We start from the raw sequence: 49,608 nt of genomic DNA on the forward strand, positions 1-49,608 counted from the left end.
TGCGGGCGGGCAGTGGGCCGCAGCGGGCGACGACCTCCGAGAGCGTCGGTCCGGGCACGAACTCCGTTGCCAGCCAGGGGGTTTCGCACTCGGTGTCGGCGCCGGTGACCGGGACGGCCCAGGGGCTGTCCACTCGGCGGGCGGCCTCGGCCTCGCGGCGGAAGCGGGTCCGGAAGTCCGTGTCCCCGGCGTACTCGGGGAGGATCACCTTGAGGGCGGCGAGCGCTCCGGCGTCGGTGCGCCCGAGGTAGACGACGCCCATGCCGCCCGCCCCGAGGCGGCCCAGGAGCCGGTGTCCGCCGATGCGCGCGGGATCGTTCGGTCGCAGTGCGTCCATCGCCCGGCCTCAGCTCTGCTTCTCGACGGCGGATTCCAGCCGGACCAGCATCGTGGCCTGCGCCTGGGTGACGAGGGCGTCGATCTCCTTCTCCGTGCGCCCCTTCGCCCCTTTGCCGGTCACGGCGACGGTGACCTGGTGCGTCTGCGCCTGCTGCCAGGTGTAGGGGTACGGCCCGCCCAGCTCGGTGGAGCGGTACTCGCCGGACTCCGTCAGCGCGTCGTCGGAGTTGCGCTGGACCTCCTCGCCCCCGAGGAGCGCGGCCGCGACCATGGAGCCGATCCGCTCGTCGGCGGTGAGCTGTTGCGTGGGGCAGCGCATGGTCTCCTCGATGGACTCCGCCATCTCCCACTCCGCGTCCTCGCGGCTGCGGTGGACGGTGACGACGGCGGCCAGCCGGACCGGCCCCTTGCCCGCGGCGGCGGGCACCTCGAAGTACCGGGTGCGGGTGGCCAGGACAGTGTCGGCCGGCTTGCCCTGCTTCCAGACGCAGTCGGCGCCGAGCACCGGCCAGGTGGCCGGATCACTCTCGTACGGACTCCGCTTCACCACCCCCGGACCGAAGCTGTCGGGACCGGCGATGACCTGGCCGATGAGGTCGAGAGCGGCGGCCCGGGTCCGGGGCAGTCGGGCGGGGTCGGGCTCGGCCGGTCCACCGGACGCCGTGGCATCCGCGCTCGGGCCGGCGCTGCCGCTGGCCCCGCGGTCCTCCGTACGGGGGCTGTCGCCGCCCCCGCCCGAGCAGCCGACGAGCAGCACGGGCACGATCACGAGACCCAGAGCACGCAGCCCCCGCACGCCCAACCACCCGACATCTAACGGCCCTTGACAGTCCACAGCGCTCTCCCCCCGCTCAGCCTCAACGCCGTGGCCGATCATAGGTTCACCGGGTGTGCCCGGAGCGGCACGGTCAGGGACCGTTGCCCCATCGGAACATGCGTGACAAGGCCTGCATACGGGCGGCTTGGGCCGTCAGTCGGCGGTCTCCGCGCGGAGGGCCGCACTTCGTTCATGGCGCCAACGCGGCACGGAACCAGTGCTGACAAACCAACAGAAACCATCAGGCCCCACCACGTTCAGACCTTTGCACGAAGACCGGCGAACTTTGAACACCGTGGTGACGAAGTATGGACGGCGTCAGCAGAAGCCTCCTACTGTTTCGGGCGCGACCCGCCGGAGTTACGCCGGGGTCACGCAGCCCGAACCGCACGAGCCGAACCGTTCACCCCCGGGCGACGGGTGGCCCCACCCACCGCCGCGACGTGCCTCTCGCTGCGAGGGGCCAGGAGGAAGAATGCATCCACGGCCGTTCCACCCCTTCCGCAGACCATCCGCATCGCGGCGCCGACCGCTCCGCAGGCACCTCACCGGCCTGCTGGCTGCCTCGTTCCTCATCGGCGCCTTCACGACGGGTCCCGGCTGCTCATCGACGACCAACTCGTCATCGACCACGACGGGTTGCACGGCGCCGACCCGAAGGACGGCACCGTCACCCTCACGGCGGGCCACCACTCCCTCCGTATCGACCAATTCGACCGCACCGGCGGCCAGCAGATCACGCTCGCCTGGCGGCCCCCGGGCGCCGATGGCTTCGCCGTCGTACCGAACTCCGTGCTGTCGACCGACGTCGTACGGGTGACGGCGCCGGGCCGCAAGGAGTGCGAAGGCGCGCTCGACTCCCCCGGCGACGGACTGCCGCTGACCGGGACGCACCCGGACTACGCGCTCACCGGCCTGCGCCCGGCGGGCTTCGAACCGCAGGTCACCGCGATGGACTGGCTGCCGGACGGGCGGCTCGCGGTGACGACCTGGGGCGGCACGGACAACGAGGACGGTGAGGCCTATCTCCTCGACGGCGTCCAGGGCGAGACCGGGCCGGACCGGGTGACGGCGAAGAAGGTGGCCGAGGGGCTCAAGGAGCCCATGGGCATCAAGGCGGTGGACGGCAAGCTCTACGTCTCGCAGAAGCACGAGCTGACCGAGCTGACCGACACGGACGGCGACGACGTCACCGACGAGCGACGGACCGTGGCCACCTGGCCGTACGGGGGCAACTTCCACGAGTTCGCCTTCGGCCTGCTCCACCGGGACGGCCATTTCTACCTCAACCTCTCCGTGGCGATCGACTACGGCGGAGCGACGACCGACCCGCAGCCCGCCCCGAACCGGGGCTCGACCATCAAGGTGAACAAGGAGACGGGCGAGGTCGATTACCTCGCCGGGGGCCTGCGGACGCCCAACGGCATCGGCTGGGGCCCGGACGACGAGCTGTTCGTCCTGGACAACCAGGGTGGCTGGCTGCCCTCCTCGAAGCTGGTCCACGTCGAGCAGGACCGCTTCTTCAACCACTTCACCAACCCGCCCGGCCCCTTCGACACGAAGCCGGTCACCAAGCCGGTGCTCTGGCTGCCGCAGAACGAGATAGCCAACTCCCCCAGTACACCTCTCCAGTTGACCGAGGGGCGGTTCGCCGGGCAGATGCTGTTCGGGGACGTGACGTACGGCGGGATCCAACGTGCCTACCTGGAGAAGGTCCACGGCGAGTACCAGGGCGCGGTCTTCCGCTTCACCCAGGGCCTGGAGGCGGGCGTCAACCGGATCAGCATGGGCCCGGACGGCGCGATCTACGCGGGCGGGCTCGGCGCGGGCGGCAACTGGGGCCAGGAGGGCAAGCTGGACCACGGGCTCCAGAAGCTCTCCCCCAGCGGTGACAAGGCGTTCGACATCCTGGCGATGCGGGCGAAGCCGGGCGGGTTCGAGCTGGAGTACACCGAGCCGCTCTCCGAGGAGACGGCGGCGCGGCTCGCCGAGAGCTACCGCGTCGAGCAGTGGACGTACGCGCCCACCCCGGCCTACGGCGGCCCCAAGATCGACGAGGAGACCCTCCAGGTCGGCTCGGCGACGCTCTCCGAGGACCGCAAGAAGGTCACGCTCGCCCTCCCCGGCCTCAAGGCGAACCGGGTCGTCCACGTCCGCTCGCCGCGCCCCTTCTCCTCCGCGAGCGGCACGGAGCTGTGGTCCACGGAGGCCTGGTACACGCTGAACTCCCTTCCTGGCACTCAGGCTTCGCCCACGCTGTACGAGGCGGAGGAGGCCACCCTGACCGGCGGCGCGGGGGTCGACACCGAGCACGCGGGCTACTCGGGCGGCGGCTTCGTCGACGACTTCGGCACCGAGGGCGCGGCGGTCACCTTCGACGTACGGACCGAGAAGGCGGGGACGTACGACGTCGGCCTGCGCTACTCCAACGGCCCGCATCCGGCCCCCGGTACGAAGACGGTCAGCGTCCACGTCAACGGCACCAAGGTCCGGCAGACGAGCCTGGCCTCCACCACCGACTGGAAGACCTGGGCGACGAAGAACGAGCAACTGGAGCTGGACGAGGGCCGGAACACCATCACGTACTCCTACGACAGCGGCGACACCGGCCATGTGAACCTGGACCTGATCGCCGTCCACCCGAAGGGCGCCCGTATCCCGCTCTTCGACGGCACCGGCCGGGCGAACTGGCAGCACCCGGACGGCCGGAATCCCGAATGGCCGGTGAGCGGCGGGGAGATGGAGATCAGGAACGGCGACCTGCGCACCAAGCAGGGGTTCGAGGACTTCCGCGTCCACGTCGAGTTCTGGCTGCCGAACCTCCCGCCGGACGTGACCGGCCAGGACCGCGCCAACAGCGGCGTCTACCTCCAGGAGCGGTACGAGGTGCAGATCCTGGACTCGTACGGGGACGACACGCTCGCCGACGACGAGGCCGGGGCGATCTACACGAAGAAGGCCCCGGACGTGAACGCGGCCACCCCACCGGAGACGTGGCAGACGTACGACATCACCTTCCGTGCCGCCCGGTTCGACTCATCGGGCAACAAGACGGAGGACGCGCGGATCAGCGTCGTCTGGAACGGTGTGACCGTCCACGACGACGTGGCGGTCGACGGCCCGACCGGCGGCGGAGCGGCCGAGGCCGCGACGGCGGGGGCCATCCGGCTCCAGGACCACGGGAGCAGGATCCGCTACCGGAACGTGTGGGTGGAGGCGCTGACGTAACGCCTGCTGCGGGGCGGCGGCCACGGGCTGCCGCCCCGTTGCCGTCCCCCGTCCCTCGTCCCCCATCCCTCGTCCCCCGCCCCTCGGGATGCGCGAAACGCCGTCGCAAGCGCCCCGGATCTGCTGGGATGGGCGGTGGCACATGAGCAGTGAGCACGGGGGCGCACGGTGGGGCTGGAGTTCGGGCACGACATCGGGCTGCGCCGTGCCCTGCGGGGGCTGCCCCTCGCCCCGCTCGTCCCGCGGTACGGGCAGCTCGTCGCCGAGCAACGAACCCTGGGGTTACGGCACATCGGCGACGCGCTGGTGGAACGCGGCCGGTCGCTGCGGGTGCTCGACGGGGTGTTCGAGGAGCGCGCCGCACGCCGCTGGCACCACATCAGCGTGGACCGGCTGCGCGAACTGGGCGCGGCGCGCGGTGGGGCGTACGGGCCGCTCTTCGACCGGTTGGAGGCGGTGCAGCTCCGGGACCCCGCCGCGCTGCGCCGCATCCTTCTCTACCAGCTCGTCGAACTGCTCCAGGCCGATCCGCAGGGCTCCGCGCCCGCCACCGCCGTCGCGCTGGGAGTCTGTCCGCAGGAGGCGGGCGGACTGGTCCGTGCCGCTGCCGTCCGTCACCGGCTGGACGGTGAACAACGGCGTGCGGCCGAGGAGTTGGAGGGGGCCTGGGAGAGCGGGAAGGTGCGGAGCGCGGCCCGGCTGGCGGCCCTCCTTCCGGCGGACGGCGGCGGCGACACACTGCTGCGCCGGAGGCTCGCGGACATCGCCGCGCGGGTGGCGGAGGCCGACGACGCCCTCGACGCCGGGCGGGACGCCGAACGGGCGGGGGACGCGGGCGCGGCCGAGGAGGGCTACCTCCGGGCCGCCCGGCTGGCCTCCGACTGCCGCCGTTCCCTGCTCGCGCTGGTCCGGCTGCGCCGCCCGGCGGACGACGGGGGCGGGGACGGGGGCTCCGGTGAGGTGCTGACGGCCCGCCTCGCGCCGGAGACCGTGACCGTGTCGCTCTCCCCGGCCGCCCGGGGCCCGGCCACCGGCACCCGGGTCACCCGGCTGGCCCGGGTGCCGGGCGGCCGGACCGGGACCGCCGAGATCACCGCCTCCCCGGCGGGCGGGTGGGTGGACCACGATCCGCCGTTCGGCCAGGAGGTCCGCTATGCGGCGTTCCCGCTGCGCGACGGCAGGATCGACGGCCCGCCCGTCGTGTCGGACGTGCTGCTCGTCGCCCCGGATGTGTCCGCGTTACGGTCCACCGGCGGCCGGGGCCGTATCGACGCCACGTGGACCGAGCCGTCGGGTGCGGTGGGTGTACGCGCCGGACTCGAAGGGCCCGGGGGTCCGGTGGCGGGCGTCGAGGTGCGCGCGGGTGCGCTGACCGCGACCGGTCTGGACGTCGGTGCGTACGTGCTCCGCCTCCACTGCCGCTACCGGTCGCCGGACGGGGGCGTCGTCGAGTCGGCGGGCAGCGAGCACCCGGTCTCCGTCGACCGCTGGCCCGCCCCGGTGGACGGGCTCGGCGCGTCGGCCGGTCACGGCTCCGTCCGGTTCTCCTGGAGCGGCGGCGAGGACGCGGACGTACGCCTCGTCTCCTGGGCCGGGGACCCGCCGGAACCGGGCACCGAGCTGACGTACGACCCGGCGGCGCCCTGGCCCGCCGCACTGCCCTGGGAGCCGGTGGCGGACGGCCTGGTGCCGCCTCCGGGCTCGGTCACCCGGGTGTCGGCGCTGGCCGTGCTCGGCCTGCGCGCGGTGGCGGGGCCGGGGCTGCTGGTCGAGTGCCCGCCCGCCGTGACCGGGGGCCGGGCGGAGCGGGGGGACGGGGGCCGGGCCCGCGTCACCTTCGACTGGCCGGACGAGGCGGGCGAGGTCGCGGCCACCGTGGACCAGGACGGCGGGCGCACCATGCACCGGGTGACCCGCAGCACCTACTTCCGCGAGGGGCTGTACGTGGACGTGTCGCCCTCCGCGTTCTCCGTCACCCTGTCCGCCGCGCCCCGGACGCCGGACGCGGTGGTGGTTCCTCCGCCGGGCGGCGGGATCCGGGTCCCGGCGGACATCGCCGTCAGCTACCGGATCGTGCCCGGGGCCCGCCGGGCGCTGCGCCGGGCTCCCGCGCGCATCCGGGTCACCCTGTCCTGCCCGGGTGAAGTGCCGGAAGAGCTGCCGGAGTTCGTCCTCGTGGCGAGGGCGGGCAGGGGACGCGACCCGATCCGGCCGAGCAACCACACGGACGGAACCACCCTGTTGAGACTCGACGGCGGCGAACTGCACCGCGAGGGCACGGTCGAGCTGCCCGTGCCGCCCGGCCTCCGGCCGCCCTACGCCCTGCGCGGTTTCCTCCTCGGCGACGGGGCCGCCGACGTACGACTCGATGAGCCCTCTCCCACGAATCTGGTGGTGCGCTGATATGAACGACCTTGGTGGTGCGCTGACATGACGACCGTCATCTGTCCCTACTGCTTCGACCGCGCACCGGCCGCGCGCCTGCCCTACCGCTGTCTGATGATGGCGACCGGGGTGCGCGGCGGCACCCCGTGCGACGCCGAACCCGACGATGTGTGGGCCGACTTCATGGGGCCGAGCCTGCCGCCGTCGCGGCGGCTGCGCGGCCCGGTCTTCCCCGCGCCCCGCACCCTCGCGACCCTGCGGGGCGCCTCGCCCCGGCAGCCGTGCCCGCAGTGCGGGGTGGCCACAGCGGTCCGGGTCTGCCGGAACTGCCACAACGACTTCCCCAGCGAGTACTGCGACCAGGACAGCCGCATCATCGCCCTGGTGGGCGCCAAGGCGTCCGGCAAGAGCACCTATGTGTCGGTCCTGGTCAACGAACTGCGCGGCCGGGTCGGCCGGGAGTACAACATCTCGCTGCCCGCGATGGGGGCCGAGACCCAGCGCCGGGACCGGGAGATGGCGGAGGACCTGTACGAGCGGATGCGGCTGCCCGACACGACACGTCCGGCGGCGATGGGCTTCAACGACCCGCTGCTCTACCGGCTGAGCGTACCGCGCACCGGGCGGTACACCCGGGGCAGCAGACACACCACCCTGGTCTTCTTCGACGCGGCGGGCGAGGACCTCAAGAGCGCCGAGGCGATGGCCCGTTACACCCAGTACCTGGCGGCGGCCGACGGGATCATCCTGCTCGTCGACCCGCTCCAGATGGGTTCGGTGCGCGACCGCAGCACCTCCGGCGAGGGGCCGCCGCTGCCCGCCGTCGAGACACCCCCGCAGCAGATCGCCTCCGACCTCGCCACCCAGCTCCGCTCCCACAAAAGGAGTGTCTCGCGGGGCCGGGTCACCACTCCGGTGGCCGTCGCCGTGACGAAGACGGACGCCCTGCGGCCTCTGCTGGGGTCACACTCACCGCTGCTCCGCAACGCCCCGCACACGGACGGCGAGCAGGACGACGACGACCGGCTCGCGGTGCACGAGGAGTTGCGGTCGCTGCTGAGCGACTGGGACTCCGGGGTGCTGTGCCGGCAGTTGGAGAACGACTTCTCCGAGCTGTCGTACTTCGGCCTCTCGGCGCTGGGCGCACCGCCGCCCGCCGACGCTCCGGCCGACGCGCCGAAGTCGGGCCCGCAGCCGCTGCGCGTGGAGGACCCGCTGCTCTGGCTGCTGGGGCGGCGCGGTCTGATCCCGGTGCGCAGAAGCCGGCGGGAGAGCCGGGACCGTACGGGGAAGGACGGCGCATGAGCCTGGGACAGCTGCACTACACCTCGGCGCCGCCGGGCCCCGACGGCTCGGGGTTCCGCTTCACCGCGCTCACCCCCGGGCTGCCGCAATCGGTGCTCCGGGAGGCCGAGCAGATCATCGGGTACGAGCCGCCGCGCAGCGCGCCCTCCCGCCCCTCCGAGGCCGAACTCGACGCGTTCCCTCGGGCGTTCAGCTATACCGAGCTGTCCGACGGGAGCCGTCTGCTGGCCCGTACGGTCTACACGGGCGCCGACTACAGCGGGCGCTGGGGCAACTTCCACGCCCATGCCGTGCATCTGGCCCCGGGGCAGTCGTTGCCGGACGGGGCGCTGCCCGTCAGCGCCTGGGAGTCGCCCGGGTGGGCCACGGCCACCCCGGAGAGCGGCGTCCCGGCGACCCTGGACGCGCTGCCGCCCTCCCCCCTGCTGGACCGGGACGGCCTGATCGCCTTCGCCGTCTCCCGGGCGCCCTGGCTGGCCGCCGTGTTCACCGATCTCCAGCGCCAGGCCGAGGACGAGACGGCCCCGCAGGTCGTCCTGGTCGAGCGGGACTGTGCCGATGTGGCGCGCTGGGTGGTGCTGGCCAGCACGGTGCTGCCCCGGGAGAGCGCCCACCGGCTGACGTTCACCACCTACACCCGGCGCCCGCACCTCGCCGGTCAGCGGATCATCGGTGTACTCCCGGACGACGCCCACGGGCTCGTCGGCGCCGGGCGCCGCTACCGGGTCCACGACTGCACCACCGCGCCCGCCCCCGACGGGCCGGAGCCGACCCCCTGGGCGGTGGCGGCCGCCCGGATCTGTTCGGCCGGAGCCTTCGAGCTGTTCCGCCGCGCCGCCCGGCTCCCGGGCGACCCGTTCACGGCGGGGTCCGTATCCGTGCTCGCTCTAGGCGCCGGGATCGAGCTGCCGTCACCGCACCGCACGGCGGCGGCCGTGTGGGCGCGCGAGCACCGGGCCGCGCTCGACGGGCCCGAACTGGACGGATTCGTAAGGGCGTTGGCGGCGCCCCGGCAGGAGACGGTACCGGCGGAGACCGCCGCGCTGGCCGAGCTGTTCGCCCGGGTCGGCGGGGAGATGCGGACGGAGACGGCCGCCCCGCTCGCCGCCCGCCTCCTCGTCGCCGCCGTCCGCTCGCCCGAGCCGGTGCGCCCGCCGGACCGTGCCGCCCTGGACGACGAGACGGCCCGGCAGCTCGCCGCCGAACTGGGCCCCGAGCTCAGGGCCGGGATCGCGTCCGGGGCAGGCAGCGGTCCGGGCGGCCTCTCGCGGCCCCTGCGGCTGCTGCGGGTGGCCGGTCTCCTCGCGGTGGACTGCTCCGATCTCGTACCGCAGCTCGCCCACCGGCTGGCGACCGGTCTGCTGGCCGATCCGTCGACGTACGGGGGTGAGCTGGACGAGACGCTGTCGGACCGGCCCGACCTGCGTACGGCCCTGCTGAGGGAGCTCGACGCGGCGGCCCAGGCCGGTCCGGCCGCCGTCACCGTACTCCTGGAGCGCGCGCCGCTGGAGCCGGCGAGCCGGGAGGGCCTGCCGTATCTGCGGATGTGCGAAAGAGCCGCCCGTGGACCGGCCGGGGGCGGGGACCGCAACGCCGAGCTGCACGCCGTGCTGGAGGCGGCGGGGGTGTCCCTCTTCGCGCATCCGCCCCTCCTGCGCACCGCCTTCCGGCTGGTGTGGGGCGCCACCGCGCCGACGGCCGAGGAGGCCCGGTACGTGCTGGCCGAGACGACCGCCGAGGTGCACCGTACGGCGCAGACCTGGCCGTTCCTCGTCACGGCGGCGCTCAGCGGCCGCCCGGGGGACCCGCATGCGGACGAGCTGGCGCACGAGCTTCTCGCCGCCTTCTCCCCGCAGTTGGAGCCCCGCGACCGGGCGGCGCTGCTGCTCCTGGAGTTCGCGCGGGACCTGCGGGCGGGCGGCGCGGGGTCCGGGTGGGTGGACCGGGTGGTGGGTCTGCGGAAGGCCGCCGAACCCGTCAGCCCCCCGGTCCTCGAACACGTACTCGGCAGGCTCGCCCATCGGCTGCTGACCGACAGCGGTGCGGGCCGTGAGCTCGACGACCTGATCCGCAGCGGCGACCCCGACCTCTGCGCGGCCTACGAGCGGGCCGCCCGCGAGGAGCCGGTCCGGCGCCGACTGGTGCGTGATCCCCGCTACTTCGCGGACTGCTTCGCCGACTGGAACGCCCACCCCCAGGCGGGCGGAGCCTGGGGCAGGGTCCGGGGCACGCTGCTGGAGGAAGTGCTGCGTCCGGCGCTGCGGGCGCTGACGGCCGAGGATCTGGCCGCCGTCGAGGCGTCCCTCAAGGAGATGGGGGGCCGGTACGCGGAGGACTTCCGCGCCTGGAACCGGCCCGGGGCGCTCAGCCGGTTCGGGCTGCGGTTCGGCGGGCGGGAGGGCCGCCCGGGCAGGGCCTCGCCCCGGCGCCGCGGCTCCGGCGGGCGGCCCGGGAAGGGTGGTGCGTGATGGGGTGGCTGATCACGGCGGTGCTCCAGGTGACGGTGGTGACCGGGGCGGGCGTGTTCCTGTTCCGCTCGTTCTGGGAGTTCCTCGCCCTGGGGCTCAGCTCCTCCGCGAAGGTCCTGGGCCCCCGGACCCCCAGCACACCCGACCCCCGCGTCCTGCCCGTGGGGGCCGGGCCCGCGCAGCCCGCCTACTGGTCGGGGCTGATGTGGGTGGACACGTACGGCTCCACCCGGGCCGCCGCCTCGGGGATCCGCCACCGGCTCACGGGCCGCTGGATGGGGGTCACCGCCCGGCGGATGTTCACCGGCCGGAAGCCCTCCACCGGCGTCCGCCTCGACCACGGGATCACCCGCTTCGCGGTCCGCGTCCTGGCGCCGGGCACCGCGCTCGGAGCGATCGCGGGGGCGCTCCTCGCCTCGGCCGTCCTGGTCCTGGTCCACCTCGTGATGTGGCTGCTGGTGTGTGCCGTCTGGCTGGCGGCGATCGCCTGGGTCACCGCCCTGCGCGGGGCGGACAAGGCCGGTGCCCTGGCGCTGCGGATCCGCATGAAGTGCCCCTATCCGGGGTGCTACCGGGCCTTCCCGCTCGCCGTGCACCGCTGCCCGGGGTGCGGTACGGCCCACGGGGAGCTGCGGCCGGGGCGGTTCGGCGCGCTGTGGCACGTCTGCGCGTGCGGGCGCCGGCTCGTCACCGTCTCCCTGGCCGGGCGCGACCGGCTCGCCGCCCAGTGCCCGCACTGCGACCGCTCGCTCCCCGCCGGGATCGGCCGGCTGCGCATCGTGCACGTACCGGTCGTCGGGGGGACCTCGTCGGGCAAGACGATGCTGATGGCGGCGGCGGTCGCCGGGCTGCACGCCACGGCCGGACGCAGTGCGCTGGAGATCTCGTTCGCGACGGCCGACGACCGGCGGGACGTGGTCGATCTCAACGGGCAGCTCAAGAACACCGGTTGGGTGCGCAAGACGCAGGGTGGTCAGCCCCGGGCCCTGATGCTGCGGATCACCCACCGCCACCGGCACCGGCTGCTCTACCTCTACGACCCGATGGGCGAGTCCCTGTACGACGTGGACTCCACCCGCCGTCAGGAGTATCTGGCCCACGCCGACGGGGTGGTCCTGGTCGTCGACGTCCTGGCCGACCCCCAGGTGCGCCGGTCCCTCTCGGCGGACGAGGAGGAGCTCGCGCTCGGGGCCAGCCCCTCGGACCCGGGGCCCTGGCAGACGTACCAGACGTTCACCGGTGAGCTCTCGGCCCTGGCCGGACGGCGACGGCGCGGCAGGCTACCGCTGGCGGTGGTGGTCACCAAACGGGATGTGCTCGACCGGATCGAGCGCCTGCGGGTCCCGGCGACGGGGATCGGCCCCTGGCTGGGCACGATCGGTCTCGACCAGCTGGTACGGGATCTGGGGCACCGCTTCCGGACCCGGCGGTACTGGGCGCTCAGCGCGTACGCGGCCACCGGGACCGGCCCCCTGGTGAGCGAGCAACGGCGGGCGGCGGAGGCCGTGTTGTGGATCCTCTCCCGCTCGGGGCTGCGGGTCGGCAAGCTGCTGCCGAAGGACCCCCGGGCGGCCCCCGCACCCCTGTCCGTACCTGGTCCGCGCAAGGCACCCGTACAAGATCGTTCAACCCGCTGACGGAGCCGGACGCGGTCGTTAAGGTCGGTCACGTCCCACAGGAGAGAGACGGTCACACGGCAATGCCGGTCGTCACACCGAACATCGCGCGGGGGCGTCGGCTGCTCCTCACCCTTTTCGTGGTCGCCGCCACCCTCACCCTTCTCGGGCTCCTGGCCTGGGGGCTGGCGTTCATCGGCGATCAACTGCCGGAGGAGATGGGCGGATGACGGCATCACGCCCACGCACACCCCGGCGACACACAGCACACACACCACAACGTTCCCCACGACATGACAAGGAGGGCCTTGAGTGAGTGACATCCCCGGCGGTCCCATGGCGAACCGGCCGGTCCACTTCATCTGGCTGCTGGACTGCTCCTACTCCATGCAGGGCGAGAAGATCGGACAGCTCAACTACGCGATCCGGGAGGCGGTTCCGGAGATGCGGTCGGTCGCCCACGACAACCCGGCGGCACAACTCCTGCTGCGTACGCTGACGTTCTCCACCGAAGCGCGGTGGCACCACAAGGACCCGGTGCCGGTCGACGACTTCACCTGGCAGGACGTCCAGGTCGACGGGATGACCAACCTGGGTGAGGCGCTGGAGGTCGTCTCCCGGGAGTTCCAGACCCCGCCGATGCCGCAGCGGGCCCTGAAGCCGGTGCTGGCCCTGGTCTCCGACGGGGTGCCGACGGACGACTGGAAGACCGGTCTGCGGGCGCTGGACGCCACCCCCTGGGGCAAGAAGGCCGTCCGGGTGGCCATCGCGATCGGGGCGGACGCCGACCGAAGCGTCCTCCAGGAGTTCCTGGGCAACCCCGAGCTCCAGCCGCTGGATGCCAACAGCCCCAAGCAGTTGGCGGCGGCGATCCGCTGGGCCTCGACGGCCGCGGTCAAGGCCGCGTCGCAGCCGGTGGTGGGCGCCAACGACACCACCATCAAGCAACCACCTTACGCACCGCCCCAGTTGAACAACGACGATGACGACGTCTGGTGAGCGCTCCTGAACAGCCGCTGTGGGAGACGCTCGACCACAGCGTGCGGGGAGTCAACAAGCAGCTGAACCAGGACTGGTACGTGACCGAGGGGTCCGGGTCGCACCACGATCCGCTGATCCTCGCGGTGGCGGACGGCCACGGCTCGGCGGCGCACGCCCGCAGCCATATCGGCGCGCGCCGCGCGGTCGACCTGTTCGCCGCGCAGGCCCGGAAGTTCGCCGAACTGGCGCGCGCCGAGGGCCCCGACGGGACGCACAGTCTGAGCTGGCTCATGAACTACGCGCGCAACCAGCTGCCCCGGCACTTCGTGGCCGCGTGGCAGGAGAGCGTCCTCGGCCACTGGGAGCGCCACCCGGACACGGTGAACGCGGCGGCCGAGCCGCCGCACAAGGGCCAGAAGCTGCTGCTGTACGGGGCCACGCTGGTGGGTGCGGTGATCACCCCGCAGATGTTCGCGGCCTGGCAGCTCGGCGACGGCGAGCTGACGGTGATCGACGCCGACGGGGTGATCGCGCTGCCGCTGGCCCCGGTGGAGGCGGATCTGGGCGACGAGACGGAGTCCCTGTGCAGCCGCCAGGCGTGGGAGCTGGTGCGGGTGCACTGGGCGCCGGTCGTCGCGCGGGAACGCACCCCCCGGATGATCGCCCTGTCTACCGACGGCCTGTCCAAGAGCTTCGCCTCGGACGAGGGCTTCTCCCAGTTCATGACCGGGCTGGACCAGCGGCTCTCGAAGGGCGGCGGCCCCGACGACGTACGCAACGCCCTGCCCGGGTGGCTGGCCGAGGCGGCCCGCTACTCCGGTGACGACACGACCCTGGTCGCCGCCCGGCGGCCCGACCCCCCGACGGCGGACCACAGCGCCGCGGCAGACGAACCACGGAGTGACGCATGACCGGCATGCTCGACGGAGGAACGCTCCTCACCGCTGACGACGGGGAGTCCCTCCGCGTCGTCGACATGCTCGGCGCCGGTGGCCAGGGGGAGGTGTACCGGGTGGAGACCGCCTCCGGCGAGCGCGCCCTGAAGTGGTACTACCCGTCCTGTGCGACGCCCGAGCAGGACGACATCGTACGGGAGCTGGTGAACCGGGACTTCGCCGACGACCGCTTCCTGTGGCCCACGGCGTACGTGCCGTCCGGTGCGGGGGCCTTCGGCTATCTGATGGACCTGCGGCCGGACCGGTTCAAGGGGCTGCCGGACCTCTTCCGCCGCAGGCTGCGGACCACCCCGCGCGCCCTGCTGACCGCCGCCCTGTACACGGTGGAGGCGTACCAGGCCCTCCACTCGCGGGGGATCGCCTACCGGGACATCTCCTGGGGCAACATCTTCTTCGACCCGGACAGCGGTGACGTCCTCGTCTGCGACAACGACAACGCCGTGGTCGAGGGGGACAGCACCGGCATCTCGGGGACCATGGAGTTCATGGCGCCGGAGCTGGTGCGCGGCGAGGCGGGGGCCAGGCCCGGCACCCAGTCCGACCTGCACTCCCTCTCCGTACTGCTGTTCATGCTGCTGATGAACCATCACCCGCTGAAGGGCAGGCGGGAGTTGGAGATCCACTGTCTCGACGAGGCGGCGGAGAAGCGGCTGTACGGGAAGCAGCCGCTGTTCGTCTTCGATCCCGCCGATCCGGCGAACGCCCCGGACCCCGTCGAGCAGTCCACCGTCCTGCACACCTGGGCGGCGGCTCCCCCGGCCCTCCAGGACCTGTTCACCCACAACTTCACCGTGGGCCTGCACCAGCCCACGGCCCGGGTGCGCGAGTCGCAGTGGCGCGACGCGCTGCGGTCCGTCCTGGACGCCCTCGTGGACTGCGCCGACTGCGGCCGGCAGAACATGACGCAGCCGGGCGCGACCAGCGCGGGAACGTGCTGGTCCTGCACCAGTTCGCTGGTCCTGCCGCCCCGGCTGAGCATCATCACGCCGCTGCCCCGCTCCGAACGCCATGTCCGGCTCCGCCGGAACGCCCGGGTGCACGAGCACCACCTGGCACCGGAGCCCTCACGCCACGACTACAGCGATGCGACACTGGTGGCCGAACTGACCGAACACCCCAGCAAGCCGGGGAAGTTCGGCCTGGCCAACCGCTCGTCGGCCCCCTGGACGGGCACCCGTTCCGACGGCACCGCCCAGCAGATCGCCCCGGGCCAGACGGTCCCGCTCCGGGCGGGCCTGCGGCTCGACCTCGGCGGGGCACAGGCGGCGGTCCACGCGAAGTAGCTGCCGGGGACGCGCCGCGGCGGCCCTCCCGGGGGCGCGATCCGCGGCTCCGGGGACGGCGCGCCCCGGTGGCCCTCCCGGGGCGTGCCAGGCGGTCGCGGCCCCGGCCATGTCACGGCCCGGGCCCCGGCTTCAGCCGCCGTGGATCATCGACATCAGCAGCCCGTGGGTCTCCTCGTCGGCGGCGGCCACCAGCCCGTGGCCCCGCCCCCGGCCCTCACCGACCGGGGCACCGTCGATCCCGGTGACGACGCACCCCGCCGCCCGGCACAGGGCGATACCGGCGGCGAAGTGCACGCTCCCGGAGAGGTCGCCGCCGTCGGTGACGTACGCGGCGCGCTTCCCGGCCGCGACCCAGGCGAGCGCCAGGGTCGTGGAGCCGACGCGCGGCCGGAAGTGCCGGCCGAACTCCGGGTGGGCCAGCAGCTCCACGGCCCGGAAGTCCGGCGCGGCCGGGAACGGCGGGTCCAGGTTGACGTCCACCAGCCGGGAGGCGGCGGTGGGCGTCAGCAGGGTGTCCCCGGCCCCGGCACTCCGTACCCAGGCGCTCTCCCCGTCGGTACGGAAGACCTCGCCGCCGAACGGGTCGGCCACCGCCGCCGCCCCGCCGCGCAGCGCCACGTTGACGGCCACCAGCAGGGTGCCGACGGCGTAGTTCAACGTGCCGCAAAGGGGGTCGACCAGCCACTGCCGGACGCCGTCGACGACACCGGCGCCCTGCTGCCCGCCCTCCTCACCGAGCACCGCGTCATCGGGCCGTGCGGCACGGAGGACGTCAAGGATCGCCTTCTCCGCCGCCACGTCGGCGGCGGTGGCGAAGTCCCCGGCACCCTTGTCGATACGGGCGAGCTGTCGGCCGTACAGGGTGCGGACGACCTCCGCGCCGGCCTGCGCCCCGGTCGTCGCGACATCGGCATCACTGGACCGTACGGGTGAGTTGACCATGCCGGGCAGCCTACCGAGGAGGGCGAGGCCCCCGGCTCCGTACACCCGTACACCCGCACACCCGCACACCCGCACACCCGCACACCCGCACACCTGCACACCTGCACACCAAGACGCAAGCCCCGCCTGCCCCGCCCGGCCCCGGTCAGAGACCGATCAGCCGCCCGATCTCCTGCGCCAGGGCGATCCCGCCACTGCCCGCCGCGAGCCCCACCGTCAGCGTCTCCAGCGCCTGCCGGATGCGTCCCTGGTCGGCGGGGCGCCCCTCCTCCCCCGCCCGGACCAGCTCGCCGCGCACGATCTCCGCCTGTGCGGCGAGCTCCGGCCGTACCGCCTCGCGGCGGACGAGCTGGACGAGGTCGGCGGCCAGTTGGAGCGCCTCGGCCGGGGGCGTGCCGTAGGTGACCTCGATCTTTCCGTGGTCGCCGAAGATGCTGGGGCCGGAGATGTCGCCGTGGAAGTTGTACGTGCTCATGTCTCTCCCTGGTGGTGTGGGTGCGCGGGGGTTCAGGGGGCGGCGGGGCCTCCGGCGGCTCCCGCCGGGGTCTGGGCTCCCTGGTGGCCGTAGGCGGCGGAGATCTGTCCGTTGTTGCCGATGTTGGCGGGGCCGGTGATGTCGCCGGAGATGTTGTACGTCTGGGTGTTGATGACCTGCTGGGCCTGGTCGAAGGAGCTGGTGTCCACGTTGTGGTCCTTCAGGAACCGCTCGGTCGCGATGAGCACGCCCTGCTGGAGCCGGTGGAGGAAGTCCTGCGAGTCCGTGCGCTCCGAGTGGCCGAGCTGGTCCCAGGAGGCGACCCGTTCGCGCAGGCTGTCCGTGGCGCCGTAGTCGTACAGCGCGTGCCGCTTGGCGATCTCCTTGCGCCACTTCTCCAACTCACGGGCGCGCCCCTTGCGTTCTGCGATGCGGCGCCCGATCCGCCCCGGGGCGCGGGTCAGCGCGGACCAGGTGCGCGAGGTGGCGAACCGGACGAGGCTCCACCAGCGTTCGAACCCGTCGCGCGGGAGGTAGTCCGCGCCGTAGTAGCGGGCGTCCAGCGGGGGAATGCAGTAGGCCGCGACCTCCCAGGAGAGGCTGGGGTGCTGGAGCCTGGCCCGCAGGTGCATCGAGACGATGACCCGGCCGCCCTCGCCGACCCGTTCCAGGCTGAGGTACGTCCGCATGCCCGCGCCCGGCTTGAGCAGCCCCGCCTTGACCAGCGGCGGGGGGATCTCGCTGTGCGGCGGGCGCAGCCGGTCGGGCAGCACGTCGTCGCCGAGGTAGACGACCTGGGTGCCGAGGACGTACAGCCGGTTCTGTGCCCGCAGCCCTTCGAGTCCGGCGAGCTTTCCCAACTCCCTTGCCAGGTACGTGTGGAGGTCAACGGCGTCGAAGGGGACGAGGGTCTTCTTGCCGCCGCCGGGGGCGTCGGCGGGTCGGCTGATGTCGATCGGCTGCCACACCGTCTCCTTGATCTTGTCCCCGCTGCCGACGAAGGGGTTCTGCCGTTCCGCGCTCTGGGTGTACGGCATCATGTTCGGGCGCCGCAGCCCGCGCAACCGTCGCTCGACACCGTCCGCGACCTCGGGAGCGAGGTCCTGGGGGCGCGCGGCGGAGTGGAGCACGTCGAGGGCGTGCTCCCGCGCCTCGGCCTCGGCCCGGTGCACCAGCCACCAGGCACAGCCGAGCCCGAGCAGCAGCACGACAACTGCCGCTTCCGCCAAGGCGGGTGAGCCTCCGGCCAGGCCGACGATCACGGTGAGCACGGCGAACCACCAGCCCACGCAGAGCCAGGCCAGCCTGCGGTCGCGTAACTCCGTCCGCCGCACCGCGCGGCCCGCGTGGCGCGCCAGAGCCAGCAGGTTCACGCCCAGCGGCAGTCCGGTCGCGGCGAGGCGGTCCCCCGACAGTTCCTGGTCCGCGTACCGGGCGAACTCCTCGTCCAGGTGCACCGACGAGCAGAGCCTTCTGGTGGTCGTGTCCTTGTCGTACGTCGGCAGATCGGGCACCTGTCTCATCCGCTTCCCCCCTTCCGGTGCGCCCGGACCGGCGCACCCCGCACAGTCTTCTACAGAACGGCCGCCCGCACGTGGTGGAACGGCCGCGGGCCCGGCGCCTGACGCAGCGTAGGGATACCGCCCCCGTCCTTGATAACGTCGCCCCCGCGGCCGTGGACTTCTCCCCCGACCCGGTCGCGTGGTGGGTGGATCGGGGACCGGTCGCGGCAGGACGAAGAGGGCCGACAGATGAGCCTTGCACAGGTGCACTACACCTCCGCCGCGCCGGGGGACGCGGGGGCGGCGGGCCGGTTCACGGCCCTGGGGCCCGGGGTGTCCGGGGCCCTGTCGGCGGAGATCGAGCCCCTGGTCCGGTACGAGCTGCCCGAGGGTGCCCCCGACCGCCCGTCCGACGCCGAACTGCGGTCGCTGCCGCAGGCGTTCACGTACGCCGTGCTCTCCGACGGCAGTCGGCTGGTGGCGCGGACGGCCCCGGTGCGGGACGCGGGCGGGGCGCGGGTCCGGTTCCATGCGCACGCCGTACACCTACCCCCCGGGGTCCCCCTGCCGGACGACCGGCTGCCGGTCGAGGCGTGGCGGTCGCCGCACTGGGTGTCCGTGACGCCCGGCGGGTTGATACCCGACCCGCTCGCGCTGCCGCCGGGACCGGCCCCGGTCTCCGAGGGCCTCGACGACTTCGCCGTCTCGCGCGGCCCCTGGCTGGCGGCCGTCCTGTCCGGCCTGCGCCGGGCGAGCGAGCCGGAGGCGCCCGGCGGCAGGCTGCCGGTGGTACTGGTGGAGAAGCGGAGCGCGGATGTGGCCCGCTGGCTGGGGCTGGCGGCCGTGACCCTGCCGAGGGAGAACGCGGAGCGGCTGACGTTCACCACGTACACCCGGCGGCCGGGGAGTTCGGCGCTGCGGGTGGTGGGGGTGCCGCCGGAGGACGCGTCGGCGGCGCGGGAGGCGGGGCTGACGGTCCACGAGTGCGCGGGGCAGGCCCCGGCGGCCGGTACGGGCGGTACGGGCGGTACGGGCAGTACGGGTGATGTGTGGGCGACGACGGCGGCCCGGGTCTGGCGCAGCCGGTCGCCGGAGCTGTTCCGGCAGGCGCGCGAACTGCCCGGGGAGCCCTTCGCCGCCGGTCCGTTGGCGGTGACGGCCCTGTGCGCGGGGATCACTCTCGGCCCGGACGAGCGTGCCGCGGGCGCGAGTTGGGCCGCCGACCGCCCCTACACCCTGGACGCGAAGCGGACCGGACAGCTGGTGGAGGCGCTGACCTCGCCGGGCATCGACGACCGTACGGGCTCCGAATTCGACGCGGTGGGTCGGCTGTTCGGCGCCCTGGAGGGGCGGTGCCCGGCGTCGGTCACCGCACCGCTCGCCGCGATGCTGGTCACGGAGGCGGTACGGGGCGGCAACGGCTCGCTGGAGCTGCCGCGCCGGGACGCGTTCGCGGGCCCGGAGGGCGAGGTGATCGCCGGGCTGCTCGGACCGGAGATCCTGGCCGAGCTGGGCGACACCGCCGGGGCGCGGTCGGTGGCACGAACGGTTCAACTACTGCGCGTGGCAAGGCTGCTGGGTGTGGACAGTACGGAGTCGCTGCCGGGGGTCGTGGAGCGGCTGGCCCCGGCCCTGCTGGCGGAGGCAGCGGCGACACCGGACGGGCCGGAGGGGGCGGGCCGGCCGGAAGGTGCGGCGGGGCCGGAGGGCGGGGCCGCCTTCGCCCCCGCCCTCCTGGAGCTGCTGGACGAGCAGTTCGACGTACGTACGGCGCTGCTCGGCGCACTGGACCGGATCGCGCCCGACGACCCGGGGGCGGTGGCCCGGTTCCTGGAGCGGGTCGCGCTGCCGTTCACCGGGACGCAGTCCCTGCCGCACCTGCGGATGTGTGCCGAAGTGCCGGGGGCGATGGCCACCTTGGGCGGCGACCGGGCGGCGGTGTGGCACCGGGTGTTGCGCGCGGCCGGACTCTCCCCCTTCGCCGAACCCCTCGTCCTGCGCACGGCGGTGGGCCTGGTCTGGGAGGACCGGGCCCCGACGGTCGAGGAGGCCCGGCTGCTGCTGGAGGCGGCGACCTCGGACGCACACCGGACGGCAGGCACCTGGGCGCGCCTGGTCGACGCGGCGCTCGGCGCACCGGCCGCCGGTACGGACGGGGCCGCCGCGCTCGCCCACGACCTGCTGCGCGGCTTCCCGCAGGAGATCGGCGGCCGGGAACGGGCCGCGCTCCAGCTCCTGGACCTCTGCCGCGACCTGCGCACGGGCGCACCGGAGCCCGGCTGGGCGGCCCGGGTCCGTACGCTCCGCACCCAGGCCGAACCGGTCGAACCGGCCCTGCGGGAGCGGGTGTTCACCGCCCTGGCCGAACGCCTGCTGGCCCCGGACCGCCCGGGCGCGGAGCTGTACGACTTCGTCCGGGCCGACGACGCCGAACTGATCGCCGCCTACGACCGCGCGGCCCGCACGGACCCGGTCGCCGCCCGCCTGCGTACCCGGCCCGCCTACGCGGCGGACTGCTTCACCGTCTGGACCGCCCACCCCCACGCGGGCACCGCCTGGACGACCACGGCCGCCGCCCTCCTGGACGAGGTGCTGCGCCCGGCGGTGCGGAGCATGTCCGCCGAGTCCGTCGCGGAGGTCGAGGAGACGGTGGGCCGGACCGGCAGCAGCGGCCGGGCGAACGCCTTCCGCGACTGGAACAGATCGAGTCCGCTGGGCCGCCTGGGCCGCCGCATCGCGGGGCGGGTACGGCGAGGCTGACCGGACGGGCTGCCCGCACCGAGGGGAGGGCAGTCCCTCGGCGTCCCACTCCCCCGTACATCCGGCCATGGTTGAATTCCCCGCATGATCACACGCATATCCGGAAGGTCCGCGTAGCCGTGGTGGAGCCTCTGGCCCCTTCGGATCCCCGGCGCATCGGCCCGTACCAGCTCGAAGGGCGGCTCGGCGCGGGCGGCATGGGGCAGGTCTTTCTCGGAACGTCGGCGGGCGGACGCGGGGTCGCGGTGAAGGTCATCCGGCCGGAGCTCGCGGCCACCGCTCAGTTCCGCGCCCGATTCGCCCGCGAGGTCGAGGCGGCACGGCGGGTGAGCGGATTCCACACCGCCCAGATCGTCGACGCCGATCCGGAGGCCGCATCGCCCTGGCTGGCCGCCGAGTACATCCCGGGCCCCACGCTCCAGCAGGTCGTCACCGCGCAGGGCCCGCTCCCTCCCGAGGCCGTGCTCCGCCTGGGCGCGGGAATCGCCGAGGGCTTGGCCGCGGTCCACAACTGCCATCTGGTGCACCGGGACTTGAAGCCCGGCAACGTCATACTCGCCGCCGACGGCCCCCGCATCATCGACTTCGGGATCGCGCACGCGGCCGACGCCGGACCGATGACGCACCCCGGCACCGTCATCGGCACCTACGCCTATATGTCGCCGGAGCAGATCCGCACCCCTGCCCAGGTGACCCCCGCGAGTGACGTCTTCTCCCTGGGCTCGGTGCTCGCCTTCGCCGCCACCGGCCGGGGCCCGTTCGACGCGTCGACGGTCCTGGCGATCATCCACCGGGTCACGAGCGAGGCACCCGTACTCACCGGCATCGCCGTGGGCAGCCCCCTGCACGTCCTGGTCGGCCACTGCCTCACCAAGGACCCCGCCGGGCGCCCGCCGACCTCCGAGATCCTGCGCAGGCTGGCTGTCACAGCCCCCGCCACGCCTCCCGCACCGGCCATGCCCCCGCTTCCGGCCGCAACTCCCGCCGTCGGCCGCCCGATCCGGCGCCGCGCCCTGCTGTTCGGCGGGGTCGCCGCCACGACCGCTGCGGTCGCCGTGCCCGCCGCCTTCGTACTGTGGCCGAAGGACGCACCCTCACCCGCCGAGCCGCAGAGCAAGCCGAGTGCGAGCAAGAGCCCCGACCGGGACATCACCAGGACCGTCGGCGAACTCACCGGCCACGAGGGGCGGATCGAGAGCCTGGCGATCAGCCGGGACGGAGAGTTCCTCGCCACGGGCAGCTATGACAAGACGCTGAGGCTGTGGGACCTCGCTGCGCGCCGCGAGAAGACAACGTTTGAGGGCCACACCAATGCCGTCTGGGCAACGGCCTTCAGCGCCGACGGCGCCACCCTGTACTCCGGTGCCCTCATGGAGTTGATGGCCTGGGACGCGAACAGCGGGGCCCCGAAGAAGAAACTGGCCGCGTACGGGAGTGAGAACGACTTCGTCACGTGCCTGGCCGTCAGCCCGGACGGCACGACCCTCGCCGGCGTCACCGGCGAACACGGCAGGAGCGGCATCCGGTTGTGGAACACCGCGAACGGCCGCTTGCTGAGGACCCTGGGCGACACCGGGTCCGCGAACTACTACGAGGTGGCGTTCAGCCCCGACGGCAGGACTCTCATCGTGAACGGCCCCGGCGTCCAGCTGTGGGACGTGGCCTCCGGAAGCCTCACCAGGAAACTCACCGACCGGCACAAGCACATCGACACCGCGGCATACCGGCCCGCCGACGCCGGGACTTCGGGCAAGGCGATCGTCGTGGGAGGCGGCCGCTTCGTGGAGGTCGAGAAGACGGACACCGTCGGCCGCACGGTCAGCGTCTGGGACGCGGACAGCGGGAAGCTCGCCACCACCCTGGTCGTCGGCGATCCGAAGACCCCGATGCGGGCCTACATCGGCCGCCTCGCCTTCACGCCGGACGGCAGGACTCTGGCAGGTGTGTGCACCCCGGCGGGAGGCGAGGACGGGGTCGAGCCGTCGGTCCAACTGTGGCAGCTGCCATGAGGGCATGGGGGGCGGCGCCGGAGCGACCGCTCAAGCCACCGCCTCATGCTGCCCCTCTTCACCCCTCCGTCTTCCCCTCCCCTTCCTTCTCTTCCTCCCCTCCTTGTCTTCCCCCTCCTTCTCTTCCCCCCTCCCCTCGCACCGGACGGACCCCATGGACGCACTCAGGCCCGACGATCCGCAATGGGTCGGCCCCTACCGTCTGGACGGACGGCTCGGGGAGGGAGGTATGGGATCGGTCTTTCTCGGTACGTCGCCGGGCGGCCGGAAAGTAGCGGTCAAGCTGATCAAGCGAGAGCTCTCGGCGGCCCCGCAGTTCCGGGAGCGGTTCGCGCGCGAGGTGGACGCGGCCCGGGTGGGCGGCTTCCACACCGCGCAGGTGGTCGACGCCGATCCCGAGGCCGCGTCCCCGTGGCTGGTCACGGCGTTCATCCCGGGCCCGACGCTGTACGAAGTCGTCGCCGGGAACGGACCGCTGGATGCCACTGCCGTGCTGCGGCTCGGTGCGGGGCTCGCGGAAGGGCTCGCCGCGATCCACAAGTGCGGCCTGGTGCACCGGGACTTGAAGCCCGGCAACGTGATCATCGCCGACGACGGGCCGCGCGTCATCGACTTCGGCATCGCCCGCCTCGTGGACGCCAGCTCGCTCACCGCGACGGGCACGGTCATGGGCACCTACTCGTACATGTCGCCGGAGCAGATCCGCGCCGACCGGGCGGGGGCGGCGAGCGATGTGTTCTCGCTCGGCTCGGTCCTGGCATTCGCCGCGACCGGGCACGGGCCGTTCGACGCGCCCACGCTGATCGAGATCGTCCAGCGCATCCTGGACGAGCCGCCCGCACTCGACGGCATCGACGACGGTGCGCTGCGGGAGGTGCTCGCCGCGTGCCTGGCCAAGGCCCCCGAGGCGCGGCCGGCCGTCGATGAGCTGCCCGGGTGGTTCGCGGCCCGGGCGGCCGCGGGCGGGAATCGACGTGCGGAGCCGCGGCCGGTAGGGGCCGGCCCGGTAGACCCTCGTATCCCCATGCCTCCCGCGAGTGCGCCCGCGGCTGCCGCGCCCTCGCAGGTGACCCGCCCGCTGACCGCCGCCACAGCCCCCGGGCCCCCGCCACCGGAGTTCGGGCCGGTGGTGAGCACCACCGACACCGCGGGCGACGGGCCGAGCCCGGGCGGGCTGTCGCGGCGCACGCTCCTGTTCGCCGGGCTCGGGACGGCGGCCGCCGCCACGGCGGTCGGGGTGCCGGTCCTTCTGCGTAACAAGGACAAGGCGGGCGGTTCCTCAGACGTCGGCGACAAGCCCGGCTCCCCGCAAGGCGCTTCGACGCCGGACGGAGCCGAGAAGGTCATCCACCTGGAGGGCCTCAAGAACGGGCGGACGCTCGCCTTCAGCGAGGATGGCCGACACCTGTACGGCGCCGACCAGGACACCATCCGGCGCTGGAATCCGAGCACCGGGGCAGGCGACCCGGTCCACATCGGCGCCCAGACGTTCCTGCAGCCCACGGTGTTCAGCCGGGATCTCCGCTTCCTGGTCAGGGCAGAGGAGGGCAGGGTCCGCGTCTGGGACACGGCCACCGGCAAGATCGCGCACACGTTCACGCTGTCGACCGAGAGCGGCACGGGCCAGAAGGGCTGGCCCATGGGACTGGCGATCAGCGCGGACAGTAAGAGGCTGGCCGTGAGCAGCGGGGAGGGCCTGCACCTCTGGGAGCTGCCGTCCGGCAAGCGCCGGAGCGTCTCGACGAGCAATTCCGGCGGCTCTGTGGCGTTCCGCGGCGACGGTGGGATGCTGGTCAGCGGCTGGCACTACCTGGAGACCCTGACCCCCGAGGGCAAGGCCACCGGCAGGATCAAGGGCAGCGTCTACGCCAAAGCCGTCGTGTTCAGCCCGGACGGGAGCCTCCTCGCCTACGCGCAGAGCGACACCGTCGCGTTGTGGAACGTCGAGTCCCGCTCGGAGGTCATCCGGTTCAAACACTCGCCCACGGCCCTCGCGTTCCATCCGGAGGGACGCCTCCTGGTCGGCGGCGCCGGCTCGACCGTCCACGTGTGGGACACGGTCGCGGGGAAGGAGGTCGGCAGCTACGAGTGTCCCCACCGGGTCGAGGCGGTGGCCGTCAGCCCGGACGGCAAGACCGTGGCGATCGGCCTCAGCATGGCGATCGACGAGGACGCCGAGGACTCGGTGCTGCTCTGGCAGATGCCCTGACAGAGGAGATCGACACCCTCCGTGTCCATGGACACGCCGTCACGGCGGCCGGTGAAGTGGATCGCGGCGCGCGACGCGGCAGATGTGCACACCGGGGCCCGCGAGCCCGGCATGATCCAAACGAGAGGCCCTAGAATCGTGTTCATGTCGAAGCCTGACGAGTTGCTCGTTGCTGTGGCCACCCTGGTGGAGTCCGGAAACAGCAACCAGATGTCCCTGACCGTCGTCGCCGGGGGTGCCGTCATCACCGGCCGGCTGGCTCCCGAGGCCGTCTGGAGGCAGCGGGTGTCGGAGGTTCTGGCGGACTCGGCCAGTCTGAGCGAGTTCTCCGCCGCCTTCACGGCCACCTCGCACAAGGAGGGGCCGCCCACGCATCTGCATTTCCATGTGGCGCGGATTCTGCAGGGTTCGGTGGGGATCCCGGAGACGGGCGGGATGTACCGCGTGGCGATCGAGGACGTCAGCGCCTGGACGATGGGTGACTTCAGCTACTCCGACCACTGACCTCGCCCCGGACCGACTCGGCGCGCAGCCGCGTCGCGTACCAGGCGAGGGCGAAGCAGACGCATACGTACATCACCCCTGCCTGGGCCGCGTAGTTCGGGTAGTCGATGATCCAGCGGCTCGCCGTGGGGTCGGTGGCGTGGGCCAGGTTGTCCGCGACGTGCGGCAGCAGCCACGCGACGAGGCCGCCGACCCCCTGCGCCGCGATGTACAGCGCCACGAACTCCCCGAGACGCCACAGGTAGGTACGGCGGCTCTCGCCGATCAGCGCACGGACCCGGGTGCGGGCGGCGCCCGGGCGCCAGTGGGCACCGGCCGGTGCCGCCTTCGCGCTCACCTCGGGCGCGAGCACCACCGCGCCGACGACCAGGGCGAGCAGCAGGAGCAGGCCCACCGTGAGGAGGGCCTCGGAGCCTGCGCGGCTGCGCATCAGCTGCGGGATCAGCAGCAGCGCCAGGAGGGGCGGATACGCCACGAGGCAGGCCGCGAAGGTGCGGGCCAGGGCGCGGGAGTCGAGGAGGGAGCCGTCCGGATGAGACGTACACGTCACAGAGGTGGCTGTCATGGGGCGAGCACAGCCAAGGTATTTCACCGAAGTGAAGTAGTTTTCCCGGGACGGTGGTCATGACGGCACAGGAGAGCGGCGGCCCCGACGGCCGGGCGATGGGGCAGGAGTTGAGCCTGCGCGTGATCCTCTTCCACGAGGCCGTCGCCGCTGACCTCGGGCTCAACGCCACCGAGCACAAGGTCCTCTCCCTGATCGCGGCGGAGCCGGGGGTCGGCCCCGGGCAGCTCGTGGACCGCACCGGGCTGTCCAACGCGGCCATCACCAAGATCGTCCACCGGCTGGCCGCGCTGGGGCACGTGGACCGGCGCAAGGACGCTTCGGACGGGCGCAGGTACGCGCTGAGCGTGACGGCAGGTCACCGGCGGGAGCTGGCACGGCTCTTCGCCCCGATGGCCGAGGCCATGAACGGCCTCGTGGACGGCATGGACGAGGTGGAGCGCGCCGCGGTCACCCGCTGGCTCACGGGCACGGTCGAGATCCTGCGCCGGTCGACGGCCGAACTGACCCGGGCACAGGAGTCCGCGGAGCAGGAGTGATCCCTTCTGTTCCTGGGGCTAACCCGAGGACCGATTCGGGGGCCAGCCCCGGTGTTCTCGGGCCCGAAACACGGTGAGATCTCCTTATCACTCTTTTTTGCCGAGGAGATCCCTGATGCATTCAGCAGAATCACGACTGCGGAAACCGTGGAAGCCGTGGAAGCCTTTGAAGCCGTTGAAGAAGACGGGACGGCGAGGCATGCTCGCCGCCACCGCGGCGGCGCTCGCCACGCTCGTCGTCGCGGCGGCGGCCGTGGCACAGCAGGACGCGGGGCAGAAGCCGCACGCCGCAGAAGGCCCGGTGTGGACCGGGGCATGGGGCGCGGCCGTGCAGCGGCCCGTCGAGGGCAGCGAGGACTGGGGGCCCAACTGGTCGCGACAGGGATTCGCCGACCAGTCCGTACGCCAAGTGGTCCGCGTCGCGACCGGCGGCTCCACGTTAAGGATCAGGCTGTCCAACGCGTACGGCACCAAGCCGCTGCGGATCACCGCGGCGACGGTCGGCCGGTCCGCCGGTGAGGCCCAGGTCTGGCCCGGCACGGCACGGAAGCTGACGTTCAACGGGGCCCAGGGCGCCACCATCGCTCCGGGAGGCGACATCGCGAGCGATGCCAGGGCCCTGAGCACCTCCCCCCTGGAGAAGCTGACCGTCACCCTGTACTTCGCCGACCGCACCGGCCCGGCCACCTTCCACCGGTTCACCACCGCCACCTCGTACCGTGCCTCCGGACGCCATCTGACCGACGCCGACGGTGGCGACGCCTTCACTGCGTCCACGGGCGCCTGGTACTTCCTGAGCGGTGTGGAAGTGTCCGGGAAGGCCTCCCCTCGGCGCGGCACCGTGGTCGCCTTCGGGGATTCGCTCATGGACGGGACGGGGGCGCCGCCCGGCACCGACACCCGCTTCACGGACAAGCTCGCCGAACGCATCGCTGCCGACCGCCGCCCGCTGGGCGTGGTCAACGCCGGCATCAGCGGAAACCGGATTCTCAACGACTCCCCCTGCTACGGGGACAAGGCCACCGACCGCTTCCGGCGCGACGTGCTCGACCGCGACGACGTGCGCTCGGTGATCATCCACCTGGGTGGCAACGACATCGGCGCCGCCAAGATGGGCGACCCCTGCATGGGCTCCGCACCCCAGGTGAGCGCGGACCAGATCATCAACGCTCACAAGGAGCTGATACGCGCCGCCCACGCCCGCGGCATCAAGGCCGTCGGCGCGACCATCCTGCCCATGAAGGGCGCACGCTTCCCCGTCTACAGCAGACAGGGCGAGAAGACCCGGGCCGCCGTCAACCACTGGATTCGCACCAGCGGTGCGTACGACTCCGTCCTCGACGTCGACCGAGCCCTCGCGAACCCCACCGCTCCCGCCCTGCCGCGCCCCGGCTACGTCCACCCGGACGGCCTGCACCCCAACGAGGCCGGGTCCCACGCCATCGCCTCCGCCGTGAACCTGGACGCCCTCTGACCACCACTACCGTGCGCGGAACGTAGCGGTCACCGCGGAAACCCGCCCGGTCCGGGCAGCGGTGCCGGGCGGGTAACGTAAAGAGGTACTGATCGACTCATGGGCCTCCTGGCGGGCTGCGTGAACCCCAGGCGGAGGAGCCGTATGACGACCAACCGTGGACGCAAGGACGTCATCCGTGACCGGATGGCCGCCACCGGCGAGTCGTACAACGTCGCCGCCCGCAACCTCAAGGCCATGAAGGACATGGGCGCCACCCGCGAGGCCGTCCTCGTACAGCGCTGGAAGCCCGCCGACTCCTTCGACGTGCCGTGTCCGTGCGGCGGGACCTGTGAGCCGGGTGAGACCTGCGACCGCTGTCACGCCCTCCACCGCCATGTGAAGCGCTACCCGGGCTCCACCACCGAGGTCGAGACCTGGGCCGACCGTTACGAGTGCACCGGCTGCTCCTCCTCGTACACCCTGACCGTCCACCTGGCCGGGCGGCCCTGGGGTGTCGCGGAGACGGTCGTGCAGGGCGGCTCCGCCGAGGAGGTCGTACGGGCCCGGGTCTTCCCCGGCGTCATCCACCCGCTGCTGCGCTACGAGGCTGCCGAGAACGGCCGCGACGGCGGCAACGGCGGCGAGTGATCGCAGGGAGTGATCGCCGGTAAGCGCCCCCTGCGGCGGTAAGCACTCCCTGCGGGACGGGCGGCCTCATGACAGTGCCCCGGCCACCGGAGAACCTGAGGGTTCCGGTGGCCGGGGCACTCGGCTGTCGGGGCTGTCCAGCGGCGTCGGCGTCAGCGTCGGCGTCAGCTCTCGTCCGGCGCGAGCGTCAGCGAGATCGAGTTGATGCAGTACCGCTGGTCCGTGGGGGTCGGGTAGCCCTCGCCCTCGAAGACATGGCCCAGGTGTGAGCCGCAGCGGGCGCAGCGGACCTCGGTGCGGACCATGCCGTGGGCGCGGTCCTCGACCAGCTCGACCGCGTCCGTGTCCTTCGGGTCGTAGAAGGACGGCCAGCCGCAGTGGGACTCGAACTTGGTGTCGGAGCGGAACAGCTCCGCTCCGCAGGCCCGGCAGGAGTAGACGCCCGCCGTCTTGGTGTCGGTGTACTCACCGCGGAAGGCGGGTTCGGTGCCGGCCTGGCGCAGGACCTGGTATTCGGCGGGGGTCAGCTCCGCCCGCCACTGCTCGTCCGGCTTCTCGACGTCGTACGGCACGGCTCGCTCCCTCGGTTCGGCAGTCGGTCGCTCGACTACCGGTCGCTCGACAGGTGGTCCAGGATGCGCGGGCCGAGGTCGGTGACATCGCCCGCTCCCATGGTGAGAACGAGATCACCGGGCTTCGCCATTCCCGCGACGGCGGCCGGGACCGCGTCCTGGTCGTGGACGGCGGTGACCTCGGCGCCCGCCGCCTTCGCCGCGTCGATGATCAGGGCGCTGGTGATGCCCGGGATCGGGTCCTCGCGGGCCGGGTAGATGTCCAGGACCACGGAGGCGTCGGCCAGGGCGAGGGCCTGGCCCATCTCCGTACCCAGCTCCTGCGTACGGGAGAACAGGTGCGGCTGGAACACGACCAGGATGCGGGCGTCGGCGGCCGCGCCGCGCATGGCCTCCAGGTCGGCGGTCATCTCGGTGGGGTGGTGCGCGTACGAGTCGATGACCTGCACGCCCGCCGCCTCGCCCTTGAGCTGGAGGCGGCGCTTGACCCCGGTGTACGAACCGAGGGCCGAGGCCAGGTTGTGCGCGGGGATGCCGAGGGCGACCCCGGCGGCGAGGGCGGCGACCGCGTTGTGGGCGTAGTGGCTGCCGGGGACCGACACGGTGAACGTGAGGAACTTGCCGTTGAGCAGGACCGTGACCTCGCTGGTCAGGCCGCGCGGGGTGACCTTGTGGACGCGGACGTCGGCGTTCTCGGCGGAGCCGTACGTGACGACCTTGAGGTCCGAGAGGTCGCGGACCCGGCGGGTCAGCTCGACCGCGCCGGGCTGGTCGGCGGAGATGACCAGGGTGCCGCCGGGGACGACCTTGCCGACGAACGTCTCGAAGGAGTCGTAGATCTCGTCCATCGAGGCGTAGTTCGCGTGGTGGTCCAGCTCGACGTTGAGGACGATCGCGACCTCGGGGTCGTACTTCTGGAAGCTGCGGTCGCTCTCGTCCGCCTCCGCGACGAAGATGTCCCCCTCGCCGTGCGTGGCGTTGGTGCCGGGGCCCTCCAGATCGCCGCCGATGGCGTACGAGGGGGCCAGGCTCAGCGAGGAGAGGGCGACGGCCAGCATGGAGGTGGTGGTGGTCTTGCCATGGGTGCCCGCCACCGCGATGGCGCGCAGGCCGTTCATCAGGGAGGCCAGCGCGTCGGAGCGGTGTACCACCGGGATGGACAGTTCGGCGGCGCGCAGCAGCTCCGGGTTGTCGGCGCGGATGGCGCTGGAGACGACCACGCAGGACGCGTCGTCGGCCAGGTGCCGGGCCTCGTGCCCGATGTGCACGGTCGCCCCCAGCGCCCGCAGCGACTCGGCGGTGGCGGACTCCTTGGCGTCGCTGCCCGCCACCTTCGCTCCGCGCTGGGCGAGGATCTTCGCGATGCCCGACATTCCGGCGCCGCCGATGCCGATGAAGTGCGGTCGTTCCATGGCGGCGGGGATGCCGGGTGCCATCTGTGCTCCTCTGGGGTGTGCGCTTGAGTCTGCGGGACCGGTGCCACTCCGGACCGCGAGACCAGCCTATTCGCTGTGCGCGAAGAGCTTGAGCACCGGGACGCCGACCTTGTGCCGGGCCCGGGAGGCCCAGTCCCGGTGGAAGAACTCCTCCACGTAGTGCGGGGCGGTCAGGACGATGACCTCGTCGGCGCCCGCCTCCTCGACGACGGTCGTCAGTTTGTCCAGGGGGTGGTCCTCGATCACCTGCCCGACCGCTTCGGCGCCCGCCTCGCGCAGGGCTCGTAGGGAGTACTCCAGGCCGATCTCGGCCGGTTCGCGGGCCTCCTTGCCCTCCGGCTTCTCCGCCTCGCGGATGGCCTCCTTGAGGTCCCCCATCGCCACGTCGTCGATCGCGCGCAGCAGGACATCGGCCTGGTCGCCGCGCGGCTGCAACAGAACGACGAACGAGATCCGCTCCTCGCCGTGGAGGGTGGTGACGAAATCCACGTCCTCGGGAGTGAGCGGCTTCTCGATCATCAAAACGCTTGTGAACACGACAGGCGCCCTTCCGCTTCTGCGTCTCGCCGACAGCCGGCTCGGCCGTCGACGGTCGGTTGCTGAAACCATCCTTCCCCGTGCTTCCACGGGGACTGCAGAGGTAAGTGTGCCCAGCCGGAGCTAACCGGAACGGGTAATTCCGCTAAGTGTCCCCCCACTGGTTACCGCGCGTCCCTCCCCCGGTTACCGTGCGTCCCTCCGGCAGTACCGGCTGAAGAGGAACCCGTCCTCTTCCAGCAGCGACGCCAAGGCGAAACGTTCCGGCAAGGTCACTCCGGGACCTCCGGCGATCCGCTGCGCGTCCCCGGCCGTGAGCATCGGGGAGAGCGTCAGGCACAGCTCGTCCAGCGCGCCCGCCGCCACGAACTGGCCGAGCAGCCGGGGCCCGCCCTCGGTGAGCTGCCGCCGCAGCCCCCGGTCCGCCAGCTCGCGCACCGCACGCGCCGGGTCCACCCGGGTGCCCTCGCCCGCGATCACCACCTCCGCGCCCGCCTTCCGGGCAGCGGCGATCCGGTCGGAGGGAGCCCCGGCACCGGTCACCACAAGGGTCGGCACCAGTGGCCCGGTGAACAGCGGCAGCGAGAAGTCCAGGTCCAGCGAGCCGCTCACCACCGCGATCGCGGGCGCGGGCCCCTGCCCGGCCGCCGCCCGCCGCTCCGCGAAGGCCTCCCGGGCGCGGGCCGGACGGTACCCCTCCAGGCGTACGGTCTCGGCCCCGGCGATCACCACATCGGCCAGGGCCCGCAGGGTGCCGAAGATCCGCATGTCGGCGGCGCAGGAGATCGGCTGCGAGCGGCCGTCGTGCTGGGCGGCCCCGTCGAGGGTGGAGACCATGTTGGCGCGCAGCCAGGCGCTCCCGGGCCCTTCGGCGGGAAGGTCCGAGGGGTACGCGTACGCCTCGGCCAGCTCGTCGAGGCTCCACTCGCGGTCCGTACGGAGGCGGGGCCCCTCCTCGCCACCGGGGGTGCTCGTTGTCAGGTCCGTCACAGGGAACAGGCTTCGCATGGGTTGCAGTCTGGCACGGGCCTTAGGGTGGAGAGTTGTGTCGTCCTCCACCGCGTTTCCGGGGCAGAGCCCCCTTGCCGAAACGGCCCCGCTGTCCCTGTGCGCCCGCGAGCCGCGCGTCCCCGCCGACCGTCTGGTCGCGGAGATGGTGCCGCCGCCGCGCTTCGATTCGGTGCGCTTCGACACCTACGTACCCGACCCGAACCAGCCCAGCCAGAGCGAGGCCGTGACCGTGCTGTCCGGCTTCGCCGCCGGGCTCGGCGGGTCGCACGCCACGGGTGCCGGGCGCCGGAAGTGGTTCGGGGGCAGGAAGCCGGACAGGAAGCCGACCGGGCCGCGCGGGGTGTATCTCGACGGCGGCTACGGCGTCGGCAAGACCCACCTGCTCGCCTCCCTCTGGCACGCCACGCCCGCCGAGCCCTCGCTGAAGGCGTTCGGCACGTTCGTGGAGCTGACGAACCTGGTGGGTGCGCTGGGCTTCCAGCAGACCGTGCAGACCCTGAGCGGGCACCGGCTGCTCTGCATCGACGAGTTCGAGCTCGACGACCCGGGCGACACCGTGCTGGTCTCCTCACTGCTCAGCCGCCTCGTGGAGCACGGGGTGGCGCTCGCCGCGACCTCGAACACGCTGCCGGGCAAGCTGGGCGAGGGCCGGTTCGCCGCCGCCGACTTCCTGCGCGAGATCCAGGGGCTGTCCGCGCACTTCCGCCCGCTGCGCATCGACGGCGAGGACTACCGGCACCGCGGGCTGCCCGAGGCCCCGCCGCCGTACTCCGACGAGCAGGTGACCCGCGCCGCGTACGCCACGCCGGGGGCCTCACTGGACGACTTCCCGGGGCTGCTGGCGCACCTGGCCCGGGTGCACCCGAGCCGGTACGGGGCGCTGACCGACGAGCTCGGCGCGGTCTGCCTGACCGGGGTGACGGCGGTGCCCGACCAGTCGACCGCGTTGCGCCTGGTGGTGCTGGCCGACCGGCTGTACGACCGCGAGGTGCCGGTGCTGGCCTCCGGGCTGCCGTTCGACCGGCTGTTCAGCGACGAGATGCTGAACGGCGGGTACCGGAAGAAATACTTCCGGGCGATCTCGCGGCTGACGGCACTGGCACGTGACGCGAAGGGCCTGGTGGCGCAGTAGGTTCGGGGGGTGACACCGGGTGCCCGTTCGCGGCGTACCCGTAACACCGTTCACTCCGTTCGCGTACCACCGCGGACAACTTCCGTACCACCGCGTACACCGTTCCGTTCGAAGGGATCCAGCATGGCTACCACGCGTCAGGCGCACACGGTCTGGGAAGGCAACCTCATCGAGGGCAAGGGGGTCGTCACCTTCGACTCCTCCGGCATCGGTGACTACCCCGTCTCCTGGCCGGCCCGCTCGGAGGCGGCGAACGGCAAGACCAGCCCCGAGGAGCTGATCGCGGCCGCGCACTCCAGCTGCTTCTCGATGGCGCTCTCGCACGGTCTCGCCGGGGCGGGCACCCCGCCCACCAAGCTGGAGACGAAGGCTGAGGTCACCTTCCAGCCCGGCACCGGCATCACCGGCATCCACATCACCGTCCAGGGCGAGGTCCCCGGTCTCGACGAGGCGGGCTTCGTGAAGGCGGCCGAGGACGCCAAGGCGAACTGCCCGGTCAGCCAGGCGCTGTCGGGTACGGCGATCACCCTGTCGGCCTCGCTGGCCTGACGCGGCAGCACGGCCGTTCTCGAAGGCCGTGCGCTCGACGGCCCGGCTCGATGGGCCGGCTCGATGGGCCGTCCCAGCAGCAGCACGGGGCGCGGGGGCGCGTATGGTTCCCCCGCGCCTCTGTGCGTGCTACACACATGCGGGTCACTTCACCTGTCCGCCAACAGGGAGTCACCTCATGTCCTCCGTATCCCGGAACACCGCAACACGACGGCAGGTCCTGGCAGGCAGCGGCGCAGCGGCCGCGATCGCCTTCACCGGGGCCTTCTCCGAACTCTTCACGGGCACGGCCGCCGCCCGGGGCCATGGCGGCTACGGTCCTCTCGTCCCCGACCCGGACGGCCTGCTCGACCTGCCGAAAGGTTTCCGCTACCGGGTGCTGTCCCGGGAGGGCGACCCGCTGCGCTCCGGCGAGGGCGAGGTGCCCAGCAACCACGACGGCATGGCCGCCTTCGCGGGCCACCACGGCCGGGTCCACCTGGTCCGCAACCACGAGAACCGGCGTACGGCGAAGATCGGCGTCCCGGCCGTCGACGGCCTGACCTACGACCCGGCGGCCAGGGGCGGCTGTACGTCCCTGGAGCTGGGCGGCCGGAACCGGGTGCTCGGCGAGCGGGTCGCCATCGCCGGTACGGCGGTGAACTGCGCGGGCGGGCCCACTCCCTGGCGCACCTGGCTGACCTGCGAGGAGACCGAGGACAGGGCCGGGACCAACGGGTACGCCAAGGACCACGGCTTCGTCTTCGAGGTGGACGGCGCCGACCCGCGCCGCACCGGGGCGGTCCCGCTGACCGCGATGGGCCGCTTCCAGCACGAGGCGGTCGCGGTCGACCCGAAGAGCGGGATCGTGTACGAGACGGAGGACGCGTTCGACAAGCCGTTCGGGCTCTTCTACCGCTTCCTCCCCGAGAAGCCGCTCGGCGGCACCGGTTCGCTGCGGGCGGGCGGGGCGCTGGAGGCGATGCGCGTGCCGGGCCTGCCCGACCTCTCCGTGATCCAGGAGACCGGCGCGAGCTTCGACCGGGTCGAGTGGGTACCCGTACCGGACCCGTTGGCGGCCGAAACCCCGATCCGTCTCCAGGACTTCGGCCCGAAGGGCATCACGCACGCCCAGAAGCTGGAGGGCTGCTACTGGGGCGGCGCGTCCGTCTATTTCGTCTCCAGCTTCGCCCGCAGCGACGAGGGCTCGGCGGCCGACCACTACGGCCAGGTGTGGCGCTACGAGCCGGGGAAGCGCCGCCTGACCCTGGTGGTGGTCTTCGGCCCGGACACCGACATCCAGCTCCCCGGCGAGTCCCCGGACAACATCTGCCTGGCCTCCGACGGCGGGCTGATGGTCTGCGAGGACGGCGGCGGAGCGCAGCATGTGCTGGGGGTGACGCGGCGGGGCGAGGTGTACACGATGGCGCGCGGGCGGCAGAACATCGGAACGCCGCAGGATCCGGAGTGGGGCGAGTTCGCGGGAGTCACGTTCTCGCCGGACGGCTCGACGATGTACGTGAACTGCTACACGCCGGGGACGACGTTCGCGGTGACGGGGCCGTGGCGTTGAGGGGGGCGACATCGGAGCGCCATATAAGCCGTAAAAGCATAATGTCCGATATTTTCCGTGAGTGATCACTACTGCACGGAAACGGAAGACGACTGTCCTGATGGTCGCGGGGGTGCTGATCGGTGGCGCCCTGGCCGGGTGCGGGGGCGCCGCTCCCGCACCCGGCCCCACGCCCACTCCTACGGCTGCCGCGCCCACCCCCGTACCGAAGAAGCCGCCCACGATGGCTCCCGGCCCGGCGAGGCGCACCCCGGTCTTCGAGCGAAGGCAGACGGGCGCGACGGGCGGGAGCGCGACGGGCGCCGACGCGGCGGAGAAGGCCGCGGCAGAGAAGGTCGTGGCGCTCACCTTCGACGCCGACATGACGGCCGATCAGGGCCCCCGGGCGAAGGCGGGCGAGCGCTTCGACAACCCGGAGCTGATCGCGCTGCTGCGGCGGCTGAAGGTGCCCTCGACCGTGTTCATGACGGGACGCTGGGCGGAGGAGTACCCGGCACAGGCGAAGGGCATCGGAACGGACGACCTGTTCGAGGTCGCCAACCACTCGTACAGCCACTACGCCTTCACCGCCGACTGCTACGGCCTTCCGGTGGTCGCGAAGGACGCCATGGCGCGCGATGTGGAGCGGGCCTTCTCGGCGTTCCGGGAGGCGGGCGTACGGAACGTGGTGCCGTACTTCCGTTTCCCCGGCGGCTGCTACGACGACGCGGCCCTGCACGCGCTGACCCCGGCGAACGTGACGGCGGTGCAGTGGGACGTGGTGAGCGGCGACGCGTTCGCGACGGATGCGGGGGCGGTGGCCGATCAGGTGCTGGACGGGGTGCGGCCCGGGTCCCTGGTGGTCATGCACTGCACGCGCAGCGCGGCGCCGGTCACCCGGGAGGCGGTCAGCAGAATCGTTCCGGAACTACGGAAGCGGGGCTACCGGTTCGTGAAGGTGTCGGAGCTGATGGAGGGCTGAATCCCCTCGGGCGGGGGGCTCCCCTAGGGCCTGTCGTCAAACTGCCGTCGTCGCCCGAAGGGCGGCCGCGCGGCGCATGGTGCGTGCGATCGCAAGGCGCCGGAATGGTCTCGTAGCGGAGCTACTTGGCCATTTCGGCAACGCTGCGAGCGTGCGTGCCAGGCGTCGCGCGGCAGGCGGCAGTTCGACGACAGGACCTAGCCGGAGCAGGCCGAGCGTCCCGCCTCCTGCCAGGCGCAGACCGGGCAGAGCGTGGCGCCCCTGGTCGACTCCGGGTACTCGGTCGGCTCGCGGCAGAGCACGCACTCCGCGAACGCCGCCGCACCCCCGCTCGCGGGTACGGGCAGGGGTGCGGGCGTTGCGCAGTACGAGGCGTCGTCCATGTCCACGAGCGTACGTAACCCGGCTGTCAGTTGGACGTCCGGTCGGGCCTCGCCTCGCTGGGCCGCACGATGACGAACCCCTCGCCCTGGAGCATCAGCTGCACGGCCTCGCCCGAGCCGCCGCGCACCATCGACCCGACGCTCTGCGAGCGGTGCAGGGAGGTCGTGAGCTGCTGGCTCCAGCCGACGACCGCGTCCGTGTCCACGTACACCGGCTGGGCGGCCGTCACCGGGATCACTATGGGGGTGCCCTCACACATCAGGCCGATCTTGCCGTAGCCGGAGAAGACGCTGTTGAAGAGGCCGCCGCCGACCATTCCGGCGCCCTTCACCGTCTTGATCTCGTACGAGAGCGTGGCGTCGAAACAGAGGACGTTGCGGCCGTTGATGGTGATCTGGTCGCCCTGGTCCATCTCCAGGATGAAACAGTTGGCGGCCTCGTGCGCGAACCAGGCCTCGCCCTGCCCGCGTACGGCCATGAGCGCGAGTCCCTCACCGGTGACCGCGCGCTTGAGCAGGCCGCCGATGCCCTGGCCCTTGCGCTCGAACTGGAGGTTGCCGCGGAAGGCGATCATGGAGCCCTGGCGGGCGTGCATCTCCCCGTTGACGGCGTACTTGATCGACTTGGAGTTCTGCAGGGTCATGCCGGGGGCGGTGGCCTGCTGGGCCATGTGCTCGCTGGAAAACAGATCGCTCTTCATGCGGTGCATCCTCACCCGGACCGGTCCCTTACGCCAAGGAGGTGACCCGCCCCGCCTGGCAGACTGGGACGGTGAGCAGCGACGACACCTCCCAGACCCCCGCCCAGCACGGCCCGGCCGACCGGGACGAAGCCCCGCAGTACGTGCTCCCGCTCGTGGTGCACCTGGAGAAGACGGACCCGCCCGGCCGTACGGACGCCCTGCGCACCGCTGCCCGTGCGGTGCTCACGATCCTGGCCGACGAGCGGTCCACCGGCGAGGGCGAGTGGGCCGGGGCGATGCGGGACTGGGAGGACGCCCGTATCCGCAAGGTGGTGCGCCGGGCGCGCGGCGCGGAGTGGCGCAAGGCGGCCGCGCTGCCCGGGATCACGGTGACGGGTGGGAGCGCGGAGGTACGGGTGTACCCGCCGATCCCCCTGGACGGCTGGCCCAAGGAGCTGGCCAAGCTCCAGGTCTCGGGCACCGACCTGGACGACCCCGAGCCGCCCGCCGCCCCCGACCCGGCGGGCCCGGTGCTGTGGCTCAACCCGGAGCTGGAGATGTCGGCGGGCAAGACGATGGCGCAGGTCGGCCACGGCGCCCAGCTTGCCTGGTGGGAGCTCTCCGACACCGAGCGCAAGGCGTGGCGCGAGGCGGGGTTCCCGCTGTCGGTGGCCACCGCGACCCCGGAACGCTGGCGGGAACTGACCACGAGCGGCCTGCCCGTGGTATGCGACGCGGGCTTCACCGAGATCGCCCCCGGCCCCACCGTCGCCGTGGAGGGCGGCCTGCGTCTCTGCCCGCTGCCGGGCGTACGGGCCCGCCGCTGATCGGCCGACGCCCGGGCGCGAAGAGGTGCCTCACATCGGGGTGTTGTCCGCAGGCGAAGGCACCGCGCACGGACGCAGGACCATGAGCGGGCCCTCCAGGGCCGCCACCATGGCGAAGGGGAACCGGTCGAGTTCGACGCAGAGTCCGACGTCATCGGGGTGGACTCCCCGCCGCACCCCCTCCGCCAGTTCGGCGGCGGCCCGGGACCCGGCGGCGCGGCGGAGGAATCCAGCCGCGTCCGTCGTCCCGGCCCCGGTGGCCCTCCGGGCGATGTACTGAGCGCATGCCAGGTCCTCCTCGGCCTGCCCGTCCTCGCCGGTGACCACGAACGTGACACTGCCGCTGTCGCTCCCGCGTGCCCGCAGGAGCCGGGCCGTCGCCTCCGCCACCACGAAGCTCGCGCACAGCACCAGCGAAGCCTCCTTGACCGCGAGGGCGCCGACCGTGCCCGCCGTGGTCTTCTGCACGAGGGTGCGCCCGCCGAGGTCGACGGAGCGCAGCATGCCCGGCGAGTTGACCAGATCGAAGCCGGGCGCGGGCGGCCCGTCCTTGAGCGCCACCCAATCCGGGTGGCGGGCCTTCAGCGCCCGGGCACCGTCCAGCGACTCGGCGAGAACGATCTTCTCCGCCCCTTGGGCGAAGGCCCAGGCAGCCACGGTGAACGCACGCATGACGTCGACCACGACCGCCACCGACGGGGTCCCGGCCACTTCGGCGATACCGACGAAACGAGTGTCCATGCCGGTCATGATCACGCATGCCCGGCCCGAGGCGGCCGGAGAGCGATACGCATCACATTCCCGCCCCGCCTCCTCGCCTCCCCGCCCCCGGGTGCCGGGCCGTGGGGCAACTCCCTCGCCCCGCAACCGACTTCCCGGCAGGATGGCCAGGAAGATCAGAGAGCCAGGAGGAGACCCCGCCCATGTCAGAGTTGGAGATCGATGCCCTTGTCTTCGACGTGCTCGGCACGCTCGTCGACGAACCCGCCGGAATCCGCGCCGGAATCCGCGCGCTGGACCCGTCACTCGACGGTGCCGGTACCGAGCGGCTCCTGCTGCTGTGGCAGCGGCACATCGAGCAGGAGCAGCGCCGCATTCTCGACGGCGTCCGGCCCTACCTCCCCAGCGACGCCCTCGACCGGGAAGCCGCCCTGCGCGTGGCCGAGGCCGCCGGGGTCGACGACCCCGACGCCGTGGCGGCGCTGGCCCTGTCGGCCCGGCGCCTCCCGCCGTGGCCCGACACCGTGGCCGGGCTCGCCCGGCTCGCCGGGCGGTTCCCGCTGATCGGGCTCTCCAACGCGAGCCGGACCGCCCTGCTGGGGCTCAACGCCCACGCCGGGCTCCGCTGGCACCAGGCCCTCTCCGCCGAGGACGCCCGGGCCTTCAAACCGGCCCCGGCCGTATACGAGTTGGCCGTCACCGTCTCCGGGCTGCCGCCCGAGCGGCTGCTGATGGTCGCCGCCCACGCCTGGGACCTGCGCGGGGCGCAGAGCCTCGGGCTCCGTACCGCCTATGTCGGGCGGCCCGTCGGCGACCCGCCCGCCGCATCCGACCGGTTCGACCTGTACGCCGACGGGCTGGCCGATCTGGCCGACCAGCTCGACACGCTCCAGGGCCGAACTCTCCAAGAGTGAGCTCTCCGAGGCCGAACTCTTCTAGGGCCGAACTCTTCAGGGCCGGAGCCGAACTCTTCAAGGCCGGAAAATGAGTCGCCCGTAGCTGAGCGTTTCTGCGCCGGACTACGTATCTCCCGATACTGCCCCACCGGCACTACCGCCAAGTAGCCTGCAGGGCTAGTCGGTTGGCGATCCACGCTGTCACATTCGGCCCGGGAGACACCTTGTTGCGACGCATCAACGGAACGGCCCTCATCATCGCGGCCCTGGTCGCCACACTCGGCGCGCTCGCCTTCCCCGTCTGGTCCTACGCGGACCGGTCGGGCACCGGCGAGGCGAACCTCAACGCCTCCAGCGTCGGCACCCAGTGGGGACCGCTCTCCGCGACCGACCGGGACTTCCTGGTCAAGGTGCGGCTCGCGGGGCTGTGGGAGCTGCCCGCCGGGCAGCAGGCGATCGAGCGGGCGCCCAGCGAGGCGACGAAGGCCGCCGGGGACCATCTGGTCGTCGGCCACACCGACCTGGACCGGCGGGCCCGGGACGTGGCCGCCAAGCTCGGGGTGGAGCTGCCCAACCAGCCGACCGAGCAGCAGCAGGAGTGGCTGCGGGAGCTGACGGCGGCGAGCGGGGACGAGTACGAGCGGAAGTTCGCCAATATCCTGCGGGCCGCCCACGGCAAGGTCTTCGGGCTGATCGGCCAGGTCCGGCACACCACCCGCAACACCCTGATCCGGCAGCTCGCGAGCGACGCCAACCAGACGGTGCTGGACCACATCACCATGCTGGAGGCGACCGGCTTCGTCGACTTCGACGCCCTGGCACGCGAGGCGGCCGGCGGGTCCACGGCCAGCCCCTCGGGTCCCCCGGCGCCACGGGAGGGGCAGGTGCCGCTGGCCCCGGTGCCGGTCACACCCTCCGGTGACCAGTCGTTCACCTCCCGCCCGGTGCCGCCGACGATGCCGCCGATGCCGTGACGAGAGCAAACGAGACCTGACGAGAACAGACGGGACCTGACAAGCGCTGACGAGAGCTGACGCGAGCCTTCGGCGCCCGGCGCAAGCTCTCGGTGCCGTAACGAATCCGCCGTGCCGAAACCTCAAATCCTCCTCTGAACGTCCCCTGTTCGGGTTCACCACCGCTTGGCGGGGCCATGACCCCTGAACAGAGCGGAGGAGGGGGACACCATGAAGCTGGGCATCGGAATCGGCTGGCGGCCGGAGATCGCGGCCGAGGTGGAGGCGCTCAAGGGGATCGACTGGGTGGAGGCGGTGGCGGAGAACCTCTGCGCCGACCACCTCCCGGACTCCCTGGTACGGCTCCGGGACCGTGGGGTGACGGTCGTGCCGCACGGCGTCTCGCTCGGCCTGGGCGGCGCGGACCGCCCGGACGCCGAGCGGCTCGCGGGGCTGGCGGCGCGGGCGGAGCTGCTCGGTACGCCGCTGGTGACCGAGCACATCGCGTTCGTACGGGCCGGGGGGCCGCTGACCGCCACGCCGAGGCTGGAGGCGGGCCACCTGCTGCCGGTCCCGCGCACCTGGGACGCGCTGGAGGTGCTCTGTGAGAACGTGCGCATCGCCCAGGACTCGCTGCCCGTGCCGCTGGCCCTGGAGAACATCGCGGCGCTGATCTCCTGGCCGGACGAGGAGCTGACCGAGGGGCAGTTCCTGGCGGAGCTGGTCGAGCGGACCGGGGTGCGGCTGCTGATCGACGTGGCCAACCTGCACACCAACCACGTCAACCGGGGCGAGGACCCGGCGAAGGCGCTGGACGAGCTGCCGGTGGAGGCCATCGCGTACGTCCATGTGGCGGGCGGTATCGAGAAGAACGGCGTCTGGCACGACACGCACGCCCACCCGGTGACGGCCCCGGTCCTCGGCGTCCTGGCCGAACTGCGCTCCCGGGTCGACCCGCCGGGCGTGCTGCTGGAGCGCGACGACGCCTTCCCGCCCGGCGCGGAGCTGGCGGCCGAACTGGAGACGATCCGGGCCACGCTGCGGACGGCGGCCCCGACAGCCGACTCACGTACGCGCCGTTCGGCCGAAGCCGACGCGTCCGCCACCGGACCCGGGGCGTCCGCAACGGAAACCGGGGCATCTGCGGCCGGACTCGGGGTGGGCGCAACCGAAGCCGACGCGTTCGCCACCGGACCCGGGGTGGGCGCAACCGAAGCCGACGCGTCCGCGACCGGACCCGGGGCGTCCGCGACCGGATCCGGGGCTCGTACGGAGACACCTGCCGCACGCGCCGAAGCCGGGGTCGCCCGTACGGAGACGCTCCCCGCGCGCCCCGGAGCCCGCGACCGTACCGCCGTCGCCCAGACCGCACTGCTCTCCGCGCTCGTCGCGGGCACCCCGGCCCCCGAGCGCTTCGACCACCGGCGGCTGCGGGTGCAGAGCCGGGCGCTGGCCGCCAAGCGCGCCGGTGTCGTCGCCAAGGTGGCGCCCGAGCTGCCGGAGATCCTCGGCGACGGCTACCGCGCCGCGTTTCTCGCGTACGCCAGGTCCCGCCCGATGAGCGGCGGTTACCGGCGTGACGCCCTCGACTTCGCGGAGCACGTCCTGATCTCCGGCGGCCTCCCCGACCCCGTGGCACAGCGCCGGCTGACCCACTGGTGGGAGGACCGCTCCGGCACCCGTCCGCCGCGCCGGACCACCCGTCTCGTCCGTGCGGCACGTGCCGTCCTCGTAGGAAAGTGAACCGCCGTGAACACGATCGCCCTGCTGCTGACCCTCGCGGTCGCCCTCTCCACGGTGCTCCTCGTCGTGAAGGCGGTCGCATCGAGGTCCCGCCGCACCTCGGCCGGTTGCTCCCCGCTCGTCCATGACCTCTACGAGGCGGCGTTCCTGAACGGCGGTCCGGCCAGGGTCGCGGACACCGCGCTCGTCGCCCTGTACACGGACGGCCGGGTGCTCATCGGCGGCCCCGGCATCGTCTCCGTACAGCGTGCGCAGGCGAACGATCCGGTGGAGCGCGCCGTGCTCCAGGAGTTGTCCACCGCACCGAGCGGCGCCCTGCACGTGGTGCGGGAAGCGGTGATGCGCCACCCGGCGGTGCAGGAGATCGGCGACGGGCTCGCGGAGCGCGGGCTGCTCGTCCCGCCCGCCGCGAGCCGTCCCGTACGGCGGTGGGGGCTGATCCAGGGCCTGAGCTGCTTCGCCGCGCTTCCCCTCTCCATCGGGGTCACGGTCCTCCAGTACATGACGCACGACTCCCCCCTCGACTCCCCTTTCGACATGCCGTTGCCGTTCGTCCTGAAGGCGCTGCCCGCGATCCTGCTCGGCGCGGTCAGCGGGCTTGTCATCGCCGCCGTCGCCGCCCGACGGGTCACCGGGGCGGGCCGCCGGGCCGCGCAGGCGTTCCGTGCCGCCCACGCCCATCTGACGACCGCGCCGCACCTCGTCGCCACGCAGGGGCTGCGCGCCCTCCCGGACCCCGTGCTCCAGGCCCAACTGATCGCGGTGGCCCGGGCGTCCGCGCCGGCCAGGCGCTCGCGCTCCGGCTTCTCGGGGAGCCGGACGCCGGGGTACGTGGGGGGTTCGGCGCTCGTCGCGGGCGCGGCCGCCACCACGGTGTGGTGCGCCGACGCGAGTCCGGACCATACGAGTTGCGGCGGCGGCTCGGGTTCCGGCTGCGGCGGGGCGTCGGGGTGCGGCGGCGGCTCGGGATCGAGCTGCGGAAGCTCCGGAGGCTCCAGCTGCGGAAGCTCGGGCGGCTCCAGTTGCGGCAGCAGCTCCTGAGCGGCGGCTCCTGAACAGCAGCCCCTGACCACCGCAACCGCAACCGCAACCGCAACCGCAACCGCAACCGCAACCGCAACCGCAACAAGTGTGAAGCGACCGGGTCGTTCCCCGCAACACCCCCTCCCGGTACTGGACTTCACCCGCCCCACCCCCCACCATCCCCTCTCCGCATCCGCAGAGAGGTCCCGCCGTGAGAGCAGTACCGCTGTACGTCACGCTCGGCTCCCTGGTCCTGTCCGCCCTGACCGCCGCCCCCGCGACCGCCCGGGACGAACCCGGTGCCGCGTCAGCCGAGGCGCGCGGTACGGCGGTGGCGGCGGCGCGGGCCGCGGCGGCCGGGGTCTCCTTCGGGGCGTGCCCGGAGGAGGAACAGCTGCCGGACTCCCTGAAGTGCGGCACCGTCACCGTCCCCCTGGACTACGCGCGGCCGGACGGCCGGACCATCGAACTGACCGTCAGCCGCTCCCTCGCGACCGGCGGGCCGGCCGGCCGGCAGGGGTCCTTCGTCTACAACCCGGGCGGCCCCGGCGCCTCCAGCATCACTTTCCCGCTGATGGGTGAGATGTCCGAGTGGAAGGAGGTCGCGGCGGCGTACGACATGGTCGGCTACGCCCCGCGCGGTGTCGGCGACTCCGCGCCGCTCTCCTGCCAGAGCCCCGCCGCGTTCGCGAAGAGCCCCACCGACTCCCCCGCCCACCCCACGGCCGCATACAAGGAGCAGCGCGTCGCCGAGGCGCGGGCGTACGCGCGGGGGTGCGAGCGGAACGCGGGCGAGGCTCTGCGCCACTACACCTCGCTCAACAACGCCCGCGACCTGGAGGTGCTGCGGGCCGCCCTCGGCGACGAACAGCTGACCTTCATGGGCGCCTCGTACGGCACGTATCTGGGTTCCCTGTACGCGACCCTCTTTCCCTCACGCGTACGCCGTATGGTCCTCGATTCCGCGGTCGACCCGGACCCGGAAAAGATCTGGTACCGCTCCAACCTCGATCAGTCGCTGGCCTTCGAGTCCCGCTGGGAGGACTTCCGGCGGTGGGTGGCCAAGCACGACGACGTCTACCGTCTGGGCACCACGCCCGAGGCCGTGCAGCGTCATTACGACGACGTCCGCACCGCGCTCGCGACGGATCCGGCGGGCGGGAAGGTGGGGCCGGGGCAGTTCCACGCGGCGTTCCTCCAGGCCGCGTACTACGACGACTACTGGGCGATGCGGGCGACCGCCCTCTCCGAGTACGTCCGGGGCAATCCGGAGCCGGTGATCACCCAGATGTCGCCGCGCGCGGTGACGGCGAAGGGCGACGAGAACGCGCGGGCCGTCTACACCGCCGTCGAGTGCAACGACGCGCCCTGGCCGGAGGAGTGGGAGGTGTGGGACCGCGACCATTCGGATCTCGCGGTCCTCGCCCCGTTCCAGACCTGGGACAACGCCTTCACCAACCTGCCGTGCGCCTTCTGGCCCGCGCCCCGGCAGCAGCCTGGGGACGTCTCCACCGAGTGGGGCGAGCTGCCCCCGGTGCTCATCCTGGCGGCGGAGCGCGATGCGGCGACCCCGTACAAGGGGGCGCTGGAGCTTCAGCGGCGGCTGCGCGGCGCGGTGCTCGTGACCGAGCGGGACGCGGGGACCCACGGGGTCGGCGGATTCGGGAACGCCTGTGTGGACGACCACATGCGGCGGTATCTGCTGACGGGCGAGACGCCCATGGGGGACGCGGAGTGCGCCCCGCGTGCGGAGCCGAACCCCGTCTCGCTGGACTAGGGCCTCTCGTTCGGATCAGGCCGGGCTCGCGGGGTCCGGCATGATCCGAACGAAAGACCCCAGGAAGGCGGAAGGGCCCTGCCGGAGTGCACTCCGGCAGGGCCCTCAAGCCGAACCCGGTGTCGCTGGAACGGCGGGCGGCACGGTCGGTGCCAGGTGCCCGTCTTCTGATCTTCCGGGTTGGGGTGGTGCGGGAACTCGCTGGCTATGCGAGCCCGGCCACCAGGTCTGCGACGGTCTTCCTGCGGCCCGTGTAGAACGGGACCTCCTCGCGCACGTGGAGCCGTGCCTCGGAGGCGCGCAGGTGACGCATCAGGTCGACGATGCGGTACAGCTCGTCCGCCTCGAAGGCGAGGACCCACTCGTAGTCGCCCAGCGAGAACGAGGCGACGGTGTTGGCGCGGACATCGGGGTAGCCCCGGGCCATCTTGCCGTGGTCCGCGAGCATGCGGCGGCGGTCCTCGTCGGGCAGCAGGTACCAGTCGTAGGACCGGACGAAGGGGTAGACGCTGATGTAGTCGCGCGGGGTCTCGTCGGCGAGGAAGGCCGGGACATGCGACTTGTTGAACTCGGCGGGCCGGTGCAGAGCCATGTTCGACCAGACCGGTTCCAGAGCGCGCCCGAGCTTGGTGCGGCGGAAGAGGTTGTACGCCTCCTGGAGCTCGTCCGAGGTCTCCGCGTGCCACCAGATCATCAGGTCCGCGTCGGCGCGCAGACCGGAGACGTCGTAGGTGCCGCGCACGGTGATGTCCTTGGCCGCGAGCTGGTCGAACAGCTCCTGGACCTCGTCCGCGTACCCCGCCCGGTCCAGCGGCAGTACGTCGCGCAGTTTGAAGACCGACCACAGGGTGTAGCGGATGACCTCGTTGAGGTCCTTGGCCTTCTTTCCGGCGTTCGGACTCTTGCTGGGCGTCACACTCTCAGGAGCAGTCATACGGCTATTGTCCCGCCTCGCTCCCGGTGCCCTGAACCAGGGTGGGCGTGGCGATGATCTCCTTCATGATCTCTCCGGCGATCTCGTCGGCCGCCCGCTGCGCGCTCGCGACACAGGCGGGGATGCCGACCCCGTCGTAGACCGCGCCGCAGACCCGCAGGGCGGGCAGTTTCGCGACCTCGTCGCGGATGCGGGCGACCCGGGTGTGGTGGCCGACCGGGTACTGCGGCAGTCCGCCGATCCAGCGGGTGACCTCGGTGTCGACGGGGCGGGCGGCGAGTCCGGTGGCCTCGGCCAGATCCCGCAGGGATACGGCGACGAGTTCGCCGTCCTCGCGGTGCAGGTGGTCCTCCTCGCCGTACCGGCCGACGGAGGTACGGAGCACGAAGAGGCCGGGGGCGGCGTCGGCGACCCACTGCCACTTGTTGCTGGAGAAGGTGGAGGCCTTGATGGTGCGGCCGTCGACCGGCGGTACGAGAAAGCCGGAGCGGCCGCGCAGGGCCTCGTGGGCCTCGATGTCGGCGCGGCGGAAGGCCAGGGTGACCAGGGCCATCGAGGCGTACTCGACCCCGGCCAGCTCGGCGGAGGCGGCCGGGGACTCGGCGGCCAGCAGGGCGGAGGCGGACCAGGCGGGGGTGGCCAGGACGATGCCGTCGGCGGTGATCACCCCGGTGTCGGTGCGGACCGCCCAGCCCGTGGGCGTACGGGTCAGGCCGAGGACGGGGGTCTCCGTACGGATCTCGCCGCCTCCGGCTCGTACGGCGTCGGCCACGGCGTCCGGGAGGGTGCCGATGCCGCCCCGGAGGCCCTGGAAGACGGGGCCGGTCTGCTGCCGGGCCACCGCGCGCTCCTGGATGCGGCGGACGGCCTCCAGCAGCGGGCCGCCCTCCCGCACCGCTTCGAAGAGCTGCGGTACGGCGGCGCGCATCGAGATCCGGTAGGCGTCGCCCGCGTAGACCCCGCCGAGGAGGGGTTCCACCAGCCGGTCGACGACCTCACGGCCGAGCCGGTCGGCGACGTACGCGCCCACCGCGACGTCGTCGCCGACGGGGGTGGGGGTGAGGTCGCGCTCCTCGGCGATCCGGGCCAGGCCCTCGGGGGAGAGGACGCCGCCGAGGGCCGCCGGGTCGCCGGGGACGCCCATGACGTGACCCGTGGGCATCGGCCGCAGCGCGTCGCGGGTCCAGAGGGAGGCGGTGGCGGTGGCGGGCGGCTGGAGGCGGTCGGTGAGGCCGACCGCCCCGGCCAGGTCGACCGCCTCGGGGCGGCGGGCCAGCATCGACTCCGCGCCCAGGTCGACCTGGACGCCCGCGATCTCGCCGGTCATCAGCTTGCCGCCGAGCCGGTCCGTCGCCTCCAGGAGCGTGACCCGCAGACCGGTGGCGACCAGGCGGTGGGCGGCGGCCAGTCCGGCGATGCCGCCGCCGAGGACGGCGACATGGCGCGCGGGCGGGTCCGCATCCTGATGTGAACGCTGCATGGGTCCACTCTCTCAAACCTCCGCCGGGTCCCGACCGTGACCACTTCGAAACCCGCGGCCGGAAACCGGTTCGGGAGGGCCCGCGTCGAACCGGCACTGTCAACGAGTGTCCAGGGGGGACCTGTTATGACCAGCGGTACCGATCGATTCCTCGCCCGCCCGCCGCGTGCGCCACTCCACCGCCGCTCCCGTCTCCGCGCCGCCCTGGCGGCCGGGGCGCTCGGCGCGGTACTGCTCGTCGGCGGCTGCGGGGCGTCCTCCGACAGCAGCGCGGGGTCGCGCGACCTCTCGGCGGGCGCGAAGGAAGGGTTCGTGGACGAGCAGCACGCGGCCGACGGCGCGGCGGCGTCCGCCGCTCCGGCGGACGGGGGGAAGCGCTCGGACGCGGCGAAGGGCTCGGACCAGCAGGGGAATGCGCCGAAGCCGGGGGCTGTGGGCACGCATGTCATCCGTACGACGGACCTCGCCGTGGAGGTGAAGAGCGTCCCGAAGGCGGCCGCCGCCGCCCGGAGCACGGTCGAGGCGAGCGGGGGCCTGGTGGCGAACGAGACCACCGACCGGATCGACGACACCTACGAGACCTCGCACCTCGTGCTCCGCGTGCCGCAGGAGAGCTACCAGGAGGTGCTGCGGAAGCTCACCGGCTCCGGGAAGCTGCTCTCCCGTTCCTCGAACGCCAAGGACGTCACCGGCAAGGTCGTCGACGTGGAGAGCCGGATCGCCACACAGCGGGCGAGCGTCAAGCGGGTGCGGGCGCTGATGGAGAAGGCAGAGAGGATCACCGATGTCGTCACCCTGGAGGGCGAGCTGAGCAGCCGTCAGGCCGATCTGGAGTCGCTGCTGGCCCAGCAGGCGAGCCTGAAGGACCGCACCACGCTGGCGACGATCACGCTGGACCTGACGGAGCCGGACGCGCCGCGCGAGGACAAGGAGGACGACGGCCCGGGGTTCCTGGACGCGCTGGGCGGCGGCTGGGACGCGTTCGTGACGACGCTTCGGTGGATCGCGGTGGCGATCGGCGCCTCGGCCCCGTTCCTGGCCACGGCCGCCCTGGTGCTGGTGGTGTGGCGGGTGCTGCGCGCCCGGCGGGCGGCCCGTGAGGCCCCGGCGGCGGTCCGGCCGGAGGAGGCGGAGGGAACGTCGGCCTCCTGAGCGCCGTAGCGTGGGCCCCTCGATGGCTCGTATCGACGGCTTGTACCGCTGGTACGGCGCGGATTCGGCTTGTACGTGCTTGTACGGGCTCGGATACGGCCTGTACGTGCTTGTACGGGCCCGGATACGGCCTGTACGTGTTGTGCGGGCTTGTGCGGCGAAAGGGACCGGAATGGCAGCGGAGCGACTCGTGGTCATCGGCGGCGGGGGGGGGGGGGGGTTGGGCGCGGCGGCGCGCCCGCCGGGCTTCTGGGGCGGGGGCGGGGGTTTTGTGGGCCGTGTAGGGGCGCCCGGCAA

42 protein-coding genes (1 of these 42 only partly in view) are annotated in these 49,608 nt (G+C 72.7%); 27 read left to right on the plus strand and 15 right to left on the minus strand.

Translation table 11 applies throughout. The features are described from left to right. Window positions 1-337 carry the beginning of a bifunctional serine/threonine-protein kinase/ABC transporter substrate-binding protein gene (locus ACFW9Z_RS10405; RefSeq protein WP_384637380.1) on the minus strand. The gene continues 1,868 nt to the left of window position 1, outside the view, so 337 of the gene's 2,205 nt are visible here — the first part of the coding sequence; its start codon is at window positions 335-337; its stop codon lies beyond the left edge, outside the window. A gap of 9 nt (window positions 338-346) precedes the next feature. After that, window positions 347-1,102 carry a hypothetical protein gene (locus ACFW9Z_RS10410; protein ID WP_384637550.1) on the minus strand — a complete coding sequence of 252 codons (756 nt, stop codon included), beginning with the start codon at window positions 1,100-1,102 and terminating at the stop codon, window positions 347-349. Window positions 1,103-1,795: 693 nt separating this feature from the next. Between ACFW9Z_RS10410 and ACFW9Z_RS10415 the strand changes: the two genes are divergently transcribed. From ACFW9Z_RS10415 to ACFW9Z_RS10455, 9 genes are all read left to right on the plus strand, one after another. Continuing rightward, window positions 1,796-4,384 carry a family 16 glycoside hydrolase gene (locus ACFW9Z_RS10415; protein ID WP_384637382.1) on the plus strand — a complete coding sequence of 863 codons (2,589 nt, stop codon included), beginning with the start codon at window positions 1,796-1,798 and terminating at the stop codon, window positions 4,382-4,384. 168 nt (window positions 4,385-4,552) lie between these two features. Then, window positions 4,553-6,787, plus strand: a complete 2,235-nt coding sequence (locus ACFW9Z_RS10420; RefSeq protein ID WP_384637384.1) for a hypothetical protein — start codon at window positions 4,553-4,555, stop codon at window positions 6,785-6,787. 27 nt (window positions 6,788-6,814) lie between these two features. Further along, the gene (locus ACFW9Z_RS10425) at window positions 6,815-8,074 is read left to right on the plus strand and encodes a hypothetical protein (protein ID WP_384637386.1); all 1,260 of its coding nucleotides are present in this window, start codon (window positions 6,815-6,817) and stop codon (window positions 8,072-8,074) included. Further along, a complete protein-coding gene (locus ACFW9Z_RS10430) occupies window positions 8,071-10,542 on the plus strand; it encodes a GTPase-associated protein 1-related protein (RefSeq protein WP_384637388.1) in 2,472 nt (823 codons plus the stop codon). Before ACFW9Z_RS10425 ends, ACFW9Z_RS10430 begins: the two co-directional genes overlap by 4 nt. Beyond that, window positions 10,542-12,179, plus strand: a complete 1,638-nt coding sequence (locus ACFW9Z_RS10435; RefSeq protein ID WP_384637390.1) for a hypothetical protein — start codon at window positions 10,542-10,544, stop codon at window positions 12,177-12,179. Before ACFW9Z_RS10430 ends, ACFW9Z_RS10435 begins: the two co-directional genes overlap by 1 nt. A 62-nt stretch (window positions 12,180-12,241) precedes the next feature. After that, the gene (locus ACFW9Z_RS10440) at window positions 12,242-12,388 is read left to right on the plus strand and encodes a hypothetical protein (protein WP_384637393.1); all 147 of its coding nucleotides are present in this window, start codon (window positions 12,242-12,244) and stop codon (window positions 12,386-12,388) included. A gap of 106 nt (window positions 12,389-12,494) precedes the next feature. Beyond that, complete coding sequence (locus ACFW9Z_RS10445) at window positions 12,495-13,157, plus strand: tellurium resistance protein (RefSeq protein ID WP_384637552.1); 663 nt, start codon at window positions 12,495-12,497, stop codon at window positions 13,155-13,157. Continuing rightward, on the plus strand, window positions 13,154-14,050 hold the full coding sequence (locus tag ACFW9Z_RS10450) for a protein phosphatase 2C domain-containing protein (RefSeq protein ID WP_384637396.1): 897 nt from the start codon (window positions 13,154-13,156) through the stop codon (window positions 14,048-14,050). The genes ACFW9Z_RS10445 and ACFW9Z_RS10450 overlap by 4 nt, the downstream gene beginning before the upstream one ends. Continuing rightward, on the plus strand, window positions 14,047-15,378 hold the full coding sequence (locus tag ACFW9Z_RS10455) for a protein kinase (RefSeq protein WP_384637399.1): 1,332 nt from the start codon (window positions 14,047-14,049) through the stop codon (window positions 15,376-15,378). The genes ACFW9Z_RS10450 and ACFW9Z_RS10455 overlap by 4 nt, the downstream gene beginning before the upstream one ends. Before the next feature lie 132 nt (window positions 15,379-15,510). Here ACFW9Z_RS10455 and ACFW9Z_RS10460 read toward each other — a convergent pair whose 3' ends face one another. From ACFW9Z_RS10460 to ACFW9Z_RS10470, 3 genes are all read right to left on the minus strand, one after another. Beyond that, window positions 15,511-16,323 carry an inositol monophosphatase family protein gene (locus tag ACFW9Z_RS10460; RefSeq protein ID WP_384637402.1) on the minus strand — a complete coding sequence of 271 codons (813 nt, stop codon included), beginning with the start codon at window positions 16,321-16,323 and terminating at the stop codon, window positions 15,511-15,513. Between the two features lie 145 nt (window positions 16,324-16,468). After that, window positions 16,469-16,798: a hypothetical protein gene (locus ACFW9Z_RS10465; RefSeq protein WP_384637404.1), complete on the minus strand. Its 330-nt coding sequence runs from the start codon at window positions 16,796-16,798 to the stop codon at window positions 16,469-16,471. A 32-nt stretch (window positions 16,799-16,830) separates the two neighbouring features. Beyond that, a complete protein-coding gene (locus ACFW9Z_RS10470; RefSeq protein WP_384637407.1) occupies window positions 16,831-18,321 on the minus strand; it encodes a hypothetical protein in 1,491 nt (496 codons plus the stop codon). Window positions 18,322-18,549: 228 nt separating this feature from the next. On the opposite strand from ACFW9Z_RS10470, the gene ACFW9Z_RS10475 reads away from it, so the two are divergent. The 4 genes from ACFW9Z_RS10475 to ACFW9Z_RS10490 all read left to right on the plus strand — a co-directional run bounded on the left by ACFW9Z_RS10475 (window position 18,550) and on the right by ACFW9Z_RS10490 (window position 25,782). Continuing rightward, on the plus strand, window positions 18,550-21,060 hold the full coding sequence (locus ACFW9Z_RS10475) for a GTPase-associated protein 1-related protein (protein ID WP_384637410.1): 2,511 nt from the start codon (window positions 18,550-18,552) through the stop codon (window positions 21,058-21,060). A 119-nt stretch (window positions 21,061-21,179) separates the two neighbouring features. After that, the gene (locus ACFW9Z_RS10480; RefSeq protein WP_384637413.1) at window positions 21,180-23,069 is read left to right on the plus strand and encodes a WD40 repeat domain-containing serine/threonine protein kinase; all 1,890 of its coding nucleotides are present in this window, start codon (window positions 21,180-21,182) and stop codon (window positions 23,067-23,069) included. 154 nt (window positions 23,070-23,223) lie between these two features. Beyond that, the gene (locus tag ACFW9Z_RS10485; protein WP_384637416.1) at window positions 23,224-25,278 is read left to right on the plus strand and encodes a WD40 repeat domain-containing serine/threonine protein kinase; all 2,055 of its coding nucleotides are present in this window, start codon (window positions 23,224-23,226) and stop codon (window positions 25,276-25,278) included. A gap of 144 nt (window positions 25,279-25,422) precedes the next feature. After that, window positions 25,423-25,782, plus strand: coding sequence for a hypothetical protein (locus ACFW9Z_RS10490; RefSeq protein ID WP_384637417.1), 360 nt, complete (start codon window positions 25,423-25,425; stop codon window positions 25,780-25,782). Here ACFW9Z_RS10490 and ACFW9Z_RS10495 read toward each other — a convergent pair. Next, window positions 25,763-26,347: a hypothetical protein gene (locus ACFW9Z_RS10495; protein WP_384637420.1), complete on the minus strand. Its 585-nt coding sequence runs from the start codon at window positions 26,345-26,347 to the stop codon at window positions 25,763-25,765. The genes ACFW9Z_RS10490 and ACFW9Z_RS10495 overlap by 20 nt on opposite strands. Window positions 26,348-26,406: 59 nt before the next feature. Between ACFW9Z_RS10495 and ACFW9Z_RS10500 the strand changes: the two genes are divergently transcribed. The 3 genes from ACFW9Z_RS10500 to ACFW9Z_RS10510 all read left to right on the plus strand — a co-directional run bounded on the left by ACFW9Z_RS10500 (window position 26,407) and on the right by ACFW9Z_RS10510 (window position 28,990). Next, window positions 26,407-26,886, plus strand: coding sequence for a MarR family winged helix-turn-helix transcriptional regulator (locus ACFW9Z_RS10500; protein ID WP_384637423.1), 480 nt, complete (start codon window positions 26,407-26,409; stop codon window positions 26,884-26,886). Between the two features lie 199 nt (window positions 26,887-27,085). After that, window positions 27,086-28,360, plus strand: a complete 1,275-nt coding sequence (locus ACFW9Z_RS10505; RefSeq protein ID WP_384637425.1) for an SGNH/GDSL hydrolase family protein — start codon at window positions 27,086-27,088, stop codon at window positions 28,358-28,360. A gap of 144 nt (window positions 28,361-28,504) precedes the next feature. Next, window positions 28,505-28,990, plus strand: a complete 486-nt coding sequence (locus ACFW9Z_RS10510; protein ID WP_384637428.1) for a hypothetical protein — start codon at window positions 28,505-28,507, stop codon at window positions 28,988-28,990. Between the two features lie 164 nt (window positions 28,991-29,154). On the opposite strand, the gene msrB is transcribed toward ACFW9Z_RS10510, so the two are convergent. From msrB to ACFW9Z_RS10530, 4 genes are all read right to left on the minus strand, one after another. Then, window positions 29,155-29,562, minus strand: a complete 408-nt coding sequence (msrB, locus tag ACFW9Z_RS10515) for a peptide-methionine (R)-S-oxide reductase MsrB (RefSeq protein ID WP_384637430.1) — start codon at window positions 29,560-29,562, stop codon at window positions 29,155-29,157. A gap of 35 nt (window positions 29,563-29,597) precedes the next feature. Further along, window positions 29,598-30,998: a UDP-N-acetylmuramate--L-alanine ligase gene (gene murC / locus ACFW9Z_RS10520; protein WP_384637433.1), complete on the minus strand. Its 1,401-nt coding sequence runs from the start codon at window positions 30,996-30,998 to the stop codon at window positions 29,598-29,600. 66 nt (window positions 30,999-31,064) lie between these two features. Beyond that, a complete protein-coding gene (locus ACFW9Z_RS10525; RefSeq protein WP_384637556.1) occupies window positions 31,065-31,517 on the minus strand; it encodes an indole-3-glycerol phosphate synthase in 453 nt (150 codons plus the stop codon). 204 nt (window positions 31,518-31,721) lie between these two features. Continuing rightward, window positions 31,722-32,543 carry a pyrimidine reductase family protein gene (locus ACFW9Z_RS10530; protein WP_384637436.1) on the minus strand — a complete coding sequence of 274 codons (822 nt, stop codon included), beginning with the start codon at window positions 32,541-32,543 and terminating at the stop codon, window positions 31,722-31,724. A 37-nt stretch (window positions 32,544-32,580) separates the two neighbouring features. Here ACFW9Z_RS10530 and zapE point away from each other — a divergent pair, with 37 nt between their 5' ends. The 4 genes from zapE (at window position 32,581) to ACFW9Z_RS10550 (ending at window position 36,740) form a co-directional block, all read left to right on the plus strand. Next, window positions 32,581-33,678, plus strand: coding sequence for a cell division protein ZapE (zapE, locus tag ACFW9Z_RS10535; protein ID WP_384637439.1), 1,098 nt, complete (start codon window positions 32,581-32,583; stop codon window positions 33,676-33,678). A 123-nt stretch (window positions 33,679-33,801) separates the two neighbouring features. Beyond that, complete coding sequence (locus ACFW9Z_RS10540; protein WP_384637442.1) at window positions 33,802-34,227, plus strand: OsmC family protein; 426 nt, start codon at window positions 33,802-33,804, stop codon at window positions 34,225-34,227. 178 nt (window positions 34,228-34,405) lie between these two features. Further along, window positions 34,406-35,779, plus strand: a complete 1,374-nt coding sequence (locus ACFW9Z_RS10545) for an alkaline phosphatase PhoX (RefSeq protein ID WP_384637445.1) — start codon at window positions 34,406-34,408, stop codon at window positions 35,777-35,779. 100 nt (window positions 35,780-35,879) lie between these two features. Continuing rightward, on the plus strand, window positions 35,880-36,740 hold the full coding sequence (locus tag ACFW9Z_RS10550; protein ID WP_384637559.1) for a polysaccharide deacetylase family protein: 861 nt from the start codon (window positions 35,880-35,882) through the stop codon (window positions 36,738-36,740). Window positions 36,741-36,937: 197 nt separating this feature from the next. On the opposite strand, the gene ACFW9Z_RS10555 is transcribed toward ACFW9Z_RS10550, so the two are convergent. Next, on the minus strand, window positions 36,938-37,123 hold the full coding sequence (locus ACFW9Z_RS10555; RefSeq protein ID WP_384637448.1) for a hypothetical protein: 186 nt from the start codon (window positions 37,121-37,123) through the stop codon (window positions 36,938-36,940). Between the two features lie 26 nt (window positions 37,124-37,149). After that, entirely contained in the window at window positions 37,150-37,824 is a 675-nt protein-coding gene (locus ACFW9Z_RS10560; RefSeq protein ID WP_384637450.1) for an AIM24 family protein, read from the minus strand. 71 nt (window positions 37,825-37,895) lie between these two features. Here ACFW9Z_RS10560 and ACFW9Z_RS10565 point away from each other — a divergent pair, with 71 nt between their 5' ends. Further along, window positions 37,896-38,633 (plus strand): peptidyl-tRNA hydrolase, encoded by a 738-nt coding sequence (locus ACFW9Z_RS10565; protein WP_384637453.1) that lies wholly within the window; start codon window positions 37,896-37,898, stop codon window positions 38,631-38,633. 30 nt (window positions 38,634-38,663) lie between these two features. On the opposite strand, the gene ACFW9Z_RS10570 is transcribed toward ACFW9Z_RS10565, so the two are convergent. Next, on the minus strand, window positions 38,664-39,374 hold the full coding sequence (locus ACFW9Z_RS10570) for a 2-phosphosulfolactate phosphatase (RefSeq protein ID WP_384637456.1): 711 nt from the start codon (window positions 39,372-39,374) through the stop codon (window positions 38,664-38,666). Window positions 39,375-39,556: 182 nt separating this feature from the next. On the opposite strand from ACFW9Z_RS10570, the gene ACFW9Z_RS10575 reads away from it, so the two are divergent. The 5 genes from ACFW9Z_RS10575 (at window position 39,557) to ACFW9Z_RS10595 (ending at window position 45,745) form a co-directional block, all read left to right on the plus strand. Further along, the gene (locus ACFW9Z_RS10575) at window positions 39,557-40,267 is read left to right on the plus strand and encodes a haloacid dehalogenase type II (protein ID WP_384637459.1); all 711 of its coding nucleotides are present in this window, start codon (window positions 39,557-39,559) and stop codon (window positions 40,265-40,267) included. Between the two features lie 209 nt (window positions 40,268-40,476). Beyond that, window positions 40,477-41,223: a DUF4142 domain-containing protein gene (locus ACFW9Z_RS10580; RefSeq protein ID WP_384637562.1), complete on the plus strand. Its 747-nt coding sequence runs from the start codon at window positions 40,477-40,479 to the stop codon at window positions 41,221-41,223. Between the two features lie 210 nt (window positions 41,224-41,433). Next, entirely contained in the window at window positions 41,434-42,945 is a 1,512-nt protein-coding gene (locus tag ACFW9Z_RS10585) for a DUF692 family multinuclear iron-containing protein (protein ID WP_384637462.1), read from the plus strand. 6 nt (window positions 42,946-42,951) lie between these two features. Continuing rightward, window positions 42,952-43,986: a TIGR04222 domain-containing membrane protein gene (locus ACFW9Z_RS10590; protein ID WP_384637465.1), complete on the plus strand. Its 1,035-nt coding sequence runs from the start codon at window positions 42,952-42,954 to the stop codon at window positions 43,984-43,986. Between the two features lie 193 nt (window positions 43,987-44,179). Then, window positions 44,180-45,745, plus strand: a complete 1,566-nt coding sequence (locus ACFW9Z_RS10595) for an alpha/beta hydrolase (protein ID WP_384637467.1) — start codon at window positions 44,180-44,182, stop codon at window positions 45,743-45,745. Between the two features lie 205 nt (window positions 45,746-45,950). Here ACFW9Z_RS10595 and hemQ read toward each other — a convergent pair whose 3' ends face one another. Together hemQ and hemG are read right to left on the minus strand one after the other, a co-directional pair. Then, the gene (gene hemQ / locus ACFW9Z_RS10600; protein ID WP_384637470.1) at window positions 45,951-46,679 is read right to left on the minus strand and encodes a hydrogen peroxide-dependent heme synthase; all 729 of its coding nucleotides are present in this window, start codon (window positions 46,677-46,679) and stop codon (window positions 45,951-45,953) included. A gap of 4 nt (window positions 46,680-46,683) precedes the next feature. After that, window positions 46,684-48,159 carry a protoporphyrinogen oxidase gene (gene hemG, locus ACFW9Z_RS10605; RefSeq protein WP_384637473.1) on the minus strand — a complete coding sequence of 492 codons (1,476 nt, stop codon included), beginning with the start codon at window positions 48,157-48,159 and terminating at the stop codon, window positions 46,684-46,686. Window positions 48,160-48,285: 126 nt separating this feature from the next. On the opposite strand from hemG, the gene ACFW9Z_RS10610 reads away from it, so the two are divergent. Continuing rightward, window positions 48,286-49,311: a DUF4349 domain-containing protein gene (locus ACFW9Z_RS10610; protein ID WP_384637476.1), complete on the plus strand. Its 1,026-nt coding sequence runs from the start codon at window positions 48,286-48,288 to the stop codon at window positions 49,309-49,311. Window positions 49,312-49,608 lie beyond the last annotated feature (297 nt).

The sequence above is a fragment of the Streptomyces sp. NPDC059452 genome (genome assembly GCF_042750035.1).
In the GTDB taxonomy this organism is placed as follows: Bacteria; Actinomycetota; Actinomycetes; order Streptomycetales; family Streptomycetaceae; genus Streptomyces.

What these genes read in the sequence shown, in the direction of transcription:
- ACFW9Z_RS10570 (WP_384637456.1), bottom strand. Translation starts at nt 39,374, where the DNA reads ATGGACACTCGTTTCGTCGGTATCGCCGAAGTGGCCGGGACCCCGTCG.
- ACFW9Z_RS10440 (WP_384637393.1), top strand. Translation starts at nt 12,242, where the DNA reads ATGCCGGTCGTCACACCGAACATCGCGCGGGGGCGTCGGCTGCTCCTC.
- ACFW9Z_RS10610 (WP_384637476.1), top strand. Translation starts at nt 48,286, where the DNA reads ATGACCAGCGGTACCGATCGATTCCTCGCCCGCCCGCCGCGTGCGCCA.
- ACFW9Z_RS10465 (WP_384637404.1), bottom strand. Translation starts at nt 16,798, where the DNA reads ATGAGCACGTACAACTTCCACGGCGACATCTCCGGCCCCAGCATCTTC.
- ACFW9Z_RS10490 (WP_384637417.1), top strand. Translation starts at nt 25,423, where the DNA reads ATGTCGAAGCCTGACGAGTTGCTCGTTGCTGTGGCCACCCTGGTGGAG.
- ACFW9Z_RS10475 (WP_384637410.1), top strand. Translation starts at nt 18,550, where the DNA reads ATGAGCCTTGCACAGGTGCACTACACCTCCGCCGCGCCGGGGGACGCG.
- ACFW9Z_RS10555 (WP_384637448.1), bottom strand. Translation starts at nt 37,123, where the DNA reads ATGGACGACGCCTCGTACTGCGCAACGCCCGCACCCCTGCCCGTACCC.
- ACFW9Z_RS10435 (WP_384637390.1), top strand. Translation starts at nt 10,542, where the DNA reads ATGGGGTGGCTGATCACGGCGGTGCTCCAGGTGACGGTGGTGACCGGG.
- ACFW9Z_RS10500 (WP_384637423.1), top strand. Translation starts at nt 26,407, where the DNA reads ATGACGGCACAGGAGAGCGGCGGCCCCGACGGCCGGGCGATGGGGCAG.
- ACFW9Z_RS10530 (WP_384637436.1), bottom strand. Translation starts at nt 32,543, where the DNA reads ATGCGAAGCCTGTTCCCTGTGACGGACCTGACAACGAGCACCCCCGGT.
- ACFW9Z_RS10460 (WP_384637402.1), bottom strand. Translation starts at nt 16,323, where the DNA reads ATGGTCAACTCACCCGTACGGTCCAGTGATGCCGATGTCGCGACGACC.
- hemQ (WP_384637470.1), bottom strand. Translation starts at nt 46,679, where the DNA reads ATGACTGCTCCTGAGAGTGTGACGCCCAGCAAGAGTCCGAACGCCGGA.
- ACFW9Z_RS10575 (WP_384637459.1), top strand. Translation starts at nt 39,557, where the DNA reads ATGTCAGAGTTGGAGATCGATGCCCTTGTCTTCGACGTGCTCGGCACG.
- ACFW9Z_RS10430 (WP_384637388.1), top strand. Translation starts at nt 8,071, where the DNA reads ATGAGCCTGGGACAGCTGCACTACACCTCGGCGCCGCCGGGCCCCGAC.
- ACFW9Z_RS10495 (WP_384637420.1), bottom strand. Translation starts at nt 26,347, where the DNA reads ATGACAGCCACCTCTGTGACGTGTACGTCTCATCCGGACGGCTCCCTC.
- ACFW9Z_RS10505 (WP_384637425.1), top strand. Translation starts at nt 27,086, where the DNA reads ATGCTCGCCGCCACCGCGGCGGCGCTCGCCACGCTCGTCGTCGCGGCG.
- murC (WP_384637433.1), bottom strand. Translation starts at nt 30,998, where the DNA reads ATGGCACCCGGCATCCCCGCCGCCATGGAACGACCGCACTTCATCGGC.
- ACFW9Z_RS10455 (WP_384637399.1), top strand. Translation starts at nt 14,047, where the DNA reads ATGACCGGCATGCTCGACGGAGGAACGCTCCTCACCGCTGACGACGGG.
- ACFW9Z_RS10485 (WP_384637416.1), top strand. Translation starts at nt 23,224, where the DNA reads ATGGACGCACTCAGGCCCGACGATCCGCAATGGGTCGGCCCCTACCGT.
- ACFW9Z_RS10445 (WP_384637552.1), top strand. Translation starts at nt 12,495, where the DNA reads ATGGCGAACCGGCCGGTCCACTTCATCTGGCTGCTGGACTGCTCCTAC.
- ACFW9Z_RS10510 (WP_384637428.1), top strand. Translation starts at nt 28,505, where the DNA reads ATGACGACCAACCGTGGACGCAAGGACGTCATCCGTGACCGGATGGCC.
- ACFW9Z_RS10425 (WP_384637386.1), top strand. Translation starts at nt 6,815, where the DNA reads ATGACGACCGTCATCTGTCCCTACTGCTTCGACCGCGCACCGGCCGCG.
- ACFW9Z_RS10470 (WP_384637407.1), bottom strand. Translation starts at nt 18,321, where the DNA reads ATGAGACAGGTGCCCGATCTGCCGACGTACGACAAGGACACGACCACC.
- ACFW9Z_RS10525 (WP_384637556.1), bottom strand. Translation starts at nt 31,517, where the DNA reads ATGATCGAGAAGCCGCTCACTCCCGAGGACGTGGATTTCGTCACCACC.
- ACFW9Z_RS10585 (WP_384637462.1), top strand. Translation starts at nt 41,434, where the DNA reads ATGAAGCTGGGCATCGGAATCGGCTGGCGGCCGGAGATCGCGGCCGAG.
- ACFW9Z_RS10545 (WP_384637445.1), top strand. Translation starts at nt 34,406, where the DNA reads ATGTCCTCCGTATCCCGGAACACCGCAACACGACGGCAGGTCCTGGCA.
- hemG (WP_384637473.1), bottom strand. Translation starts at nt 48,159, where the DNA reads ATGCAGCGTTCACATCAGGATGCGGACCCGCCCGCGCGCCATGTCGCC.
- ACFW9Z_RS10540 (WP_384637442.1), top strand. Translation starts at nt 33,802, where the DNA reads ATGGCTACCACGCGTCAGGCGCACACGGTCTGGGAAGGCAACCTCATC.
- ACFW9Z_RS10560 (WP_384637450.1), bottom strand. Translation starts at nt 37,824, where the DNA reads ATGAAGAGCGATCTGTTTTCCAGCGAGCACATGGCCCAGCAGGCCACC.
- ACFW9Z_RS10550 (WP_384637559.1), top strand. Translation starts at nt 35,880, where the DNA reads ATGGTCGCGGGGGTGCTGATCGGTGGCGCCCTGGCCGGGTGCGGGGGC.